Consider the following 54528-nt stretch of genomic DNA (forward strand, 5'->3'; position numbering starts at 1 on the left):
ATTACTTTGGCGGAGAGTTTTTGCATTGTGCAATGGATTTCTCGGCTCATCTAGTGGTCAGCGTATCTTGATTTTAGTATAATTAGAATATGAGAGAGTGCTCGTTGATCAAAGAAGAGCTTAAAGTTGAGGGGCGTTTATATTGCGATAAAGATAAATTTGGAAAGGAAAAAGAAAATGTCGGCAGAAAAGATCGTGATCGTGGGAGCAAACCACGCTGGTTTAGCAGTGGCTAGGAATTTGATAGATAGCGGAAAAGAATTTGAGATCACAATGATCGATAAGAGTGATGATCTAGGATATCTCAGCTGTGGTACACCGTTATTATTAGGCAATGAAGTCAATTCATATCGAAATTTTTTCTACATTAAAAATGATGAGTTACGTAAGCAGATCGCAGCGCTACACACTAAAGCGCAAGTCGAATCGATCGATTTTAGAAATAAAAAAGTGATCTTTAGGGATAAACAAGGGTTACAGGGAGTTAAGTATGATAAGCTAGTTTTAGCAACAGGAGCGTCACAAGTTAGTTTAGAGATCAGTGGTAATGACTTACGTGGGATCCATCGGATCAAGAACTTAAATGAAGCCCTTGAAGTAAATCAACGTTTGGATCTAAACAGTGTAAAAAATGTTGCGATCATTGGTGGTGGCTATATGGGGATCGAAGTAGCTGAAGCGATCCAAAAACGTGGTAAGCATGTAACGATCTATGATGCTAATCCGCAATTGATGTCAGCCCATTATGATGAGCAATTTGGGCATTTGGTAGAAGAGCGTTTGCGTGAAAAAGGGATCGACCTTTGTTTGGCAGAAGAAGTTCAAAGTTATGTCGGTAAAGCTGGTAAGATCGCTCAGATCATTACTGATCGAGGCAAATATTTGACAGATATGGTCATTTTAACGATGGGCTTTTTACCAAATACGTCACTGGGACGATTTCATTTAGAGTTATACACTAACGGAGCCTATATCGTAAATGAATATCAACAAACGTCAGACCCTGATGTTTATGCAGTTGGTGATTGTTCAACATCATATTCAAATATTTTAAAAGAATTAGTCGTTAACTTTTCTGTCTCAGATGCGATGCGTGGAGCCTATGTGGCTGCTAAAAATATCGCAGGTGAGACTATTTCATCTAATGGAACGCAGACGTCAAATGCAGTCCAAGTTTTTGGCTTAAATTTATTTTCGACGGGAATAACCGTTACCCAGGCTGAACGGTACAATATTCCATGCGAGTATGTTGATTATGAGACTTGGCAAAGACCAAAGTTCATGCTTAAAAACGATCGAGTAAAGTTGCGTTTGGTGTATCATAAGCAGACACATCGTCTCTTAGGAGCTCAGATCGCAACTAAGTCAGATCAAGCGGGTACGTTGCATATGCTTTCATTAGCGATCCAAAAAGAAGTTACGATAGATGACTTGAAGGTCTCTGATTTCTTCTTTTATCCGTATTTCAATCAACCAGAAAACTTTGTGCTCGAAGCGATACGTAAAATGAAAAAAGAAAGTGGTGGAAGTGATGACTGAGCAAAAAACGACAGAATTTTTAGCTGCTTTAGATGATTTTGTAGCTGATGTAACAGATCAAACCAAAGCATTAAGATTCTACACTTGTTTAGGAAATGTCGAACTATATGTTCTTTTGGAATATGGTTATCCTAAAGTAAAGATAAATGGTGATAAAAAAGAGCTTTTAGTCTATACTTCAGAACCAACTGAGCAATTGAACGCAGCTGGTTTAAGTACAGTTGCCTTAGGTCTAGATCGTTTAGCGCAAGAGTTAAAAAATTCAGCTGCGAGTGGCTTATTAGTTGATGAAGCGACCCGCAATGTAAGTATTCCAGCGGACAACGTTTTTTATGTTCAAAATTTGCGGAAAAAGGCGGCTGATTTTAAGCTAAAAACGATGCCGGAACAATTGACGCTGACGCTAGAAAATGAGATCAGACGGATCGTAAAAACGATCCCAGATATCACTAGTGCTTGGCTTTTAGGGATCTTATTACCCGACAAAAATGACTACCAATATATGGTCGCTTTGGAATACGCTTTGACTGCAACTAATGAAGTCAAACAAGCAACTATAAAACAAATTGCTGAAAATGTCACGCCTTTATTAGCGGATGGACAAGAGATCTTTATCGGTACGACAGAAGAATTAGCCGGGAAAAAGGCTAAACAAGAATTTACCCCATTTTATATCAAGTTGAATTTTTAGTGAGGTGTTTAGTTACAGATGAAAAAAGTTTTAAAGTATTGTTTGATCGTCGTTTTGTTGGTGGTCGGCTTAGCTTTGATCTTTAACCAACAGATCAAAAATGCACTAGTCAGTCATATGACCACGTCGGCAGTCAGCACGACTGTCGTTAAGCCACAGCAAAATTCAAAAAAGGCCAATTTTGACTTTAAAAAAATCAAGGCGGTCGATAATCAGATGGTCGTCAGTGCTGCTACGAGTGCCAAAAATGATGCGATCGGGAAAATCGCGATGCCAAGTGTTGGGTTAAAACTTCCGATCTTTGAGGGATTAAATAATGAAGATCTCGTACGAGGCGCTGGTACGATGAAGCAAGGCGAACAGATGGGAGCTGAAGGCAACTATGCCTTAGCTGGTCACCATATGAAAGACGCCAAATTACTTTTTGGTCCGCTAGCTGATGCCAAATTAGGCGATAAGATCTACGTTACAGATGAAAAAAAAGTCTATGTTTATACGACGACGCTCAAAACAGTCGTTAATAAAAGTGAAGTTCAATATATTTATGATGAACCAGGCAAAAAGATGATAACTTTGGTGACCTGTGCTTCAGGTGAAGATGGTGAAGTCGACCGAACGATCATCCAAGGTGAGTTGGCTGAAGTCTTAGATGCAACAAAGGAAAATCTTAAGTATTTCAACTAATTGACAGCAACTTACTTTACTGATAGAGTTATAATGATAAAGATCTAAGGAGTAAAAGAATGTCGAAGAAAAAAGTGGCACTTGCTTGCTCAGAATGTGGTTCACGAAACTATTCGATCACCGAAAATGTTAACCGCGCAGAACGCTTAGAAGTTAAAAAGTTTTGCAAGTACTGTGGCAAACATACGATCCATCGTGAGACCAAGTAGTTCATGGAGGCGTAATATAAGATGAAATTCATTAAAAGTGTTATCAAAACAATGAAGGATACGACTTGGTTGACAGCTAAGGAGACGAGACGTGATACGACCACAGTAGTAGTCATGTCGTTAGCATTTGCGGTCTTCTTTGGGTTAGTTGATTATGCGGCTCAAGCTGTGATCAATTTGTTAGTCTAATTTTTAAAAGGCTGGTATTACCGGTCTTTTTTTGTTACAATTAGTTAAGAACAGGGCCTTCGAACATATTCGGGGGTTTTTATTTTGCAGTTTAAATGATAAGCATAATTAAGGAGAAAAACATGGCAGAATCATTTGAAAAGAAATGGTATGTATTACACACATACGCAGGTTATGAAAATAAAGTCAAAACTAACCTGGAATCACGGGCACAATCAATGGGGATGGAAGACTACATTTTCCGCGTAGTCGTTCCAGAAGAAGAAAAAGTTGAAACAACTAAGACGGGTAAAGAAAAAGTTGAAACTTTAAAAACTTTCCCAGGTTATGTGTTGGTTGAAATGGTGATGACTGATCAATCATGGTACGTTGTACGTAATACACCAGGCGTGACCGGCTTTGTTGGTTCACATGGTGCTGGTAGTAAGCCAGCTCCATTGCTTGATGAAGAGATCGATCACATTTTGAACCAACTTCAAGGTAGTCAACATCAAACTGATTTTGATGCTGAAGTGGGCGATGCTGTGACGATCATCGATGGTGCGTTTGCAAGCATGGTCGGTAAGATCACTGAGATCGATGCTGAAAAGTCAAAAGTCAAAGTTATGATCGATATGTTTGGTCGTGAAACAATGGCTGAATTAAACTTTGACCAAGTTGAGCGTCTAGTTTAAGATCTAGGACTACAGTGTGATACTGTAGTCTTTTTTAAATGAGGTGAATGCGATATGCTTAAAGATGCTAATAAATTGGTCCAGACAACGGTTCTAGCGGCTAGCGGGTTAGCTTTGGGAGTGGCACTTGAGTGGTATAAATTAGCAGAACCGAGTAAAAAGCGCGAAGTGACACTCCAAAATCAGGTCCCAACATTATTTATTCATGGATACGCTGGGACTCGCTTGTCTTCGGGCTTGATGATCAAACGTTTTGAACACTACGGATGGGGGCAAAAAAGCACAGTGATCGTGGTGAAAGCTGACGGTCGTTTGAAGATCAAGGGTGACCCTAGTATCCCTGGTGGGTTTATCCAAGTATTATTTGATAAGAATCGGATGTCGATCATTCATCAGACTGACTGGTTATGGCGTTTGATGAGTTATTTGAAAAATAACTATGATATCGAAAAGATAAATATCATTGCGCATTCGATGGGAGGCGTGACCGTTTTGAACTTTTTGAGCAAGTTTGGGATCTCAGATCGTGTTCCCCATGTAGAAAAAGTCGTGACTTTAGGGGTGCCATTCAACGATACCGAAGTTGGCAAGGATGGTAAAGAGATTGAATATCGTCCCCTGACGCAGTATGGACCGCTTACGATGGCACCACTATTTAGTAAGATCAAAAAGCACCGCTATATCATCTCACCTGATACGAAATTTTTGAATATTGCTGGTGATCTGGAAAATGGGACGGCTTCAGATGGCTCAGTCTCGTTAGATTCGGTCTTGAGTTTACGCTATTTGTTGCCACGTCAAGTCTACAATGAAGTGATCGTGAAAGATAAAAAGGCATCACATTCACGGCTTCATGAAAATCGCCAAGTTGATAAGATGATCGGTCAATTTTTATTTGGTAAGCAAGCCTTGCAGGCATTTACGGATAAGTAGATCTCAGCTCAGAAAAAATTTCGGGCAAAATATTGTTTTTTGAAAAAAAGCGTGTTATATTGTATAAGTATGCTTTTAGCATATTGAAGTGGGAGGTCAAATATGCTGACCATCCGTACCACACACGGAATAAGGAGGAATGACCCGTGGCAAAAAACGTAATCAACGTTGTTAAATTACAAATTCCTGCTGGTAAAGCAACTCCAGCTCCACCTGTAGGTCCTGCTTTAGGTCAAGCAGGTATCAACATCATGGGATTCACAAAGGAATTCAATGCTCGTACAGCTGACCAAGCTGGTATGATCATCCCAGTTGTTATCAGTGTTTATGAAGATCGTTCATTTGACTTCATTACAAAGACACCGCCTGCTGCAGTTTTACTTAAGAAAGCTGCTGGTGTAGAAAAAGGCTCCGGCGAACCTAACACAAACAAAGTTGCTACAGTTACAAAAGCACAAGTTAAGGAAATCGCTGAATCAAAAATGCAAGATCTAAACGCTGCAGACGTAGAAGCTGCTATGCGCATGATTGAAGGTACTGCACGAAGCATGGGCTTTGTTGTAGAAGACTAATTTTCTACGGCCATGCTTCTCAGACGGACACTTCTGTGAAAGCAGATCTGTCAAGTGGGAGGTATATCCGATAGACCACATTTTGCAAGGAGGAACTCACTAATGGCTAAAAAGAAAAGCAAGAAATATTTAGAAGCTGCTAAAAAAGTCGAAGCAGACAAAGCTTACACAGCTAACGAAGCAGTTGCTTTGGTTAAAGAAATCGACTTTGCAAACTTCGACGCAACAGTTGAAGTTGCATTTAACTTAAACTTAGATACAAAACAAGCAGACCAACAATTACGTGGTGCTTTAGTTTTACCAAACGGTACAGGTAAAGAACAAACAGTTGTTGTCTTTGCTAAAGGTCCTAAAGCTCAAGAAGCTAAGGATGCAGGTGCAGACGTTGTCGGTGACGATGACTTAGTTGCACGTATCCAAGATGGCTGGTTGGACTTTGACGTTGCGATCGCAACACCAGACATGATGGCACAAGTTGGTCGTTTAGGTCGTGTACTTGGACCTAAAGGCTTAATGCCAAACCCTAAGACTGGTACAGTTACAATGGACGTTGCTAAAGCTGTTTCTGACGCTAAGAGCGGTCAAGTAACATACCGTACAGACCGTGACGGTAACGTACACGTGCCAGTTGGTAAAGTATCATTTGACGAAGCTGCTTTAGTTGGCAACTTCCAAGCGATCTACGATACAATTGCTAAATTACGTCCAGCTGCTGTTAAAGGAACATACATCAAGCATGTTTCCTTGGCATCAACATTTGGACCAAGTGTTACACTTGATACAAACTCATTATAAGAATAAGTTTGTCGCTTAAAAGCCATGGTCATTGACCATGGCTTTTTTGTAGCGATAAATATATAATTTATTTTGCAAAAGTACTTGACGTATATTTGATAGCATGATAATATACTAAAGGTCAATATATGATTCTACCTAAGACTCAGGTGGCGTTTGCCTTAATATCCTGCCGAGGAGTAATTGTTACGGTTATTCTCTCTGTGTCTTGGTGGACATGGAGCTTTTTTATTTTAAAAGAGTTTCGACACAATGACTAGGAGGTGAATCAATTGAGTAAAGAAATTATCGCTAAAAAAGCTGCGATCGTTGAAGAAGTTGTTGAAAAATTTGAAAAGGCAAGTTCTGTTGTCGTAGTTGACTACCGTGGTCTAACAGTTGAAGAAGTAACTAACTTACGTAAAGAATTACGTGAAGCTGGCGTTGAAATGCGTGTTATCAAGAACACATACTTGAAGCGTGCTGCTGATAAGGCTGGTTACGAAGGTCTTGATGAAACATTCTCAGGTCCTACAGCTGTTGCTTTTGCTGATGAAGATGTTACAGCTCCTGCTCGTATCTTATCTAAATTCGCAGAAGATCATGAAGCTTTGGAAATCAAGGGTGGTATGATCGAAGGCAAGGTCGTTTCCTTGGAAGAGATCCACGCTCTTGCAAAATTACCAAACCGCGAAGGTATGCTTTCTATGTTGCTTTCTGTATTGCAAGCACCAGTTCGCAACTTCGCATACGCTGTCAAGGCAGTTGCCGACAGCAAAGAAGAAGATGCAGCTTAATGCGCGCATCCTGATCGCTTAATTAAAATATATAATTATTATCTATAAAATGGAGGATTTTAAAATGGCCTTAGATACAGAAAAGATCATTGCTGACTTAAAAGAAGCTAGCATTCTTGAATTAAACGACTTAGTAAAAGCTATCGAAGAAGAATTCGGTGTTTCCGCTGCTGCTCCAGTTGCAGCTGCAGGTGCTGCTGCAGGCGCTGCAGAAGAAAAGAGCGAATTTGATGTTGAATTAACAGATCCAGGTGCTGGTAAAGTTAAAGTTATCAAAGCAGTTAAGGATATCACAGGTCTTGGCTTGAAAGATGCTAAGGGCTTAGTTGATGGCGCTCCTTCCGTTATCAAAGAAGGCGTTGCTAAAGAAGAAGCTGAAGAAATCCAAGCTAAACTTGAAGAAGTTGGCGCTAAAGTTACTCTTAAATAAGAGTTTCTCAACTGATTTACGTTCAGTTTGCTAAAAGACATATCTCTCATTTGAGGGATATGTCTTTTTTTATATTTAAATATTTATTGTGTGCGATTTTTGTTGACAGTTTGTGATGTGTGGGCTAAAATGTACAAAAAATATTTTAGGATAAGCTGTGAGGTATTTATAAATGGAACAAAAAGTATGGTTAGTGACGGGGCTTCTAAGGGGATCGGGCTTCAGATCGTACCTGCGACTCTTAAAGAGGGAAATATAGTCGTTGGGACTTCACGCGATGCCCAAAAAGTATCTCAAGTCGTGGCGACAAAGCTTGGAAAAACAAGTAAAAACTTCTGGGCAGTTGAGATGGCTTTGATGAAACGAGCATTGATACGACTGTAGCGCAAGTTATCGCAAAGTATGGTCGCATAGATGTGTTAGTCAATAATGCTGGTTATGCATTGTTAGGTGCGGTCGAAGAAGTTGAGTTGTCAGCGGTCAAAAAAACTTTGATGTTAATTTCTTTGGCTTACTCAGTATGATCCAAGCCGTGATGCCTCAAATGCGCAAGCAAAAGGCAGGAAACCTCATCAACCTAGCTTCGATCTCAGGGACAGTTACGGGACCAACACAAGAGATCTATTCGGCAACTAAGGCAGAAGTGATCATGTTAAGTGAAACCTTGGCAGCGCTAAAAGCACTACAAACTAAGTTAAATGAAGTTGTAACTGAAGTAAATGCACACCTAGATCTGAGTCAAAGTACAGATTTTAGAGCCTAAGCAAATAAGTTAAGCATTTGCCAGGAAACAGCTACAATAAGATCATGAGTGAAGAAAAGAGGTCAAAATATGGGTACTTTAGTTAACGGTAAATGGACACAAAAAAGTTTAGCCCAACTGCGAGCTGAGGGAAAAGATATTCAAGTCGATCCTGGTTTTCGTAATTGGATCACGCCAGATGGCTCAGCCGGCCCAACTGGCAAAGGTGGTTTCAAGGCTGAGAAGGGTCGCTACCATCTGTATGTCTCTTACGGTTGTCCGTGGGCAAGTCGGGCTTTATTGATGCGGGGTCTCAAGGGTTTACAAGACTATATCAGCCTATCAGTCGTTGATCCGGTATTGGGAGCTGATGGGTGGCAATTTAGTGATTTTCCAGGCACAATCGCTGATCCGATCTTTGGTGCCAGATCATTGCCAGAAGTTTATACCAAAGCAAAAGCTGATTATACTGGGATCGCTAGTGTGCCGGTCTTATTTGATAAACAGACGGGGCAGATCGTCAATAATGAATCAGCGGACATCATGCGGATGCTAGAGTCAGCTTTTGATGAACTGACGGGAGATCACACCGCTTACTATCCTAAGGCTTTACGTGCCCAGATCGATGAGTTAAATGTTTACTGCGATTCATTTTATACTAAGGTCAATGCGACTAAAGATGCTAAAACCCAAGTTGAATATGAAAAAGCAGTCGCACAAGTGTTTACGATGCTAGATGATTTAGAACAGCGCCTAAAAGGTCAAGCGTATTTACTGGGTGATGCACCCGTTGAGACTGACTGGAAGCTCTTTACTTTCTTAGTACGCTTTGATATCGTCTTTTATGGGCTATACAAATGTAACCTCAAACTTTTGAGTGCTTATCCTAATTTATGGCGCTATGTTCGGCAATTGTATAATACACCAGGCGTAGCAGAGACAGTTAACTTTGAGCATATCAAAGTTCATCATTATCGCGGACAATTAGACTTAAATCCATCGGGGATCGTACCGATAGGACCAAAAGAAGACTGGAATTTATAACTTCTCAAGGTCACCTGTTATGGGTGGTCTTTTTTTAGTAGGGCATATGGTATAATTAAGAAAGTATAAATTACAAGGGGGTCTTACAAAAATGAAGCAAGCGTTTCAGCAGGTGAAAAGCTTCGTTGAAAAAAGAGCAACTATTCTGAAATTAATTTTTGTCCTTTCAGTATTGATTTTTGTAACTTTTGAAATCGGAAAAATTTTTCGCGAGGTCGATTGGTATCAAGTAAAACAAGGCCTCGCAGATCAATCATTGTTTAGTATTATTTTAATGCTTGGTGCTGGTATTATTGCGGTCAGTCCCATGCTGTTGTATGATTTTTCGATCGTTAAATTTTTACCGGATAAATACAGTCCGTGGTATATCTTACGCAGTGGGTGGATCACCAATACTGCGACTAACATTGCTGGCTTTGGTGGCTTTTTAGGAGCAGCTTTACGGGCTGATTTTTATCACAAAAATGCTAGTAAAAAGCAGGTCATCTATGCATTATCTAAGATCGCCTTATTTTTATTAGCAGGACTATCGCTATACTGTTGGGTCTCACTAGGCTTGATCTTTTGGTTTGATCTAGGGCCACATTTAAAGGGATATTGGCCTTGGCTGATCGGTGGGGGCTTGTATTTTCCGCTCTTATTTTTAACGACTAAATTCAAGCAAGGCGATTTCTTTAAGGATCTGACTTTAAAAAGAGAACTGATCTTGATCTTAGCTTCATTATTAGAATGGGGTTTTGCAGCGTTATTTTTCATCTTTATCGGTGAACAACTCGGAATACATACGAATTATGCTGCTGTCTTAGCGTTGTATTTTACAGGATCGGTATTAGGGATCGTCTCTATGGTGCCAGGGGGCTTAGGCTCATTTGATGTTTTCATGATGATCGGATTACTACCATTTGGCGTCACGACGGAACAAGCTGTGATCTGGTTATTGTTTTTCCGTTTGTTTTATTACATCATTCCTTTTGGGATCGGCTTGAGCTTTTTTGTCCACTATGCAGGCAGTCAAGTCAATCATAAGTTAAATGGGATCCCTAAGTTGATCTTGCAAAAGACGGCCCATATGTTATTGACCGCTTTTTTATATGTTTCTGGGATCTTATTATTATTAGAAGCAGCTATTCCTAATTGGGCATATTCAAATTCATTTTTAGCAAAACTATATCCGTACACCTTTTTATTTATTAACCAGTTGACTGATATCGTATTTGCATTTGCCTTGATCGGGATGGCGCGTGGGATCGAAGCTAAGGTCAAAAAAGCATATTGGCCGACCTTGATCGTTTTAGTAATCGGGATCGTTAATACTTTGTGGCGCGTTTATACCCCAACTTTAGCTATCTTTTTAGGTGTGATCTTAGTGATGGTCGCCTTATCACGTAAAGAGCTCTACCGTAAGCAACTACGCTATTCGATCACTAAAAAGATCGTGGACGGCTCGATCTTTGCTGGGATCTTTTTCTTGTATGCGATCGTTGGGTTTATCAACTCACCAAGTTATATCCATCATCATCGTGTGCCAACGATCTTTTTATTTCCGGCGCAAAGTATCTGGCTTTCTGGCTTTTTAGGTCTTTTACTTGCAGCGTGTATTTTATTATTGATCAGTAACTATTTGTGCAGTGGAAAAGATATTTTTGCAAATACTGGTTTTGATAAAAAACGGGTGCGTGCACTGATCGAAAAATTTGGCGGTAATGAAGTTAGTCACCTAGCATTTTTACAGGATAAAGAGTTATATTTTTACACAGAAGACGGCGAAGATAAACTCTTTTTCATGTACCGGATCAAGACCGATAAATTGATCATCATGGGTGAACCGGTGGGCGATCATGCTTATCTCCAAGAAGCTGTTCAAGCGTTCATGCAAGAAGCGGATAATTATGACTATCAATTGGTCTTTTATGAGATCAATGAGAGCTTTACGATGTTATTACATGAATACGGCTTTGACTTTATCAAGACGGGTGAAGAAGGCTTAGTCAAGCTCAGTGAATTTACGCTCCAAGGTAAAAAACGGCGGGCGCAACGTGCTTTGATGAACAAATTTGAACGTGAAGGCTATGAATTTAGCTTTGTTGAACCACCATTTACTGATGAGTTGATGACTGAACTGCAAGCTGTCTCGGATAGTTGGTTAGGTAAACAAGTAGAAAAGGGCTTTTCACTAGGCTTCTTTGATGAAGATTATTTGAATGAAGCTCCAGTCTGTTTGATCCGTGATGCTTCAGGTAAACTGGTCGCATTTGCGTCGATGATGCCAATGGATGAAAAGACATTATCGATCGATCTGATGCGTCACAGTCAAGATGCACCCTCTGGAATCATGGACAAGATCTTTATCAGTTTATTCGAGTATGGAAAAGAACAGGGCTATGAATACTTTGATATGGGGATGGCGCCGTTATCAAATGTTGGTGAATCACGCTTTAGCTTTATCGGTGAACGAGTTGCGCGCTTTATCTTTGAATATGGTGATCGCTTCTATGCTTTCCAAGGTTTACGTTCCTATAAGAACAAATATGTTACGAAATGGAGCGCCAAATATACGGCTTATCGGAAACGGACTTCGCTAGTCGATGCGATGATCTTGGTGACGATGACTGTCAACCAAAAACATCTCAAAAAGGACAACAGACGCAATTTGCTCTTACCGAGATTTTTACAATAGCCATTGAGCATTCAGGTGTATGCCTGGGTGTTTTTTGCTTTCTTTGGCAGTAGTTATTCAGATATACTTAAAGTGGAGATAAACATAGAAGGGATCGGGGAAAATGATGGATCTGCTGTATTTTATTTGGGTAAATGCAATATTTTTTGGATTACCGCTAATTATCTTAGGCGCAAGTGTAATTGGCATAATTGCTTTGATCAGAACTAAAAAGTTACCGCCAATTGCCAAGATCGTGCTCGTAATACTTGCGCTCCTTATTCTATGGTATGTGGAATTTTATTTGTAGAACAGAAAGGGCTGAGAAAGATGGATGGCTTTTTACAGCTTATGTTGATCAAAGTGATATTTTTCTTACCACTCTTAACTATTTTAGTAGCAAGTTTAGTTATTATGCTCATTGTGATCAAAACTAAAAAAATGTCACCTCTGGCTAAGTTTGCGCTTGTTGTGATCTTTGGCCTTATCAGTTTGCTTATGGTGTATGGAATGATATTTGTGGTTGTATTTGGATATAATTCTTAAAATTTGGCCCCAGTTGTTAGCTGGGGTCTATTTTTATTGAATGGATTTGGGGAATTTAAGATCTGTGCTATAATCTGTAACAAATCAAAGGGGGGAGTGCTTTGTTACAACTACATAAAAACATCAAAATATTTTATCTAGCAACTATTCTGACCACATTAGCGGCATCTTTACCACATGCAGTCTTGACCGTGCTCTTGTTTGCTAAGGGATTGTCGTTGACACAGATCATGTTGGTCCAAGCGACTTATAGTTTAGTCATTTTAGTCAGTGAATATCCTAGTGGCTTATTAGCTGATCTGTATTCTAAAAAAGTCCTCTTTTTATGGGCAAAAGTCTTTTTGATCGGGATGTTTTTGCTAGTTTGGTTAGGTAAAAGCTTTCAGACGATGCTACTTGCTTGGGCGTGCTATGGCTTGGCAATAGCACTTGAAAGTGGGACGCTGGATGCACAACTGATAAATGAACTCAAGCACCAAGATCAAAGTCGCCTAGTCGCTAAATTTATCAGTAATACTAATCGGTTGGATTTTATCGGGTTACTGCTGGGAGGGACGCTTGGCTCATGGTTGTATTACTCATTGGGGATAAAGTTTTATTTGGTGAGTGTGAGTTTGACGTTAGTAGCATTTTTTGCGATCAGGTATGGCTATCTTGAGGCAAATACTGATATTTCGCAGCAAAGTTTAAAACAGAACTTGATCGCACAGATGGTGACTGGTTTTAGTGAACTCAAACATTCGCGTCAGCTACGTTTGATGATCGCCTTGACGATTGCAGGACAATTTTTCTTTCAGGCCCACTACCAACTCTGGCAAGCGTTATTTTTGAAGCAGGGATTTGATAAGGAGCAATTTTATATTTACTATGTTATCTTTCAACTGATAAGTCTTGGAGCATATAGCTTGCCGGTAAAAATGGACACATCTACGATCAAACGCTGGTATTTGGTATCCTTGTTAGGGCTATTGGGTGCGAGTGTATTTTTAGCATTTACAGTCAAAATGAGTTTCTTACTCAGTTATTTAGTTTTAGTTTTTATCTTTACATTTTTCGAATATTTCAGCAACGTGCTATTTTCCAAGACAGTTTCACCGACGCACATTTCATCTTTGACTTCATTGCGTTCGAGTTGTGGGCGGCTAGCTTCGTTAGTCTCATTGTTGCTGTCGAGTTTACTTTTGACATATCTTTCAGTCAAAAGTGTAGTCTTGTTGAATTTTGGTTTGGCGATAATTGCCAGTTTAGTCGTGATCTTTTTAGCGCTCAAGAACAATACAGTTCACAGTAAATAACAAGGATCCCATTATGATGCGTATTTTTGCATCACAATGGGACCCTTGTTATTATATGGTCTTAAAATTCATAGTCACTGTCTTGCATAGCCTCCACGTTACCAAGTAAGTAACCATTACCAACTTGGGAGAAGAAGTCATGATTGGAAGTCGAAGTTGAGATCCCATTCATAACGACAGGATTAACATCTTCGGCAGTATCGGGGAAGAGCGGATCCATTCCTAGATTCATCAAAGCTTTATTGGCATTATAGCGCAAGAAAGTCAATACATCATCGACCCAGCCAACTTGATCATAGAGGAGATGGGTGTATTTTTCTTCATTTTCATAGAGATCATACAAAAGTTCATACATCCAGCCTTTGAATTCCTCTTGTTCTGTTTCACTCAACTCGTTAAAGCCCAATTGGAACTTGTAACCAATGTAAGTTCCGTGAACAGATTCGTCACGCAAGATCAACTTGATGATCTCCGCCACGTTAGCGAGTTTATTATGCCCTAACCAGTAGAGTGGCGTGTAAAACCCAGAGTAAAAGAGGAATGTTTCCAAGAATACGGAAGCGACTTTCTTTTGTAAGGGTGTTCCGTTTTGATAGATATCATTGATCTTTTGTGCTTTGTATTGCAAGATCTCATTTGAATCAGTCCAAGCAAAGATCTCTTCGATCTCTTTAGGCGTATTCAAAGTTGAAAAGATCGAGGAGTAACTCTTAGCGTGCACTGATTCCATAAACTCGATATTGTTGAAGACGGCTTCTTCTTGTTGCGTCCGGATATCTTTTTTAAGCGCTGCGACCCCGTCTTGAGATTGCAAAGTATCTAATAATGTTAAGCCCCCAAAGACTTTAGCAACGACATCTTTATCGGCTTCGGAAAATTCCCGCCAATCGGCTAAGTCATTTGAAAGGGGGATCCGAGTATCTAACCAAAATTGTTCGGTCAATTTTTCCCAAGTTGCTTTATCGATCTGGTCTTCTAAATTGTTCCAGTTGATTGCTTTATAGTTTTCCATTTTCCAAATACCTCGCTAAATTACACAGCTTTCGCATTCGTTGACCCCGACTTCATCTTGTGTATCGGTAAACGTGCGGACATAGTAGATCGATTTGATCTGTTTATGGTGAGCATAGTTACGTAGGATCGAGAGGTCACGGGTCGTCATTTTATCAGTTCGACCATTTTTCCATTCATAGAGTCCAGCTGGGATCGAAGAACGCATAAAGAGCGTTAAACTCATTCCTTGATCAACATGTTGTTGTGCGGCTGCATAAGTATCGATCACTTTACGCATGTCTAGATCATAAGCCGAAGTGTAGTATGGTAAAGTCTCGTTTGAAAGATATGGTGCAGGATAATAAATCTTACCGATCTTTCTTTCCTGGCGTTCTTCGATCTTGTTGATGATCGGTTGAAGGGATGCAGTCGTATCATTGATATATGAGATCGAACCATTTGGTGCTACTGCTAAGCGGTTTTGATGGTAGAGTCCATCTTGTTTGACTGCTTGACTCAATTTTTCCCAATCGGCTTTAGTTGGAATGAAGATATCTTTGAAGAGTGCTTTGACTTTTTCAAAATGTGGTGTAAAGTCTTTTGTCAAATACTTAGTGAAGTATTTACCGTTAGCATAATCACTTTCTTCAAAACCAACAAAGCTAGTTTGGCGTTCTTTAGCGAGCTTGTTGGAAGCAACTAAGGTCCAGTAGTTGAGCAACATAAAGTATAAGCTGGTAAATTCTAAAGCTTCTGGTGAGCCGTAGTGCATTTGGTTTTTGGCTAAAAAGGCATGTAAGCCCATAGCGCCTAGACCGATCGTGTGAGCTTGGCGATTGCCGTGTTGCACAGATGGGACAACATCGATATCTGAATGATCGGTCACAAAGGTCAAAGCGCGTGTCATGGCTTCGACAGAGCGCCCAAAATCAGGGGAGTCCATCAAGTTAGCGATATTAGTCGAGCCCAAGTTACAGCTGATATCAGTTCCTAAGACATCATAGCCTTGTTGATTGTTGACTAAAGATGGTGTTTGAACTTGCAAGATCTCAGAGCAAAGATTGCTGGTGATGATCTTACCTTTGATCGGGTTGGCTTTATTAGCTGTATCGACATTGACGATATAAGGATAGCCAGATTCTTGTTGTAATTTTGAGATCTCTTCTTCGAGCAAGCGAGCAGAGATCTTCTTTTTAGCGATATCAGGGTCGTTGACTAAGTTATCGTATTGCGCTGTAATATCGACATAAGAGAAAGGTGTGCCATATTTTCTTTCGACATCATATGGATCAAAGAGATACATATCAGCATTTTGCTTGGCTAATTCGTAGAACTTATCGGGTACAAGCACCCCTAAAGATAATGTCTTGACCCGGATCTTTTCATCGGCATTTTCTTTTTTAGAAGCTAAAAAGTCGATGATATCGGGATGGAAAACATTTAGATAAACGACACCAGCCCCTTGACGTTGGCCCAACTGATTGGAGTAAGAAAAACTATCTTCGAGTAATTTCATGACAGGCACGACCCCAGAAGCAGCCCCCTTGATCCCTTTGATCGGTGCTCCAGCTGAACGAAGATTACTCAAGGTGATCCCGACGCCGCCTCCGATCCGTGAGAGTTGAAGTGCGGAGTTGATCACTCGGCCGATCGAATTCATATCATCGGTAACTTGTAAAACAAAACAAGAAACTAATTCACCACGTCTGGCCCGTCCAGCATTCAAAAAGCTTGGAGTTGCTGGTTGATAACGTTGGTGAACGATCTCATCAGCTAGTTGAAGGGCTAAGCTTTCATCACCGTCAGCAAAGTACAAAGCATTGATCGCAGCTCGGTCGATGAAACTTTCCAAGTAATAACTACCATCATCGGTTTTTAGCGCATATTGGGTATAAAACTTGTAAGCTGCCATAAAAGTCTTGAAACGAAAATCAGCTGCTTCTAACTGCGCATAGAGCTTTTCAATAAAGGCAAAATCGTATTTTTGGATAAATTGTGTTTCAAGATAGTTATTGTCTAGCAAATAGTCAAAGCGTTCCTTAAGTGAAGCAAAGGTCATCGTATTAGGAATGACATTTTCCTTGAAAAAGGCGCTTAAAGCTGCTTTGTCTTGGTCGAGTTGGATCTGACCGTTTAAGGGAATGTTGACCCGGTTGTTTAGGTCGTAGTACGTAACGTTGTTGATATCGATATCTTTAAGACTCAAGTTTATTCACCGCTTCCTTGAAATTTTGGACATCTGTGGGTGTTCCATTGAATTCAAATGAATAGAGCACAGGAACATTAAATTTTTTAGCCAAGTTTTTAGCTGTAAAAATAAATAACTCTGCAAAATTACGGTTGCCGGTCCCGACAATCCCTTTTAATGATGCAGCGTTATTTGCGTATTCTAAAAATTCAGTTACAGGGTAAGTGATCTCATCTTCATAGGTCGGTACGATCAAGACGAAAGGTTCATTTACCATAAAAAGTGGGTCCACCGGATCGATCTCAGTGGCATCGACGGTAGGCCCAAGTTTTTTGATGAAGCGTCGGGTCTGCCCGGTGACGCTAAAATAAATTATTTTCATTGAGCTGCCAGCTTCTTTAAGAGATCAGGCCGGAAACCATTGATGATCGGTGCATGATCTTGTTCTAAAACTGGAACTGTGCGTAAACCTTTTTCTTTTAGGTAGTTGATATATTCTGGATGATCGGAGATATTATGTTCTCCAAATTCAATATTATTCTCCATTAAAAACTTCTTGGTCATCTTGCATTGGATGCAGTTATCTTTTGTATATAGATCTAAAGCCATCAGAATAAAACCCCTTCTAATTTGATTGTGATATCAGTATACCACAATTTACACAACATGTAGTATAAATTTTGCTCTGCTAATCGCTAGATATTGTGTTATTGGCTCAACCACGCAAAAAACGGACTCAAAATTTTTTTGAGTCCGTAAAGTTATATTTAACTGATATTAGTACCAGCCGTTAGCAAGCCAAAATGACTTAGCTGCTTGCCAAGAACCGTAACGATTGGCAACATAGTTATCGGCTACACGTTCTTGGTTTTCTGGGGAGTAATCTCCACCAAGGTAAGAATTAGTCAATTGATACTTACCGTAGTAACGGCCGTTTTGAGCGGTATAAGAACCACCTGATTCAACGTTAGCGATCCAAGCTTTAGCACTTGCTTCAGCATCGTTTACTGGCGTTTGTGGGGTAGTTGTTTGCACTTGTTGTGCAGGTTGTGCTTCTTGGACTTGAGTTTGAGCTTGTGGAGCTGCTTGTGCTGGTTGAGCTTGTTGTTGTGCAGCTTGTGAAGCTTCAGCTAAAACGTTGCTACCAACTTCTAAGCGTTGACCAACGAAGATCAAGTTTACATCTTGTAATTTGTTAGCTTGTTGGATCGCGTCGATCGTTGTGTTGTGTTTAAGGGCTAATTCAGATACTGTATCGCCGGCTTGAACGACAACTTCATCAGCATTTGCTGTTTGGCCCAATGCAACTAAACCAGATAACGCGGCAGCTCCCGTAATAACTTTCTTCATTTCCATAAGTAAACTCTCCTTAAAAAAATATTTAATATTTACTTGTTTTTCATTTATCTACACTAGCAGTATACATTTTTTATATAACATACATATTCCGATAAAATTACAATTTGTCACGTTTATGTAACAAACAGATTAATTATTGTCAAATTCCACAAAAATAGAATACATATAGGAAAATAAAGTATCTTTTTGGATTTTACTTTTTAAGTTATACTTAAAAGTATCGGAGGTGCGCAGAAATGCCAAAAATTTTGTTAATGAATGCCGGAAGTTCATCAGTTAAATGGAAATTATTTGAATTGACCGATGAATCAGTCGTTGCTAAAGGCTTGGTGGAGCGAATGTTAGCTCCAGGTTCAAAGTTTGAGATCAAATATGGAGATCAGACGTATCAAGAAACACAAGATGGCCTAACTTATGAAAAAGCAGCTGAAATGATCATTGAAAAGATCCAAGAATTAAAGATCACCTCTTTAGCTGACATTAAATGTGTTGGGCATCGTGTCGTAGCTGGGGGAACTAAATTCACGCAAGCTACTAAGATGGATCAAGCAGCGATCAAAGAAGTCTTAGCCTTGAGTGACCATGCTCCATTACATAATCCAATGGAAGCAAAATACATCGAATTGATGCAACAAGTCATGCCGAATACCCCACAATATGCGGTCTTTGACAGCCAGTTCTTTACCCAAATGCCAGAAGAAAATGCGATCTTTAGTTTACCATATGAGCTAACGCAAAAATATGGGATCAGACGCTATGGCGAACACGGGATCAGTCATGAATATTTAGCGCAAAAGACAGCTGAGCTTTTGGAAAAACCATTGGCTGACCTCAAATTGATCACTTTGCACTTGGGTAGTGGTTCATCTGTTTCAGCGGTCAAAGATGGAAAAGCATTTGCCAGTTCAATGGGCTTTACGCCTTTGACAGGCCTAACGATGGGGACTCGGGCTGGTGATGTTGATCCTTCGATCGTGCCATTTTTAATGAAGAAACTCGATAAAACAGCTGATGAAGTTCTTGAGCTCTTTAACCAAAAGTCAGGACTATTAGGTTTGTCAGGCTATTCGGATGATATGCGTGATATCAAAGCTAATCAAGCCGATCAACGTTGCAAGTTAGCCTTAGATGTTTATTTAAATAAGATCGTGTCCTATGTTGGAAGTTATTTTGCCCAATTAGGTGGCGCCGATGTGTTGGTCTTTGCCGGTGGAATCGGGGAAAACAACCCGTGGTTACGTGCTGATGTTTGCCAACGCTTAGCTTGTTTAGGTGTTCAATTAGACCAAGAGCTAAATGAAGCTGGCCATGAAGGTGTGATCTCAACTGAAAACTCAAAAGTCAAAGTGATGTTAGTGCCAACTAACGAAGAACTCGCAATGGTCCAACAGATCAAGGCCCAACTAGACTGATAATTATGTTATAATCAACATATACTGTGTCTCTAATAATCAAGCTGAACGGTAATTAGACAAAATCTGGAGGAATTTATGGAAAAGATGCAAGAAAATGCAAATATCAAATTATTTGCATTAAATTCCAATCAAGCGTTGGCACAAAAAATCGCAGCTGAACTGGGGATCAAGTTATGTGATGCTTCAGTCAAACATTTCAGTGATGGTGAGATCCAAATCAACATCAATGAAAGTGTGCGGGGAGATGATGTGTTCATCGTGCAATCAGTCGCTGATCCGGTCAATGAAAACTTTATGGAATTGATGGTCATGATGGACGCGTTACGACGCTCCAGTGCTGGTTCGATCAATGCAGTTATTCCTTATTATGGTTATGCACGTGCTGACCGTAAAGCACGTTCGCGTGAACCGATCACAGCTAAGATGATCGCTAACTTCATCACATTAGCTGGGGCAGATCGAGTTGTGACAATGGACCTACATGCAGGTCAGTTACAAGGTTTCTTTGACATCCCAGTGGATCATTTATTAGCGATCTACGAACAAGCCGCTTACTTTAAGCAAAAGGGCATTTGTGAAGATGTCGTTGTTGTAGCGCCTGACCATAATAGTGTTAAAGGGGCAAGAAATCTAGCTGATCTCTTGAAAGCACCGATCGCGATCGTTGATAAACGCGATGATACTCGGTTAGATATCGAAAATTCTTCGATCATTGGTGATGTCAGTGGGCATAACTGCATCGTCTTTGATGATATGATCGATACTGGGGGCAAGATGGCTGATGCAGCGGCCGCTTTGGACAAGGCAGGCGCACGTGAGATCTATGCTTGTGCAACGCATCCGGTCTTTTCAGGAAGTGCCGTCGAAGAGTTAGAGGAATCACCATATAAAGAAGTTGTGGTGACAGATACGATCGCGATCCCAGAAAACAAGCAATTCTCCAAGCTAAAAGTTTTATCGATCGCACCGATCTTTGCTAAAGCAATTTCTTTGATCTATCACAATCGTTCGGTAGATAGTTTGTTCAATAACAACGATAATATTTAAAGTAAAGAGGTTCTGTTTTAAACAGAGCCTTTTTTGTTTTGCTTTGATATAATTGGTGTAAATTACATTTAGGAAGGGAAAAAAGTTATGAGTTTGAAATTTGTGCTAGGCACAGCGGCTAAAGACCATCAAGCGTCATTGTTAGAGCAGATAAAAACTATCAGTCAAACAGACCCGCAAGCCAAAATATATTATATCGTCCCCAATCATATAAAGTTTGCGACTGAAGTTTCTGTCTTAGATCACTTACGAAAAAGTAGTGGCCAAGACTTATTGGCTGCTACGGACATCCAAGTCCTATCTTTTTCACGGTTAGCTTGGTATTTTATGAAAAATGAGCCTAGCTATCAGTTACCGCGGCTATCGGCAGCTGGGGCTAATATGTTGGTCCATAAGATCTTACGGACTAAAAATGATGAATTGACGATCTTTAAAAGTGAGCAGACCCAGCCAGGCTTTGTGTCACAATTAGCTGGGCAATTGGTCGAATTGAGTTTAGCTTTGATCACAAGCGCTGATCTGTGGCATAGTTATGAAATGTTAGAACAGAGTAAAGATACCGATCTAGTAGCTAAGTTACACGATCTAAGCATCGTTTATCGAGAATTTGAGCAACATATCCAAGGAAAATACCTGGGCACAGCTAATATGTTAGAAGCCTTGGCTAAAAAGTTGGCACAAAGTGATCTTAGTCACAGTTATTTTATCTTGGATGGTTTTTCACAGTTTAACGCTGGCGAATATCAGATCATTACTAGTTTGTTGCAAACGGCAAAACAAGTGACCGTTTCTTTAGTCTTAGATCGTCCGTATGTCCATCATGCTCCAGAAGCAAGTGAGCTTTTTTATCGCTCAGGGCAAGTGTATTATCGCTTGTATCAATTAGCACGACACGAACATGTTAAAGTTTTAATCGATAGCTTTGCTAAACAAGATCGTGTCAGTGCTGACTTAGTTACGTTAGAAAACTATTGGATCGCTTCAAATGATCTAAAACCATTTACGTTGACCGCTAAGTTGCAAGGTGATCTACAAGTCATCGAGGCCGCTGATCGTTTAGAAGAGGTTAAATGTTTAGCAACTAAGATCCGCCAGATGGTTTTGCTTGAAGGATATCGTTACCAAGATTTTCTATTATTGACACGTCATTTAGATCCGTATAAAAATATTTTGCAACCGACATTTGAGCAATTTGAGATCCCGTTTTTTACCGACCTGCAAAAAAAGATGTCCGATCATCCCCTAGTTGAATTGATCCAAGCACTCTTTTTGGTCGATCAGCGTAACTATCGCTATGAAGATATGATGCGCTTGTTAAAGACAGAGTTGTTATTACCAAAACATGAAGGTAAATTCATGCCATTAGCTGAGTATCGCCAAGCCCTTGATCTAGCCGAAAATCAAGTCCTTAAATTTGGTTATCGTAAAAAAGGCTGGCTAGGTGAAGATTGGGTCTATTATCGGTTTGGAACTAGTGATTTTGGAGCTCGAACTAAAAATGAAGATGCGATCACAGTAAAGATCAATTTGATCAAAAATTATGTAAAAGAACTCCTACCACCATTTTATGAAAAGCTTGCTAAAGCTAATAGCGGAAAAGCTGCGGCTAGCTTGTTGTATGAATTTTTAGTCGCTGCAGGTGTGGTCGAACAGTTAGATGCTTGGCGTAAACAAGCTTTAAAAGTAGGGGCTGTCGATGCTTCAACGCGTGAAGAACAGGTCTGGGGGACTTTTTGTGATCTTTTAGATGAGTATGTAGAGATCTTAGGGGAGCAGCCATTTGAGCCCCAAGATTTCTTAGATCTACTTCAAGCCGGTTTTGAGGGGGCGACCTATAGTCAGGTGCCAACGACTTTAGATCAAGTTGTCATCTCTGAAAGTGGGATGGTCCAACCAAATGACAAAAAAATCGTCATGCTTTTAGGCGCTACAGACTTAGTGATGCCCGATGTTGCTGTTAGTGAAGGCTTATTTTCCGATCATGATAAGGAAATGTTACAGCCAACACTAAGCGAAAAAAGTTATCTTCCCGATGATACTGAACATGTTTTAGCCAATGAGCCTTTTTTGAATTACCTTGCTTTCTTGACGCCGACTCAAAAACTCTTTTTGAGCTATCCGTGTAGTGATAATGATCAACTCGAGCTTAAATGTTCACCATATGTTGAGCGGATCAAACAAGCTTTAGCGCTTCCGTTAAGCTATGCCCATAAAAATGATGGGACAAGTGATGCTTTGAATTATATCGGTACTAAACGGACCACAATGAGCGAACTTATCAAGGTTGAACGCCAAGCGATCACCGAACAGCAAGAGTTGCCCGCAGTTTGGGATCATCTATTCCAAAGATTTCAACAAGATCCTGCGACTAAACCGTTATTTGAGCAGTTAAATCAGAGTTTGGACTATAAAAACATACCTGAACAACTGACCCCTGAAAGTGTTAAAGGCTTGTATGGCAAAGACTTAAAGACTTCGATCTCACGGCTAGAAGATTTTTATGCTAATCCATATGAATATTTCCTAAAATACGGTTTAGGCTTAAAAGAACGTGAGATATTTGAAATGAATGCGGCCAATACGGGGGAATACTTCCATACTTTGCTCGATACATTTTTTAAATTGCTCTTAAAAAATGGCCAAGATCTCAAATTATTAAAGGGTCCCGAATTTGATGCTTACTTTAAAGAAAGTGTCGAGTTGACTAAACGTTTGCCACAATTTAAGATCTTGGATAGTTCTAACCGAATGCGTTTTTTGGCGCGACAATTAAATGCAGCCGCTAAACAAGTTGGGGGAGCGATCCACAAACAGCGACAATTTAACAATTTAAAGACGATCCAAACCGAAGCTTTATTTGGACACGTGGGCGAATTGTCTGGTCTAGCTGGGTTGCAATTCACAACGCCAAATGATCGTTTAGTGACAGTACGCGGAAAGATCGATCGGATCGACGAATTAGTTTTAGGAGATAAACATTATCTAAGTTTGGTCGATTACAAGTCAAGTGCAAAGAAGTTTGATCATGTAAAAGCTTATTTTGGCTTAGCCCTACAATTGTTGACGTATTTGGATGCTTTACTTAAAAATAAGACGACTTTAGTTAAAGGTGCGACTAAAGAGCAGATCGCTACAGCTGGGGCGATGTATATGCATCTTTACAATCCAACATACAAACAAAAAGAGATCTATCAGACGATCTATGCAGATGAAGTACTCAAAAAGAACAAATATAATGGGTTATTGTTAGATCAGGCCGATGTTTTAGAGGGGCTAGATGAAAGTTTGCGTGAAAGTTCAGGAAATTCATTGATCTATCCGTTTAGACGAAACAAAAATGGTAGTTATAAAGCATCAGGCGCCCAATTAGTGACAAAAGCTCAGTTGGAAGCGTTGTTGTTACACAATGAAGAATTGATCAAACAAGCAACGGATATGATCTTTAGTGGACGGATCGACTTGATGCCAGCCTTGTTCAAAGATGGCTCGGCGTTACAATACACACCATATGAAGCGATCATGCAGTTTGATCCGATGTTGCCCGAAAATAATTATTACCGGCTTCCAGCAGAAAAGCCAGCCGATATTTTAAAACTTTTACAAGTTAAGGAGGAAAAATAATGGCTGAGATCAAATTTACACCTGGTCAGCTCCAGGCGATCAATGATGAAGGCAAAAATATTTTGGTTGCTGCTTCAGCCGGCTCGGGGAAGACCCGGGTGTTGGTCGAACGTGTTATCAGAAAGATCAAAGAAAAAACCGCAGTAGATGAGATGTTGATCTTGACCTTTACTGAGGCGGCAGCGCGGGAAATGAAAGAACGGATCCAAGGCGCTTTACGACAAGCGATCAATGCTGAATCTGAGCCTGAGACTAAGCGGTTTTACTTACAACAACTGACAAAACTCAATGTTGCCGATATCAGTACGATCGATGCATTTTGTTTGCGCATGGTCCAAAAATATTACTATTTAGCCCAGATCGATCCTGATTTTCGATTGTTGACTGATGAAACTGAGCGGGCTTTACTGCGCGAAAGTGTTTGGGAAGATCTCCGAGAAGAACTTTATGGGAAGTTAGATCCCTTGTTTGAACAACTGACATTGAATTTTTCTAATGACCGCAGTGATGATGGTCTGACTGAACTTGTGATGGAATTATTTGATTTTGCAAATGTCAATCCTGATCCTAAAGCTTGGCTTGAAAATTTGGCTAAAAATTATCATTTGGAAGCTGGAAATTTAGAACAAAGTGAGTTTTATCGCACCGAATTTCTTCCGTATATCACTGAGCAATTGCAAAAATTCGCTGACTATATGGGACAAGCAACGCTGATCTTAGAGGATATCGCTGATCCAGAAGATAAGTTAGCTAAATTAAAAGCTCTCTATCGCACAGAAGCAAAAGAGTTGTGTCAACTAGCTAAGCTTGATCTGACAAAGATCTCCTATAATGAGCTAAAAGTGACTTTAGAGGCAGTAAAATTCAAACGCGCCCCTGCAGCACGCTTAGATGATGAGCAAAAAGTGCTAAAAAATCAAGCTCAAGCTCTGCGTGATGAGACGAAAAAACAGTTGAACGAACTTTTAGTCAATTATTTTAATGCCCAAGAAAGTGAGGTCATTGAGCTATTTAAACAAGCTGAGATCTTAGCTAAGAAGGCAGCTGAAGTGGTCTTACGCTTCATGCGTCGCTATCAAGCGGAGAAAAAGCGCCGACATGTCTTAGAATTTAGTGATTTAGAACACCTGACTTTAAAGATCTTACGTCAACAAGAAGATACAAGTGTCAAAGAACTCTTAAAAGCGCGCTACCAAGAGATCATGGTCGATGAGTATCAAGACACTAATCAGCTTCAAGAAGCGATCTTGACGACTTTGGCGCAGGATAATATGTTTATGGTAGGGGATGTCAAGCAGTCGATCTATGCATTTCGCTTGGCCGATCCGACACTGTTTTTAGGTAAATATCATAAATTTGGGCGCTCAGATGATCCAAATGAACGGATCATCTTAGCAGAGAATTTCCGCTCGGCTGAAAATATCACAGCAACGACGAACTTTATCTTTTCACAGATCATGGATCAAAAGATCGGGGAAATGGATTATGACCAAAATGCGCAGTTAGTTTATGGAGCTAAAGATTATCCTAAAATGTCGCTTGCGACCGAGATCTTGCTATACACCTCGGAAGCAGATCCTTTAAATGATCCTGCTAAAAAACCATTAAAAATGCGGTGGGATCAAGAACCAGAAGCGATGGGACCTGATTTTGAGATCAATTCCAACCAAGAAGGTCAGATCGCTCTAGTGGCAAAGAAGATCAAAGAATTGTATGACCAAAAGTTTGCGATCTATGACCGTGGATCAGGCCAGATGCGTCCGATCACATACGGCGATATTGCTATCTTATCAGAGACACGAACCAATCATTTATTATTATCTGAAGAGTTAAAGCGCCTAGGGATTCCATTTTATGTGCAAAAGTCGCAAAATTATTTTCAAACGACAGAATTGCGGATCATGTTGGCACTTTTAGCTTTGATCGACAATCCTTATCAAGATATCGAGTTGGCTGCAGTTTTGCGTTCGCCGATCGTGGGGTTAAAGGAAAATGAGTTAGCTTATCTGCGGATCAATGATAAGAGTGGTGATTATTTCCAAGCGTTAGAAAAATTCTATCAAGACCCAAGCAATCAGAGAAAAGAACCATTTGTTCAAGCACTCTATGCTAAGATCACACGTTTTATGGAGCAGCTACAAGGTTTTAGAGATCTCGCGCATCAAAATGAATTAGCTACCTTGATCCTCGCGATCTATGAACAGACTGGCTTTTTAGATTATGTCGGGGGTATGCCTGGGGGAGCACAACGGCAAGCCAATCTGCACGCACTTTATGAAAGAGCTGCGATGTATGAACAAAGTAGTTTTAAGGGGCTATTTCAGTTCATTGGTTTTATCAAAAAGATGCAAGAAAAACAAGATGATCTCTCAGAGGCTGTCTTAAAGACAAGTGATGATACGGTCAATATCATGACGATCCACGGCAGTAAGGGGCTCGAGTTTCCGGTCGTGTTTTTGATCGATGCGGCTAAAAAATTCAATATGCGCTCATTAGATAAAAAGTATATTTTAAGTGAAAAAGCTGGTCTAGCGATGAATTACTTAGATCAAGAGCGCCGGATCGAACATGAAACGTTGGTCAAAAATCTTGCTAAACAAACCGCCAGAAATAAGAGCGCTGCTGAAAAGATGCGCTTATTGTATGTTGCCTTGACACGGGCTAAAGAAAAACTCTTTATCGTAGCAGGCTATGATTCACGTGAACAGGTGGAAAAATTGGTGAACAAGGCTCAAACTTCTGAATTGTTATTACCAGATGATGTGCGCGCAAACGCCAAAAACTTCATGGATTGGATCTTGCCAGCAGTTGCACGTCGAAAAAATATTGCTCAAGTATTTGAGCTCTTAGTAAACCCACCTGCAACTTTAGATGAGATACCAGCAGAATTTGAAGTGAATTTTGCTAATTATAACGATATTTTTGATGAACAACGGTTAGCGCAAGTAGATCTAACTAAGTGGTTTGATGAGCAAACAACAGCTCAAGTCAAACTTACCCCTGAGATGGTAACTAAGATCGATCAGATCCTAGCAGGAAAGTATCAACATGAAGCAGCAACTAGAACGGCTGCCTATCAAGCCGTTTCAGATATCAAGCGTTTGTTTGACGATCCTGACCTTGAGAAAATGGCCAAGATCACGCCAGAGACGACCGCTAATCGTGAAGTCGGCGATTTTAGAAAACCGCGCTTTATGACCGAAGAAGTGCGGGTGACACCTGCTGCCATCGGGACAGCCGTTCACTTGCTCTTCCAAGAATTGGATCTGACTCAGACGCCAACGGTCACGCTGGTAGATGATTTATTACAACGTTTGATCGCTGATGATCTGATCACACCTGAAGTAGCTAAACAGATCGATGTTACTAAACTCGTAGCCTTTTATGCGTCACCGTTAGGCAAAGAGCTCTTAAAAAATCATACGCGAGCCAAGCGTGAAGTAGCTTTCTCAATGGTCTTGCCAGCGGGTAAAGTCTTTGACGACTTGGATGACACATTGAACGATTCGATCTTAGTCCACGGGATCATGGATGGTTATTTTATCACTGAAAATGATGAGGTCATTCTCTTTGATTACAAGACTGATCATCTTTATGGTGAAGATGGGGTCGAAAAGATCAAGCAGCGTTATCAAGGACAGTTAAATTTATATCAAACAGCTTTGGAACAGATCTTAAATAAACCTGTGACCCATAAATATCTTTATTTAGTTGAACTTGATCAAGCGATCGAATTACCGTGATGTAACAAAAGAAAAGCGCCTAATGTAGTCAGCGCTAGATAAATAACAAGGGACCTATTATGATACATATTTGCATCATAATAGGTCCCTTGTTTGCCTTATTTCTATGTCTTGATAATATCGTGTCCAAAAGCGGATCTAGTAAATAATAAAACCCCAAGTTAGCTGCAAAAAAGCAACTAACTTGAGGTTTTGTTATTTATTGAGTGCTAGCGTTTTTCTACGCTTAGATCAGTCTTTGTAGATGAATTTTCTTTGGAAGAATTTCACAACTTCGACGATGATGATCATTAAAGAACCAGCGCCTAAAACGATCCCCCATTGTTCTAACGCAAGTGTTGTAACATGGAAGGTGCTGTTAAAGGCTGGTACAAAGATCGTCATTGCTAATAACACAGCTGAAGACAAGACAGCAATGTTGAAGTACTTGTTGTTAAATGTCTCCTTGGAAAAGATCGTTCCGTGGATCGATTTGGAGTTAAAGGCATGGAACAATTGGATCACACCTAGAGTTGCATACGCCATGGTCAACGCATCAGCATGGATCTGAGCTGACGATTCATGGAATGGATAGTTGATCGCGATCCAATAGACCCCAAGCGTTAGAACACCTTCTAAGATACCTTGGTAAATGATGCTTGAACCGACCCCATTAGAGAGAAAATTCGAGCGACTACCGCGTGGTTTCTTTTTCATGATGTCTTTTTCGCCTTTTTCGACCCCTAAAGCGATCGCAGGGAAAGTATCTGTGACTAAGTTGATCCATAAGATCTGTACCGGAGCAAAGATCGACCAGTTGAGCATGGTCATCATAAAGAGTGTCAAGACTTCACCTAAGTTAGCAGACAAGAGGTATTGGATCGCTTTTTGGATGTTAGAAAAGACCTTTCTACCTTCACGAACAGCTAAAATGATCGTGGCAAAGTTATCATCAGCTAAGACGATATCAGAAGCATTCTTAGATACTTCAGTTCCAGTGATCCCCATACCGACCCCGATATCCGCGGTCTTTAAGGCTGGAGCATCGTTAACACCGTCACCAGTCATCGCTACGATCTTGCCATGTGCTTGCCATGCCTTAACGATCCGCACCTTATGTTCAGGTGCAACCCGAGCATAAACCGAGTATTTAGCAACATTTTGCTTCAATTCTTCATCAGACATTGCATCTAGATCGCGCCCAGTGATCACGCCACTTTCATCGTCTGGTTGGATGATACCTAGGCGGATCGCGATCGCTCTAGCTGTATCTTTGTGGTCACCGGTGATCATAAGTGGACGGATACCAGCTGATTTAGCTTCAGCGACTGCATCTTTGACTTCGGGTCTTTGGGGATCGATCATCCCGATCATTCCGGCAAAGATCAAGTCATTTTCAAAATTATCAGATGTTGCTTCGCGCTTTTCTTCTTCTTCAGTCAAAGGCTTATATGCAAAGCCTAAAACACGTAAAGCTTCAAGCGCTAATTCTTGATTAGTGTTTAAGATCTTATCTTTATCAGCTTGAGTGATCGGTCTTATTTCACCGTTATCTTCGATCCTAGTCGTTCGTTGCAAGATCTCATCAACGGCCCCTTTGGTCATCAAATAACGTTGGCCAGCATGAGAAACGATCGCTGACATCATTTTACGTTCAGAATCAAAGGGGATCGAGTTGGTTCGCAAAAAATCATTTTGGACTTGCTTAACGTCCATTTGACGATCCAAATAATATTGGATCAAGGCCGTTTCAGTCGGATCACCTACTAAGCCATCAGGTGTTTCTTGACTATCGTTAGCTAAGATCATGATCTGGGCTAGCCGTTTTTTGGGTGAGACTTGAAAAGCATCGGCTGATATCAAGTTATGATCAGTATAGAGCTGTTCAACTGTCATCTTATTTTGGGTCAAAGTCCCAGTCTTATCGGAGGCGATGATCTCAGTTGTTCCTAAAGTTTCGACTGCGGGTAATTTACGGACCAGCGCATTGCGTTTGGCCATCGTCTGAGTACCTAAGGCAAGCGTGATCGTTACGATCGCAGGTAGGCCTTCAGGGATCGCAGCTACAGCAAGTGAGATCGCTGTTAATAACATATCTAAGACGGATTCACGCCCCGTCATGACCCCAAAGACAAAGATCACGACCGCGATGATCAAGATCAAAATAGTTAAGACCTTGCTCAAATGGGTGATATTTTTTTGCAGGGGAGTTACGGAGTTGTCAACTTCATCTAACATGGTAGCAATATGCCCAACTTGAGTCTGCATGCCTGTGGCAAAGACGACTGCTTCGGCGGTACCATATGTGACGCTAGTGTTCATAAAGCACAAGTTGCTTTGCTCGCCTAAAGGAGGTTCTTTTTCATTCAAGACACTACTGTCTTTTTCAACAGGAACCGACTCGCCTGTTAAAGCAGCTTCTTCGATCTTGAGCGAAGAAGATTCGAGGATCCGCATATCGGCTGGGACGATATCGCCAGCTTCGAGCAAGACGATATCTCCTAAAACGATCTCATCACTTTTAACTTGCATGACCACACCATTGCGTTTGACACGTGAATAAGGGGTCGTCATTTCTTGTAAAGCATCGATCGCATTTTCAGCCTTGGCTTCTTGAAAGACCCCAAAGACCGCATTTAAGATCACCACTAAAAAGATGATCAAAGCATCGGATACTTCACCTGCAAGCATGGCAACTAGGGCAGCGACCATCAAGATCACGATCATCAAGTCTTTGAATTGAGCGATGAACTTTTGAAGTAAAGTTGTATGCTTCTTTGATTCTAAAACGTTAGGACCGTATTTTTCTTGACGTGCTTTGACCTCAGCATCAGTCAAACCATTAGCTGAACTTTTTAATTCAGCAAGTGCCTGTTCTCCAGTAAGTTGATAATATTTCGTTTTCAATCACGAAATTCCTCCTTTAATATGATTATTAGGTTACAGGCTTATCGTATCACACTTACTCATTAAAAAGAAATTATCCGCTAGTAAATTAATTGTAAATTTTATGTAAAAAATTATAAATTAGGGCAAAATAAATCCACATGTGCACACCTGACAGGGGCCCATGTGGAGCTATTTATATTCAATTAATTGAACTTTTCCCGGGTTATCAGCAAAATCTCGCGAGTGATCCTGCAGTTAAGATATCCCGGTCAGAGCTCCACTAGTATGTCATGTGGTGCTCAATTATTTAGCAGCTTTTTCAGCTTCTTCGCGTTCCTTTAAGAAACTCAATACAGCTTGATGTTCTGCACGACGCTTCTTAACATTTTTGTTGTTAACTGGGCGGCGGTCGTTACCAACGCCTACGTGTGTATTTTGTGACATGGTAGTCCCTCCCTTCATTACTCATGCAACTTTATATTTTAGCGAAAAACTTCTTAAATATCAAGGGTAAATTATAGTAGTTCTTTAAAAATAAGGGTTCTATGGTATAATTAGCGAAAGATTTGAGTAGAAAGAATGAATTGAAATGAGTATTTTAGAAGTGACAGATCTCTCGATGAGTTATGCAGATAAACAACTTTATGATCAAGCTTCATTTGTCTTGAATAAAGAAGATCATATGGGAGTTATCGGCCAAAACGGTGCCGGAAAATCGACCTTGATCCGTTTGATAACAGGTCAGACACTACCTGATGCAGGCCAGATCAAATGGCAACGTGGCAAAAAGATCGGTTATCTCGATCAATATGCTGAATCAGCGCATGATCTGACTATTGGAGCCTTTTTGCAAAGTGCTTTTAAGAAATTATACGAGATCGAAGCTAAACAAGCTAAGTGCTATGCTGATTATGCCACTACTTTGGATGATGCTTTATTGACTAAAGCGGGTAAATATCAAGAACAGTTAGAAGCCGCTGATTTTTATGGCTTAGATGTCAAGATCGATCAAGTCATGACCGGACTAGGGATCGATGCCTTGGGAAAAGAGCGTCAAGTCAGCAGTTGTTCTGGCGGGCAACGTTCTAAGATAATTTTAGCTAAATTATTATTGGAAGAACCGGATGTCTTGTTACTAGACGAACCGACAAACTATTTGGACACGGAACATATCGAATGGTTGATCGGTTATCTAAATGAATTTTCTGGCTGCTTTATGGTCATCTCCCACGATTATGATTTTTTAGAAGCGATCACCAATACGATCATTGATGTAGCATTTGGCAAGATCACGAAATATACAGGTAGTTTCCAAGCTGCGATCAAACAAAAAGAAGTCAAAAAAGAAGTTCAGCTCAAAGCGTATGAAAAACAACGGCGACAGATCGAAAAAGATGAAGCGTATATTCGTAAAAATAAAGCGGGAACACGAGCTGCAATGGCCAAGTCGCGGCAAAAAAGACTAGATAAATTAGAGCGCTTGACGCCACCAAGTGATAATCTCCAAGCTCATTTCAACTTCCCATATCTAGAACTGCTTTCAAGTGCGACTTTGCGAGTCAAAAAATTATCAGTGGGGTATAACAAACCATTGCTCGAACCAGTGACATTTTCAATGAGTCACGGGGAAAAAGTCGTGCTTAAGGGATTTAACGGGGTCGGAAAATCAACGTTGATCAAATCGATCTTAGGCAAGATCAAAACTTTTGGCGGGACAGCTCAATTTGTTGATGCTGCTGTGATCAATTATTTTACTCAGGAATTAACATGGCAAGATCCAAACCAAACTCCGCTCCAAGTCTTACAAGATGCCTATCCTAAGCTTGAACCCAAAACGATCCGGCAACGCTTAGCTCGTGCAGGGATCAATGCAGCTAATACACTCAAACCGATGAAATTGTTGAGTGGAGGCGAACAGACCAAGGTCAAACTGTGTTTACTGGAATTAAAGCCAAGTAATTTCTTGATCTTAGATGAACCGACAAATCACCTTGATGATGAGACTAAGCAAGCGTTGAAACAAGCCTTGATGAATTTCCCAGGAAATGTTTTGCTAGTTACCCACGAAGCTTCATTTTATGCTGGCTGGGTCGATAAGATATTTGATGTGGAAAATATTCAACTAAAGCGCTGATAAAGTTGACATTTTACAGGCTTATCCTTATATTGAATTAAGGTCAATTAGTTAAGAAAGGATCACTTTAAATTATGAAAAAAGCAAGTTGGATCCATTGGGCAGTTGCAATTATTTTAGTTGGACTTGCGGGATATAGTGCGGTATATATTCACCGTGCCGAAGAAAAAAACGCGCTAAAAGTTGAGCGTCAAGCAAAACTTGATAAGCAAGAAGAAAAACGAAAAAAAGAGCTTTTACGGGAACAAAAAAAGCATATGCAAACACCGATCGATTGGCAAAAGCCTTCAGAGACGCTGCCATATCCTGATGTGAGTCAAGCTATCAAATCTAAAAAGCTCGATCAAAAGATCTGGTTATTGGTCTCACCAAATAAACAACGCGTTTACGTACGTCAGGGGCCATATACTTTATACACGATGTATGCTTCGATCGGGAAAAATTTTGAAAATGTTAAGAATTATCAGGAAACACCGACTGGAGATTTTAAGCTCCAAAAGGAACGCGGTGAAGAATTCTACGATGCGACGAAGGGCTATGGGGCTAAATACTGGACATCATTTAGAGGACATGGTGCCTATCGCTTTGAGTCAGTACCGTTTGATCAGGCGGGGAAAGTTATCGAAAGTCAAGCTAAATTGTTAGGCCAAAAGGTGACCAAAAAACACAATATCAAAGCGTATGGGAGTATTCGTTTGAGTGTAGCTGATGCTAAATGGATCATGGATAATCTTCCGGCTAAAACAAAAGTCGTGGTCGAAGATAATGATCCCAAGCATGATGCCTGGGAGTATATGAAAGATCAATAAATTTGAGATATTTAGTTAGAGCGATCTGAGATCTGGTAGCTAAAAAGAGGCTAACATCGATGTTTTTCGATGTTAGCCTCTTTTGTTAGCCGTTGATCACGACTTTAGTACCAGTTTTTAAGTTTTCTGACATCCATTTTGAATCAGGCACGCTCAGACGAATACAACCGTGTGAAGCTGCCTTTTTACCTAGCTTTTTAGCTTCCTTGACATTGTAATTGCCTGAAGCATCGGTTGGGACCGAATGGAAGAGATAGATCCCATGGTCTTTAAAAGAGACCCAATTATTAGCTCCTTCATTTAGAGATGCATTGTAAAATGAATCGCCCCGCTCTGGTTCGATGTAAAAAGTTCCAGTCGGAGTATAGCTTTCGTATTTGCCAGTTTCTTCATCATGATGATAGCGTCCACCAGACGAATACATTGTATAGATCACTTTATCGCCTGACATTAGGTAAGTCCGATTCTTTTTGAGATCGACTTTGACCCAAAAATCATTGACTTGATCTAAATCAGGATAAGGTTTGGTTTCAGAAGACTTTTGCCAATCGATCGGAGTTTGCATGGTCGTACTCTCAGAATTAGTTGTTTTTTTGGCAGTTGTAGCTTTAGTTGCTTGATTTTTTTCAGTTATTTGTGCTTGAGTCGTTGTTGAAGCCGGGGATTGCTTAGTTACACGGTAGATCAAAAAGGCACCGCAGATGATCACTGCAATAGCAAGGCTCAAATAAAAGCGAGAACTTTTTGGTTTCATAGTTTAGTCTATCCTATCCTTTAGTAAGTATTGTCATTGTCTATTATACAGGTTTCTTTAATTAATTGTAGTAGCATTAGGAAAAATTAAGGTGTAAACTTTTAAAGTGTCAGGAAGGATATGATAATTATGAATGAACAAGCATGTACGACGATCTTAGTAGGAAAGAAGGCCACGATCGATGGATCGACGATGATCGCGCGTAATGACGATACGTTTTTACCACTGACACCACAGCGCTTTATCATGCAGAAAGCAGTGCATGGACGTCATGAAATGTGGCGCTCAACGCAAAATGGGTTTGAAGCCCCACTGCCAGCTGATGGTTATCGGACGACGATGACACCAAATGTTGATGTTAAAGGTTTAGGCTACTTTGGTGAAAGTTCGATCAATGAAAAAAATGTTGCAATGTCAGCGACCGAGTCTGTTTATGGCAATCCGCTAGCTCTAGCCCACGATCCTTTTGTCGTGGATGGTCTAGCGGAGGATTCTTTACAATCAATGGTCGCACCATTTATCACTTCAGCTAGGGAAGGTGTTTTATATTTAGGCGAATTGATCAAAAAATATGGTTCACCTGAAGGAAATGGCGTCTTGTTCGCTGATAAAGATGAAGTTTGGTACATGGAGATCGTAACGGGACATCATTGGGCAGCCACGAGGATCCCTGATGATGCATATGCGATCGCTGCTAATCAAGTTGCACAAGATTACATAGATTTTAATGATCCACAAAACTATTTGTGGTCAGAAGGCTTACAAGAATTTGTGGAAAAATACCACTTGAATCCTGATAAGTCGACGTTTAATTTCAGAAAGATCTTTGGGACTGACAATGAAAAAGATCGGCATTACAATACGCCCCGTGTATGGTATGGGCAACGTTATTTTAACCCAGAGATCCAGCAAGATCCACAATCAAGTGACTTACCATTTATCTGCCGTTCTAAGCGCTTATTGAAAGTTGAGGATCTGACATACGTTTTGGCTTCACACTATAACGAAACTAAATACGATCCTTTGGGGCACGGAAGTCAAGCCGACAAGCTTAAATTTCGGCCGATCTCATTGAATCGGACCCAAAATTCGCATGTTTTACAGATCAGAAATGATGTTTTCACTAAGAATGCAGCGTTGATGTGGATCTGCTTTGGGGTGCCAACATTTACCCCATATGTGCCATTCTATACGAATGCGACTGATACTGATCCAAGTTGGAGTCAAACGCCATTGGAGTATGATATCACCAGTGCTTATTGGATGTATCGAACATTATCGATGCTGACCGAATCACATTATGCCCAATTCGTGCAAAAAAATCGTGATTATTTGATCAAAACACGTGAAGTTTTACACCGTTTGATCAGTGAGATCGACAATGGAGTAGCCGATTTGAATGGAGAAGAAGCAACGGCATATTTGACCAAAGAAAATTACCGGATCGTAGCTAAGATGCGAGAGTTGACGATGGAAGCGATCGCTGATTGCGTTACTGGTGGTTTAGAATTATCGAAACTTACTTTCGATATGGATAAGAATCTTTAAAGTCGTGATATAAAATTTTGTAATTTGTAGATTTTTTGTGTAGAATGTTCACTAAGATTTAATTGGGATGTGAAATAATGGAAATCAAGGTCAGTGATTTTATCACAGCAGTCACAGAAGAAAAATTTAATCGAGATACGATCTTAGCCACACTTGCACAAGTTGAAGATCTAGGAATTGCAGATAGTTTAGCTCCGATCATGGAAAAAATGATGGATGCGATCAAGCAAGATCAACTGGAACAAGCAGAGCTCTCGATCGAAGGTAGTGACGAACCGATCCAGATCCGACTTGAGACTGGGATCATCAATTTACCATTTGAAAATATCAATCGGGTCGCTAATTTCTTTGATGAACTTGAAGCCAGTGTACCAGTAAATGTCTATTTGGTAGTCGTATCACCTGATTTGAATGCTTCCGGGCTACATATCATGCAGATCTGCCCAGCCAGTGATTTTGTCCGTGGACAAGGTCAAGATGCAGTGCTAGTCGCTGTAGCTGAAAGCTTGAAAAAGATCCAAGAAAATGAAGCACAAAAAGAAAAAGTGACAGCTAAATAAATCAAAGTTCCAAACTTCGAGCGGAGTTTGGAACTTTTTGATATAAAAGTAATTTAATAATAAAGTATCAGTTAGGTTAGTTTTTTATAATTTTGTTTTGGGTAAAAAAGTCAGTATTAGTAGTGGTTCTAGCGGATAGATAAATATTTATCAAGAAAATATTAAAAAACTTATTGACAAATTAAAGAAATAAAGATAATATCAAAGCAACAAAGATAACTGAATATTTAAAGACGTTGATGAGAAGAGTAGTCTGTTGGAGTAGATAGACAGAGACCCTCGGTTGCTGAAAAGGGGGATCGAAAGAGGAGATGAAGATGAGCTCGGAGTCTGATCGTTGGTGCAAGCTTGCGGTCCGTTTTAATGCGATATAATTTGAGACTACTGATTTAGAGTTAGTAGTTGATGAGTCTACTTTTGTGAAGAAGTAGAAAAATAAGGTGGTACCGCGAGTTTTCGTCCTTTTAGGGGTGGAAGCTTTTTTTTTTTTACCCTAATTTTAAAATTAACGATGAGAAAGTAGTGATCAAATGATTGAATTTAAGCAAGTTTCAAAGACTTTTGCGACCGCCAGTGGTCAAGTTGATGCGGTCAAAAATGTTGATCTGACCATCAACGCGGGTGAAGTTTATGGGATCGTCGGTTTTTCCGGCGCTGGTAAAAGTACTTTAGTCCGCATGTTAAATGGCTTAGAGACACCGACTAGCGGTGAAGTGATCATCAATGGTAAGCGGATCGATAATTTAAAAGGTAAAGAGTTACGTGATCAAAGAAAGAAGATCGGTATTATTTTTCAACATTTTAACCTCTTGTGGTCACGGACTGTTTTAGAAAATATTGAATTTCCGCTAGAATTAGTAGGGGTCGCTAAAGAAGAACGGCGCAAGAAAGCTAAGCATTTAGCAGAATTAGTTGGTTTAGGTGAACGGATCAATGCCTATCCGTCCCAGCTTTCTGGGGGTCAAAAGCAGCGAGTCGGGATCGCCCGTGCTTTAGCGACTGATCCAGATATTTTGATCTCAGATGAAGCGACTAGCGCACTTGATCCCCAAACGACAGATGAAGTTTTAGATCTGTTAGATGAGATCAACGAAAAACTTAATTTGACGATCGTGATCATCACCCATGAAATGCACGTTATTCGCCGCTTAGCTGATAAAGTTGCAGTGATGGAAAATGGCCAAGTGATCGAAGAAGGTCCGGTATCAGAAGTCTTCACGCATCCAAAAGAAGAGTTGACTAAACGCTTTGTCAGTGCGGAAGTCGATACCAAACAAACAACTGATGTCAAACAAGTTGTTACCAACTTACTTGAGAAAAATCCACAAGGCAAGTTAGTTGAGCTCAAGTTCCATGGTCAACAAGTTGAACGTCCTGTGATCAATGAATTGAGTAAAAGTTTCCCTGAATTAGAGATCAGCATCTTAGAAGGCTCGATCCACCAATTAGCGGACAAGGGGACTATTGGATCATTGTTCGTTCAACTAGTGGGACCAGTTGAACAACTCAAAGAAGCATTGACTTTATTAGAAAAACTCCAAGTAGAAGCGAAGGTGATCGAACATGGATAGTCAAGGTTTAGCATCATATTTTGAATTTAAAAATGTGAACTGGCCCAATCTTTGGGCAGCCACTTGGGAAACAGTTTGGATGACCGTTGTTTCAGTGGCGATCGTAGCAGTTTTAGGATTATTATTAGGTTTGTTACTTTATGAAACATCCGATAGTAAGAGTTTTGCAGTTAGAGCTTTAAATTGGATCGTAGCATTGTTCGTCAATGTTTTTCGCTCGATCCCCTTTATCATCTTGATCGTCTTGTTACTACCAGTTACCCAAGTAATTGTTGGGGCGATCACAGGTGCTAAAGCTGCGATCCCATCGTTAGTCATTTCAGCAGCTCCATTTTATGCTCGGCTAGTTGAATTAGCCTTCCATGAAGTTGATGGGGGCGTGATCGAAGCGGCTGATGCGATGGGAGCAACCAAATGGCAGATCGTGTATAAAGTTTTGATTCCCGAAAGTTTACCAGCTTTAGTTTCTGGGATCACAGTTACAGCGATCTCATTGATCGGATATACGGCCATGGCTGGGGCGATCGGAGCTGGTGGTTTGGGACAATTGGCCTATACTGATGGGTTCCAATCTTACAACAATGCGATCACTTTAGTTGCCACAGCAGTGATCGTGGTCATCGTCTTTGTATTCCAATATCTAGGCGACTTTTCAGTTCGCAAGATCGACAAGCGTTAGTTAGTAATTATAAAAAATAATCATTTATGGAGGAGATCACTATGAAAAAAAGTATCAAACGTTTATTAGGTGTTACAGTTGCAGCGACAGCCTTGCTTTTAGGAGCAGCTAATACAGCTAAAGCCGACACGACTTTGACTGTCGGGGCTTCAGCTGAACCACATGCTAAGATCTTAGAACATGTGAAGCCAGAATTGAAAAAACAAGGCGTTGATCTAAAAGTTAAAGTTTTTAATGACTATATCTTGCCAAACAAGGCTTTAGCTAATAAAGAATTGGATGCAAATTACTTCCAACACGTACCATTTTTAGATAACTGGAACAAGAAAAATAAGGGCTCTTTGATCAATGTTGGTGGTGTTCACCTCGAACCGATCGGGGTCTATTCCAAGAAATATAAGAGTCTAAAGGACTTACCAAAGAACGCGACAGTTTATGTTTCAAGTAACGTTGCTGACTATGGGCGTGTATTACAGATCTTTAAAGATGCTGGGTTGATCACCTTGAAAAAAGGGACCAACTTGACGAATGCAACCTTTAAAGATATCAAAACTAACAAGAAAAACATCAAATTCAAACACACATTTGAAGCTAAATTGATGCCTAAACTTTATGAATCAAACGAAGCTGATGCAACAGTCATCAATGCTAATTATGCAGTTCAAGCCGGGATCGATCCTACTAAAAAGGCGATCGCATTAGAAAAGAAGAATTCACCTTATGTAAATATCATTGCTGTTCGTAAGAGTGAAAAGAACAACAAAGCGATCAAGAAATTAGTCAAAGTCCTTCAATCCAAATCAACTCAAAAATGGATCGAAAAAGAATTTGATGGCGCTGTGATCCCCGCAATTAAATAATTGCTCTAAAGCACCTAGGCTTATGCGTCTAGGTGCTTTTTGCTCAAAAAAATGATATGATTGTCTATAGTAGAAACGAGACTGGACTTTGACGGTTACTGTGATCGAGCTAGGAGTGCCAGAATCAATAAGATAACTATTTTTGAATGGAGATGGAGTTAATATGTCTAGTGGTCAGGCGATAACGAATCTGATCATCATCTTAATTGTTTTTTATTTTGCTGCTTTCTTTGTCGCGGCAGAGTTTGCGATCGTATCGGTACGTAAAAGTGCGATCGAAAGTGCGTTAGAAAACGAGGAAGGTAACCAACGAAAGCTAAAATTAGCCTTGAAGATGGTCACCAACATGAATGAGTATCTTTCAACGACTCAGGTGGGGATCTCGACGACAGGGATCATTTTAGGTTGGATCGGGGCTGATACCTTGACCAAGATCTTGACGGATGTTTTAGGCTTTATGCCGATCAACCATGCGACAACGGTGGCGATCAGTGCGGTCTTGGGGGTCGTGATCTTAACGTATCTTGAAGTGGTCGTAACGGAGATCGTACCTAAAAATATCAGTATCGATATGCCATTAAAAGTGATGATGTTTATTGTAACGCCATTGCATTATTTCCACGTGGCATTTTACCCATTTGTATGGTTGCTAAATGCCTCGGCATCTGGGATCGTGCGCTTAGTCGGTTTAAAACCAGCGGGTGAAGGCCAAGATGTCTTATCGCAAAGTGAGATCTTGAGTATTTCACGCAATGCAGTGACTGGTGGTGCGATCGATAAAGATGATTTTGTATATATGCAACGTGCTTTTGAGTTCAACGATAAGGTCGCTAAAGATATCATGGTCGACCGAACGAGTTTAGAGGTCGTTGATATCACAGATACAGTGCATGATGTGATCGAAAAGTATCTACACAAAAAGTATACGCGCTATCCGGTAGTGGCAAATAACGATAAAGATAAGATCTTGGGCTATGTTTATATCTATGATATGATCCGCCAAGCCCAAGTTGATGATACAGTTCGGGTAAGCAAATTGATGCGAACGATCATCACAGTCCCAGAGGTTACTCCGATCCAAAAATTACTTCAAAGTATGGTCCAAAAGCAAACGCCGATCGTGGTCGTGTTAGATGAATACGGTGGAACTAGTGGGATCGTAACTGACCGTGACATCTATGAAGAATTATTTGGCACTGTGCGTGATGAAGCTGATGATGTTATCCAAGAAGATATCGTGGATAATCATGATGGGACCTATCGTGTTTCAGGTAAAACGACCCTTTATGATTTCCAACGCTTCTTTGATTTTTATACCAACGATTTCCAAGAAGCTGAGAGTGTAACGATCGCAGGTTATCTTTTGGAAAATTATAAAGTTGAATTGGGGACAGTCATCACTTTGGGCGACTTCGATATCAAAGTTACTGATTTTAGCCGAAACTATATCGAATGGATGGAAGTCAGTCCACATCAAGACACTGAAGTAAAAACTGAGAGTTAAACAATTAGAAGAGATCAAGGATGCAACTTGGTTTCTTCTTTTTTAAAACTTAAAAAGTTGTTCGAAATATAATTTAATGAGGTGATCTAATGATAAAAGTAGCAGCTGCTGTGATCGTTTCGGATGGTAAGATCTTAGCTGCCAAACGAAAAAATGAACGCCTTGGCGGAGGCTTTTGGGAATTTCCTGGTGGTAAACTCGAGCCAGGTGAAACACCGAAACAAGCTTGTCAAAGAGAGGTTGCCGAAGAGTTGGGCGATCAATGTGAAGTGCTGGAGCGAATCGAGGTCTCACGGCATTTTACGACGCCGTATGGTGAATTAGAGATCGATTTTTTTTGGACCAAACTAAAGACATATAATTTAAAATTAGTGGCAGCTAGTGAGTACAGGTGGTTGACCCCCGAACAACTGGAAAGTGTTACGTGGCTCAAGCCCTCTGAACCAGTTTTAGAGGTCATCAAACAAACAGATCTGAGGAAATTTGAATGAGTGAAGAATTTAAAAATGCGATCTTAGCTGGCTTATATGATAGCAAATATGCACCTAAGTTAGAGGGACCAGCGCCTAAATTATTGACTAATCAGCCAACCGAGACTTTATGGAGTCACTTACAACAAGAATTATTGACGTGTGATCATTTTATCTTAGCACCAGCATTTTTGACCGTTGACATGCTAGTGCCATTAAAGGCCATTTTGGCACGCATAGCCAAAAAAGGTGTGACAGGAACGATCTTAACGGCTGATTATTTGAATTTCAATACGCCTGCCGTATTTACAGAGTTGTTAAAATTACCCAATGTTAAGACTAAGATCGTGACTAAAGAAGCCTTCCATATGAAAGGGTATTTTTTTTGGCATGGATCACAACAAACGGCTTACGTAGGAAGTGCTAATTTTACGCGAAATGCTTTGTTGAAAAACTGTGAATTGACGTTGCGGGTGACTAGCGAAGAACAAGCCGATCTTACCCAACAATTAGCGCTACTCTTGAAACATCTAGCTGAAGATGCACTTACTTTGACGACTGACTGGATCAAAGCTTATCAAGCACGCTACCGACCACCAGTGAGCACAGCTGCGCCTAAAAATAACAAACTGCTACCTAATCGAATGCAAAAAGAAGCATTACAGCAATTAGCTAACTTACGAGCTCAGGGGAACACTAAGGGGTTAGTGGTCTCAGCTACAGGAACGGGGAAAACTTATCTAGGGGCTTTTGATGTTAAAGCTTATGATCCTAAGCGCTTTTTATACATCGTTCATCGTGAACAGATCTTAGAAAAGACCAAAGCTAGTTTTCAAAAAGTTATTGGTGGTCCGGCTAGTGATTTTGGAACATACTCGGGTAAAAAACATGAAACCGAGGCTAAATATTTATTTGCGACAGTCCAATCACTGGCTAAAGATGAGGCTTTGGAACAATTTTTGCCGACTGAATTTGATTACATTTTGTTTGATGAAGCCCACCATTTAGGGGCACCGATTTTTCAAAAAGTAATGGCTCATTTTACGCCGGCTTTTTGTTTAGGGATGACTGCAACGCCTGAACGAATGGACGACTTTAATGTGTATCGTAGCTTTGATTACAATCTGGCTTATGAGATCTCCTTAGACGAAGCTTTGACGGCTGAATTATTATGTCCGTTTGATTATGTAGGTGTGATCGATTATGAGTTTGAAGGAGAAATGATCACGGAAAAAACACCGCTCAAACAGTTAACTGCTCCTGAGCGCGTTACCCATATTCTCAAGCAATTAGAATATTATGGTAGCACTAAAAGTCGAGGTGGCTTAGTTTTTTGTAGCCGCCAACAAGAAGCAAAGGCACTGGCGAAAGCTTTTACAGCTGCTGGGTATCCCAGTCAAGCTTTGACCAATGAAGATAGTGTTATCAAAAGAGAAGAAGCAGTTGCACGTTTAGAAAGTGGCGTCTTAAAATATTTGATCTCAGTCGATATCTTTAATGAAGGGATCGATATCCCGTGTGTTGATCAGATAATTTTGTTACGCGATACTCGTTCAAAGATCGTTTTTACTCAACAATTAGGCCGAGGGTTAAGATTATTTCCCGGGAAAACGAGCACCTTGATCTTAGATTTTATCGGTAACTACCAAAATAACTATCTGATCCCCCAAGCTCTGACCAATGACCGTTCTTTGAATAAAGATCGTTTGGTCGCTGACTTAAAAGAGCAGGTCGTCTATGGCTTATCAACGATCAATTTTGATGAGATCGCCTATCAAAAGATCTTAGCTGTGATCGCCAGAACTAAACTTGATTCCCTCAAGCATCTAAAAGAAGCCTATCTTGAATTGTCACAAAAATTAGGGCGCATACCGATGCGACGCGATTTTTATCGCAATAGTCAATTAGATCCGCGGATCTTTACCCAGGGAAATACCTTAGTCAGCTATGCTGATTTTTTAGATAAGCTAGGAGTAAGTCAAGAGCTATCCCGCTATGCTACGCAAGTTATTGCTTTTTTAGAAAAAGAATTGATGAATGGGATGCGCAAACATGAACTATTGCTGTTACAACAACTATTGTTGGCTGAAATAACGCAAGAAGACTATCGCAAGCTCTTAGCTAAAGCAGGGTGTTATGTGGATGATGAAGTCTTGGCTTCGGTAAATTCGATCTTGTCATTGCGCTTTTTTGAAGTCAAAGTAGGCAAGAAATTACGTTCCGAAACGTATGGGGCTAAACCTTTGATCACATTTGAGCAGGGAAAATATCGGCTAAATAACGCATTTAGTATGGCTTTATCCCAGCTAGCATTTAGACAACACGTTGAAGATATTATTGAAACGGGGCTGTTGTTGAGTAAAGATTATCAACCTCAAAAACGCTTTACGCTATATCAAAAATATACGCGTAAAGACGTATGCCGCTTGTTAGATTGGCCTAAAGATATCAGTGCCCCGCTCTATGGGTATCGTGTGGTCGATGATGTGTGTCCGATTTTTATCACTTACCAAAAGGAAAAAAAGAGTTATCAAAATACATTGACAGCTGACCGTGCGATCCGCTGGTATACGCGAAGTCCTAGATCATTAGCGTCAAAAGAAGTGACAGAACTTTTGGCAGGTGTTAAGACCGGGACACCGTATGTCAAATTGCCACTCTTTATCAAACCAAGTGATGCTTTTGGGGCTGAATTTTACTATGTTGGGGAAGCTAAGATCATCGCCAAAAGCGTGCATGAAGTTGAACTAGGTGCTAAAAATAAACCTAAAAAAGCAGTTGCAATGGATCTGCTCTTTGAACAGCCACTTTCATTTGAAATAATGGAAAAACTTCAGGGGTTTTCGGCAGATTCCGAAGATTAGAAAAAAATTTCGGTAAAATTAAAGATTTTTCCAAAAAATAAGGTGAGAAAAACTTGCAATTATAAAGATTTTTTTGTAAATTATAATACAATATAATAGTTTAAAACAAAGGAGAGTTTACGATGTCCAATTGGGATACTAAGTTTACAAAAAAAGGTTTAACGTTTGATGACGTGTTATTGATACCGGCGGAAAGTAATGTTTTGCCAAATGAGGTCGATTTGAGTGTTCAGCTCGCAAAAAATTTGAAATTAAATATCCCAATCATCAGTGCTGGTATGGATACAGTTACTGAATCTTCAATGGCGATCGCAATGGCACGCCAAGGTGGTTTAGGTGTTATCCATAAAAATATGACGATCGAGCAACAAGCCGATGAAGTCAACAAGGTAAAGCGTTCTGAAAGTGGCGTTATCATTGATCCATTCTTCTTGACTCCAAAGCACACTGTTGCTGAAGCTGAAGGGTTGATGGCTAAATATCGTATCAGCGGGGTGCCGATCGTTGAATCCATGGATAGTCGTAAATTCTGTGGGATCATCACAAACCGTGACATTCGTTTTGTGTCTGATCACAATGTCGAGATCGGAGAAGTTATGACCCAGGGCAACTTGATCACTGCACCAGAAGGCACATCTTTAGAAAAAGCTGAAGCGATCTTACAACAACACAAGATCGAAAAATTACCGATCGTCAATGAAGCTGGTGAATTAACAGGTTTGATCACGATCAAGGATATCGAAAAAGTTGTTGAATTCCCAGCAGCTGCTAAAGATGAACATGGTCGCTTGTTAGTTGCCGCTGCTGTGGGGGTAACAAGTGATACATTTGAACGGGCAACTGCCTTATTGAACGCTGGGGCTGACGCTTTAGTCATTGACACAGCTCATGGACATTCAGCTGGTGTTATCCGCAAGATCAAAGAGATCAGAGAACATTTCCCAGATGCAACTTTGATCGCCGGAAACGTAGCCACAGCTGAAGCTACACGTGCTTTGTTTGATGTGGGTGTTGATGTAGTTAAAGTTGGTATCGGACCAGGTTCTATCTGTACGACTCGTATCGTGGCTGGGGTCGGTGTTCCACAATTAACAGCGATCTATGATGCTGCCAGTGTAGCTCGTGAATATGGTAAAGCGATCATCGCTGACGGTGGGATCAAGTATTCAGGTGAGATCGTCAAAGCGATCGCAGCTGGCGGGAATGCTGTTATGTTAGGTTCAATGTTAGCTGGTACTGATGAAGCACCAGGTGAAACGATCATCTACGAAGGACGTCGTTTCAAGACATATCGTGGTATGGGGAGTTTAGGTGCAATGGATTCAACACACGGTTCATCTGATCGTTACTTCCAAAGTGGGGTCAATGAAGCTAACAAGTTAGTTCCAGAAGGTATCGAAGGTCGTGTTGCTTACAAAGGTAGCGTAGCAGACATCATCTACCAAATGGATGGTGGTCTACGCGCGGGTATGGGTTACGTAGGTGCAGCTAACTTGAAAGATCTAAATGACAATGCTCAATTTGTTCAGATCACAGGTGCTGGGTTACGTGAATCACATCCACATGATGTACAGATCACAAAAGAAGCGCCAAACTATTCAACTCGTTAATTCAAGAAATAAGCTAATGCGGAACTCACTAGGATGCGTATTTTGCATCGTAGTGAGTTCCGCATTTTTACGTGGCATTTAATTGGCGTAGTTATTATTTTAAAAGCCTAAAAAAACGCCAGTAATGGCGTTTTTTTAGTTATTTTTTTTGGACTAATTGTCCGTCCGTTAGCTCATAGATCTTGTCAGCTTGTTCGATCAAGCGAAGATCATGCGTCACAGTAATGACAGCTTTATTTTGCTGCTTGGCTAAGACTTGTAAGATCGTCCCAACTTTTTTGACGCGCTGACTATCTAACGCTGCTGTTGGCTCATCGGCTAAAATGATCTCAGGATCAGTATATAAAGCACGTGCGATCGCAGCGCGTTGACTTTGACCACCGGAAAGTTCATTGGGATATTTATCTTTGAGTTCAGCGATCTCAAGGTGAGCTAACAGCCGTTCAAGATCAGCTGAACTTAGATTGCCTGTCTTTTTGACCCGATCGACCAGTTCAAATTGTTCTTTGAGCGTTAAATAAGGGACGAGATTATGAGCTTGTAAAACAAACCCGATCTGTTCCAAGCGAAGTTGTTCTCTTTCTTTGTTGCTATAAGTGGCGATCTCTTTACCATTGATCAAAACAGAGCCACTGCTAGGACTTAAAATATTGCCGGCAATTGTTAAAAAAGTACTTTTGCCAGAACCAGAAGGCCCCAAAATCAAGACAAATTCACCTTTATCAGCTGAAAAATTGATATCTTTAAGGGCATGGACTTTAGCTGAACCACTACCAAAATATTTATTAACATTTTTAAATTCGATCACTGACATAAAATCAACCTCCGATCGCTTGGGCTGGATCGATCCGCAAGATCGCTCTGACTGGGATCAAGGAACCTAAAACTGATGTTAGCACGAGTCCAACAGAAACTAGACTCAAAAATTTCAGATCAAAAGTCATCGGAACATTTGCTGGGATCACCAAAGCAGTAGCTAAAGTCAGCAAAGCGCCAATGATCAGGCCTGTGATGACTAAGATAAAAGATTGCCCGATCGTATTTTGGATCAAGACTTTGTTAGCGATCCCTTGGACACGCAAGACCGCATAGTTAGGTAGTTTTTGGATCGTGATGATATATAAGAAAACAGCGATCACGATCAAAGAGATGATCATCAAAAAAGCGATCATAAAAGTAAAAGTACTATTTTGGGCACTATAGCCTGGTAATTTATCGATCAAAGCTTTTTGTGTGGTCACTTGCAGTTTTGGATCAGTGACTTTGAAATCAGGATCTTTGGATAAAACACCACTAGCAGCAAAGTTAGGACCAACATTTTTTAGTTCAGCCCAAGCAGTTAGTGAACCATAAACAACGGGTAAGACATTTAATTTAGCATTTTTTATAAAGCCGGTGATCGTATAAGGTGTTGTTTGAGAGTTGAAATATACTTTATCGCCGAGTTTATAGCCATCATTTTTGAAGCTATCATCAACGACGACTTCTTGTTTAGTTTGGGGAAGTTGCCCCGAGCTTAGTTTTAATTGTTGGTAGACGAATTGGGATCTTTCAAGCCCAACAAATGTAGCTGAGAGCTTTTGGCGCCCTTTTTCTTTGACAATGATCGGTGCTTGTCCGATCAAGGCTTCATTTTTAGTCAATTTAAGTTCGTTTATCTGATCTGTAGTGAGTAGTGATTGTCGCAAATTGACATCGGCATCACGATTCAAGGCGATCCGCTTAAAATCCCAACTTTCGATCGCATAAGTATTTTCGCGAGCCAGTCCAAGCGCAAGACTGGTCAGGATAAAGACGAGATAGCTGATCAAAACGACCATAGCAATGATCAATGAATAACGGACTTTTTCATGTTTGATCTCTTTTAAAGCTAGATACATGGTAAAACTTCCTTTCCTAATTGTCGCTTAGCTCAAGTTGGGTAATACTTTGTTCTAAGCGCGTAAGATAAAGCTCTTTATTTTTAGGATCATTTAGAGCTTCTTTTAAGGTCTGATGGCTCAAAGTTGCCAATACCCAACGCGTAGCAGAAAGGTTAGGGTCGACAAAAGCTAAAGGTAATTCATTTACGGTCAAATGTAACTTGAGAAGATCGTAATAAGGACTTTTTAGTGAAGCCGTGATAAAAGCGCGCGTTGCTTTGAGTATTTCTTGCGGTGAACTTGGCTTAAGGTCAGCATGGATATCAACTAAGGCTAAGTGATAAATATAGTCATAAGCTTCGTTTAAGTCAGTAAAATATTTATAAAATGCTCCGCGCGCGATCTGAGCATCTTTGACGATCCGCGCGACTTGGGCGTCCTTTAAGGGGTAGGTAGAAAATTCCGTCAAAAGGGCAGCAGTGATGCGCTCTTTTTTTAGGGGGGCAAGATTCTTAAATGTCTGTGAAACCATAGCACTCTCTCCTTAAAAGTATAAAAGTAATTTACGCTCTAAGCATAACAGCAAAGTGACACGGTGTCAACATTGGGTAAAATAAAAAAGTTATGTCGCAACATAACTTAAAAAAACTAGATCCCAAATGTTCCACCGTGAACTTTGACAACGTTTGAAGCGATGATAAAAGCATCGGGATCAATATCATGGATCGCAGCTAGTAATGGACCGTAGCTTTGATTGTCGATGACCGCCATCAATAATTCTTTTTCATTAGCTGAATAACCACCGCGAACATTGAAGATCGTCATTGCATGATCTTCAGACTCAAGCATTTTTTTGATCTCAGGGAGCTTAGTTTGACTCATTACCTGGATCTGATATTTATGGTCAAGGCCAGCCTCGGTATAGCGCATGACGATCGAAGTGATGACTAATGAAAATGAAGCCATGAAAAAGGCATTTAAACCAGAAACAAAGATATTAAAAAAAGTGACCAACATATCGAGTGCTAAAAGCGAAAAAGCAGGATCAATATGGAAATACTTTTTAAAGATCAGCGGTGGAACAGTTGTCCCGCCACTAGAGGCGTTGATCCGATAAAGTGCAGCTACCCCGATCGCAAAGACTGCTCCGCCAACGATCACGGCTAATAGATCATCTTCAATTATCTTTTGACTAGGTGTGATATACATCAGTAGTGGTAAAAGAAAACTACCGTAGACGATATTTTTAACAGTCTTTTTATCGAGCAATAACCAAGCAGCGAGGATCATCAGTAAATTAATGAGTAAAACTGTCAACGAGCGGTTGATCCCAAAAGCAGCATCTAACAAGATCGCTAGTCCTGTTGCTCCGCCAGCTGCAATATTGATCGGGGCATAAAAGAAGTTGACTGAAATGGCGATCAGTTCTAGCGCGATGACTAAAACGAGCCAATAGAACCAAGGTGTTTGGACTAATCTTTTTTTCACGAATATTTCCCCCGTATTTATTTAGATAATATAAGTTTAACGTATTCAAGAAAAAAGAGCTATATTTTTTAAAATATAAATTTTTGTTGCTTTATCTCTAATAACAACTCGCCTGGTGGAAAGGTAAATGTCTCACCATTGACTTGGATCATTTGAGGGGTAGTAGTGGACAGTTTAAGCTTTTTAGTTGTATAAAAGCTAAGAGAGCGGGCTAAGAGATGATAAGCTCCTGGTAAAAGCATCAATAAAAAGATACTTAAGAAGTTCAATAAGTTCTTTTTTTCAATTACTACCAAGGTAAGTTTTCCATCGTCTAGTCGTGCTTTGGGGAAAAGGGAAACACCACCGCCAAAATATGGTTGATCAGTGATCGTACATAAAAATGCGTGTGAAAAATTTTTAGGTGGAAAATTTGGCAAAGTCACTGTCAATGCAAATGGCTTTTGTTGGCTGAGTGCTTTGAAAAAGCAAGTAGCATAGGCGAATTTACCTAAGTGTAATTTATTTAGCTGATTTTTTAAGTGTGAATTATTCGTTATTTCAACGATCTGGGCATCAAAGCCAAGCCCTAAGTTATTTGAGAAGACCCCAGCACGATCTGAAGTTTTAAAGTACCCTAGATCAAGGGTGCGTGGGGCTTTTTGGGCCAAGAGATGAGCTAAGGCTTTGTTGGGATCAGTAGAGATCTGGGCAGCTTTAGCAAAATCATTACCGGAACCACAAGGGATGTATCCTAAAATGACATCTAATTTAGTGGGAAAAGCTATGGCATTTAAGGCATGATAAAGCGTACCATCCCCACCTAAGATCACAAAGATCGTTTTAGGCGTGAGTTTTGCTTGCTGGCGTAGGTGTTGTTTTAAATCTGTACTCGATGTAGTCAAATAGTAGCTATGCTTTAAATTTAATTGGCATAATTTCTTTTGTATTTTAGTCCAACTTTTTTGAGCGCGCCCATTGCCTGCGCTGGGGTTGATGATAAAATGATACATAAAAAGCCTCCAAATTAAGGTTCTTGATAAGTATACCTTAATTTGGAGGCGCAAGGCTTATTTTTTATCTTTCAATAAATCACGAATTTCAGATAAAAGTTCGATCTCTGGTTCAGGACCAGCATCTTCGACTTCTTCTTCAACTTTCTTAGGCATAACTTTATTGACAGCTTTGACGATCAAGAAGACCACAAAAGCAATGATCAAGAAGTTGATCACGGCGTTTAAGAAGACCCCAAATTTAAAGGTCGTTCCGCCGATCGCAAGCTGAAGATCAGAAAGATCGATCTTACCGAGGAATAACCCGATAAACGGATTGATCAAGTTAGTAACAAGTGAGTTAACGATTGCAGTAAATGCGCTACCGATGATGACCCCAACAGCTAAGTCTAAAACATTACCGCGGCCAATAAATTCCTTAAATTCTTTTAACATTAGTTTCACCTCCAGTAAAAATTGGTTGCAATCAAGATAACCTTAAGTTTAGCTAATATATCTAAATAAAACAAGCTAAAAGCTTTGAAAAAATTCAGTTTTTGTTCGGGTTTGGTTATTTATAGATACAAAATTATAACAAAGAGGTTTTAAACTTTAATATGAGTTTAATTTGGAGGATAGGACTTGAATTTTAAATATACATTAGGGTAGAATTAGAAATATAATTTGATCAGCAGAAAGTCAAGCGTAGATGCCACCAAAAACTATGTTCTTTAAGAAAGGAAAAGCTATTAAAGTCTTTCAAAATACAGTAATTGTATTTTTCTACGTTTATTTAATAGTAGGGATAAGAGATGGGATATGTCGATGAAGTTTTAGCGCGTGTAGCAAAGCAAAATCCAGAACAAGCCGAGTTCAAGCAAGCGGTTGAAGAAGTTTTAGGATCACTTCGCCCAGTGATCGAGCGTGATGAAGAAAAGTATCGTAAACAAGCAATTTTGGAACGTTTGACGACTCCTGACCGGCAAATACTCTTTCGGGTCGCTTGGGTCGATGATGCAGGCCAAACACAAGTCAACAATGCCTATCGAGTTCAATTTAACAATGCAATCGGGCCATATAAGGGTGGTTTACGGTTACATCCTTCAGTTGATCTAAGTATCATCAAGTTTTTAGGCTTTGAACAGATCTTTAAAAATGCTTTGACTGGCTTACCAATTGGTGGCGGTAAAGGTGGTTGTGATTTTGACCCTAAGGGAAAATCAGACCGCGAGATCATGGTATTTTGTCAAAGTTTTATGACTGAACTGGCTAAGTATATCGGAGCCGATATGGATGTGCCCGCCGGTGATATCGGAACTGGGGCGCGTGAGATCGGGTATCTTTTCGGACAATATAAACGCTTAAAGGGCGTCTATGAAGGTGTCTTGACCGGCAAGGGACTCGAATACGGTGGCTCATTAGCCCGAACAGAAGCGACAGGTTACGGTTTATTGTATTTGGTCGATGAGTTATTAAAAGATCATGCTCAAAGTTTACAAGGTAAAACGGTAACGGTCTCAGGAGCTGGTAATGTGGCGATCTATGCGATCAAGAAAGCCCAAGCACTTGGCGCTAAAGTTGTAACTTGTTCAGATTCGACCGGTTGGGTCTATGATCCAGCGGGGATCGATGTAGCTTTATTACAAGAAGTAAAAGAGGTTAAACGTGCGCGGTTGACGGAATATGTAGCCAAGCGTGCTTCGTCTAAATATTATGAGGGACACGGTGTTTGGAGCGTTAAAACTGACGTAGCATTGCCATGTGCGACACAAAATGAATTACATTTAGCTGACGCAAAACAGTTGGTCGAAAATGGTGTTCTAGCTGTGGCAGAAGGAGCCAACATGCCAACGACCTTAGAAGCGACAAAATATTTACAAGAGCATGGTGTTTTATTTGTTCCTGGTAAAGCGGCTAATGCTGGTGGAGTCGCTGTTTCAGCGCTAGAAATGAGTCAAAATTCGGAACGCTTGAGTTGGACTTTTGAACAGACAGATGAAAAATTAAAAGAGATCATGCAAAAGATCTATCAAAATATCAAACAAGCAGCTAAAGAATATGGCTTTGAAGATGATTTTGTTTTAGGGGCTAATATTGCAGGCTTCAAAAAAGTTGCTGCAGCGATGGAAGCACAAGGTATCTATTAGTATGAAACAATAGTTCAAATACGTCTTTGAGCTATAAATGCAGTCATCTAGTGAAAACGAAGGGCTCAACACGATGTAAAATATGCATTGTGTTGAGCCCTTCGTCATTCATACGATTTTTTATACTTGTTTATTTACTCTTGTGTAGTTGCTTTTGCTGCTTCTATATCGGCTTGAGTGATCGAGATCGTAGCTAGATTGCTACCATCAGGATTGTCATATTTTACCAAGACTTTAACATCAGGGGCAATGGCCTTAGCCTCATTTACTAAAGGCTCAACTTCTGGGATCAAAACTTGTTTTAAAGCTTCATTATCAAGATAGATATCTTGTGGTTGAGCAAAAGTATAGGTGTAAATGACGGTACTATCTTCACCTTCATCGATCGCAATGTCTTTGAAAGTGTTATTCTCACCATTGAGCTGAGCTTTCAGGGCTGGGATCTGACTTTGAGCAGTTTTGATCATTAAAGCAAAATTTGCTGAGTTACCTTTAGTTGATTTAGCACGTGAAAGTGAGTTTTTACTGGTCGAACTTGTTTTACTACTTGAACTTTTAGCGCTACTAGAGGAACTGCTTGCAGTATCCTTTGTCTTATCGTTAGAACAGGCTGTTAGACCAAAAAGGAAAAATATACTTAAAAATGCAATAAAAAATTTGTTTTTCATTAAAAAACCTACTTTCTTCTAAGATATATTTTCATTATATAGAGGGATAATAGCTAGTACAAATCTAAAAAAATCGATATACACCCTTCAGAGGGAGAGAGTTACAAATATAACTATATTATTTTAAATGTTATTTCAGAGATAATATTTAGTGGGATAGTAAAAGTGTTTTTGTAAGTTTCTACCTATAATATGTAAGTTATACTAGATAGATATTTTGAGTAACTGGAACTTTCTTAAATTAATTGTTAAACTTAAACTAAAGAAAGATAAGGTAGGGGAAGCGAGATGACTGAGTTACACATTAGACATCGCAAATTATTATATTGTTTAAGTGGTTTAGGTATCGTTTTGGCAGCAGGGCTGATCTATGTTATTTTTAAAAATAATGAAGCGCAGTATTTACAATTTTTAGATCCTAAACATGATAAGAGCGTTTTGATGCATACCTTTCGTGACCGTGGTCCTAAAGATGCGCTATTGTTGATCTTATTGACGGCGATCACTTCGGCTGTACCAGCACTTTCCAGTTCAGTTATCTGTATTTTTAATGGTGTTTGTTTTGGGCCAGTTATCGGATTATTGATGAATATTACAGGTAATTCACTAGGAAATGTTCTAGTAGCTGGCTTTTTTACGAAGTTTGATGAGGAACATGATTTTAATAAAGAAACTAAGCGCCCTAATCGGATCTTAGAACACTTGGCACATTTTAAGAACAAAATGGTTGCGTTGATCCTAGGTTATATGATCCCGATCATCCCCTCGTTTTTAGTCAATTATATGGGTGTTCGCCTGAAAATGGACTTTAAAAAACAGTTCTTATGTATCGTGATCGGTGTCCTTCCGACCTCGTTTTTATATGCTTTTGGCGGGGATGCTATTTTTAAGGGAAATGATCTAAGGTTGATCGTCAGTGCTTTGTGCATTGTTTTACTGGTAGTGGGTGGTGTTACTTTCTATCGTAAAAAGCACGATGCTAAAAAAACTAATTAATATATAGTAGTAAAATCAGGTAGT

Annotated in this window: 48 protein-coding genes, 1 pseudogene and 1 other annotated feature; of the genes and pseudogenes, 34 read left to right on the forward strand and 15 right to left on the reverse strand. The window is 40.1% G+C overall.

Features of this window, described 5'->3' with window-relative positions:
• Positions 1 to 177: 177 nt before the first annotated feature.
• The 17 genes and pseudogenes from LMU01S_RS02210 (at position 178) to LMU01S_RS02295 (ending at position 13775) form a co-directional block, all read left to right on the forward strand.
• On the forward strand, positions 178 to 1539 hold the full coding sequence (locus LMU01S_RS02210) for an FAD-dependent oxidoreductase (RefSeq protein WP_056958296.1): 1362 nt from the start codon (positions 178 to 180) through the stop codon (positions 1537 to 1539).
• Complete coding sequence (locus LMU01S_RS02215) at positions 1532 to 2230, forward strand: enhanced serine sensitivity protein SseB C-terminal domain-containing protein (RefSeq protein ID WP_225354586.1); 699 nt, start codon at positions 1532 to 1534, stop codon at positions 2228 to 2230. The genes LMU01S_RS02210 and LMU01S_RS02215 overlap by 8 nt, the downstream gene beginning before the upstream one ends.
• An 18-nt stretch (positions 2231 to 2248) precedes the next feature.
• A complete protein-coding gene (locus LMU01S_RS02220) occupies positions 2249 to 2914 on the forward strand; it encodes a class A sortase (protein ID WP_056958293.1) in 666 nt (221 codons plus the stop codon).
• A gap of 59 nt (positions 2915 to 2973) precedes the next feature.
• Complete coding sequence (gene rpmG / locus LMU01S_RS02225; protein ID WP_005918839.1) at positions 2974 to 3123, forward strand: 50S ribosomal protein L33; 150 nt, start codon at positions 2974 to 2976, stop codon at positions 3121 to 3123.
• 21 nt (positions 3124 to 3144) lie between these two features.
• The gene (gene secE / locus LMU01S_RS02230) at positions 3145 to 3312 is read left to right on the forward strand and encodes a preprotein translocase subunit SecE (RefSeq protein WP_004051387.1); all 168 of its coding nucleotides are present in this window, start codon (positions 3145 to 3147) and stop codon (positions 3310 to 3312) included.
• Positions 3313 to 3434: 122 nt separating this feature from the next.
• Positions 3435 to 3986, forward strand: a complete 552-nt coding sequence (gene nusG, locus LMU01S_RS02235; RefSeq protein ID WP_056958292.1) for a transcription termination/antitermination protein NusG — start codon at positions 3435 to 3437, stop codon at positions 3984 to 3986.
• A gap of 54 nt (positions 3987 to 4040) precedes the next feature.
• Entirely contained in the window at positions 4041 to 4919 is an 879-nt protein-coding gene (locus LMU01S_RS02240) for an alpha/beta fold hydrolase (protein ID WP_056958290.1), read from the forward strand.
• A 146-nt stretch (positions 4920 to 5065) separates the two neighbouring features.
• The gene (rplK, locus tag LMU01S_RS02245) at positions 5066 to 5491 is read left to right on the forward strand and encodes a 50S ribosomal protein L11 (RefSeq protein WP_004051392.1); all 426 of its coding nucleotides are present in this window, start codon (positions 5066 to 5068) and stop codon (positions 5489 to 5491) included.
• 102 nt (positions 5492 to 5593) lie between these two features.
• Positions 5594 to 6286, forward strand: a complete 693-nt coding sequence (gene rplA / locus LMU01S_RS02250) for a 50S ribosomal protein L1 (protein WP_004051393.1) — start codon at positions 5594 to 5596, stop codon at positions 6284 to 6286.
• Between the two features lie 119 nt (positions 6287 to 6405).
• Positions 6406 to 6525, forward strand: a sequence feature (ribosomal protein L10 leader region).
• Between the two features lie 33 nt (positions 6526 to 6558).
• Positions 6559 to 7062 carry a 50S ribosomal protein L10 gene (gene rplJ, locus LMU01S_RS02255; protein ID WP_056958288.1) on the forward strand — a complete coding sequence of 168 codons (504 nt, stop codon included), beginning with the start codon at positions 6559 to 6561 and terminating at the stop codon, positions 7060 to 7062.
• Positions 7063 to 7126: 64 nt separating this feature from the next.
• On the forward strand, positions 7127 to 7492 hold the full coding sequence (rplL, locus tag LMU01S_RS02260) for a 50S ribosomal protein L7/L12 (protein ID WP_004051402.1): 366 nt from the start codon (positions 7127 to 7129) through the stop codon (positions 7490 to 7492).
• A gap of 186 nt (positions 7493 to 7678) precedes the next feature.
• Positions 7679 to 7876: a Rossmann-fold NAD(P)-binding domain-containing protein gene (locus LMU01S_RS10405; protein ID WP_056958286.1), complete on the forward strand. Its 198-nt coding sequence runs from the start codon at positions 7679 to 7681 to the stop codon at positions 7874 to 7876.
• 32 nt (positions 7877 to 7908) lie between these two features.
• Positions 7909 to 8255 (forward strand): annotated as a pseudogene (locus tag LMU01S_RS10660) (SDR family NAD(P)-dependent oxidoreductase).
• Positions 8256 to 8324: 69 nt separating this feature from the next.
• Positions 8325 to 9278, forward strand: a complete 954-nt coding sequence (locus LMU01S_RS02275; protein WP_056958283.1) for a glutathione S-transferase family protein — start codon at positions 8325 to 8327, stop codon at positions 9276 to 9278.
• Positions 9279 to 9369: 91 nt separating this feature from the next.
• Positions 9370 to 11955 (forward strand): bifunctional lysylphosphatidylglycerol flippase/synthetase MprF, encoded by a 2586-nt coding sequence (mprF, locus tag LMU01S_RS02280; protein WP_056958280.1) that lies wholly within the window; start codon positions 9370 to 9372, stop codon positions 11953 to 11955.
• Positions 11956 to 12264: 309 nt separating this feature from the next.
• Entirely contained in the window at positions 12265 to 12480 is a 216-nt protein-coding gene (locus LMU01S_RS02290) for a hypothetical protein (RefSeq protein ID WP_056958275.1), read from the forward strand.
• A gap of 101 nt (positions 12481 to 12581) precedes the next feature.
• Entirely contained in the window at positions 12582 to 13775 is a 1194-nt protein-coding gene (locus tag LMU01S_RS02295) for an MFS transporter (protein ID WP_056958273.1), read from the forward strand.
• A 61-nt stretch (positions 13776 to 13836) separates the two neighbouring features.
• Here the strand turns inward: LMU01S_RS02295 and nrdF are convergent, their stop codons facing one another.
• The 5 genes from nrdF to apf form a co-directional block, all read right to left on the reverse strand.
• Positions 13837 to 14787 (reverse strand): class 1b ribonucleoside-diphosphate reductase subunit beta, encoded by a 951-nt coding sequence (nrdF, locus tag LMU01S_RS02300; protein WP_056958271.1) that lies wholly within the window; start codon positions 14785 to 14787, stop codon positions 13837 to 13839.
• A 15-nt stretch (positions 14788 to 14802) separates the two neighbouring features.
• The gene (gene nrdE, locus LMU01S_RS02305; RefSeq protein WP_056958269.1) at positions 14803 to 16974 is read right to left on the reverse strand and encodes a class 1b ribonucleoside-diphosphate reductase subunit alpha; all 2172 of its coding nucleotides are present in this window, start codon (positions 16972 to 16974) and stop codon (positions 14803 to 14805) included.
• Entirely contained in the window at positions 16964 to 17338 is a 375-nt protein-coding gene (gene nrdI / locus LMU01S_RS02310) for a class Ib ribonucleoside-diphosphate reductase assembly flavoprotein NrdI (RefSeq protein ID WP_004051412.1), read from the reverse strand. Before nrdI ends, nrdE begins: the two co-directional genes overlap by 11 nt.
• Complete coding sequence (nrdH, locus tag LMU01S_RS02315) at positions 17335 to 17565, reverse strand: glutaredoxin-like protein NrdH (RefSeq protein ID WP_004051414.1); 231 nt, start codon at positions 17563 to 17565, stop codon at positions 17335 to 17337. The genes nrdI and nrdH overlap by 4 nt, the downstream gene beginning before the upstream one ends.
• A 168-nt stretch (positions 17566 to 17733) precedes the next feature.
• A complete protein-coding gene (gene apf, locus LMU01S_RS02320) occupies positions 17734 to 18312 on the reverse strand; it encodes an aggregation-promoting factor (RefSeq protein ID WP_056958267.1) in 579 nt (192 codons plus the stop codon).
• 239 nt (positions 18313 to 18551) lie between these two features.
• Here apf and LMU01S_RS02325 point away from each other — a divergent pair, with 239 nt between their 5' ends.
• The 4 genes from LMU01S_RS02325 to addA all read left to right on the forward strand — a co-directional run bounded on the left by LMU01S_RS02325 (position 18552) and on the right by addA (position 28141).
• A complete protein-coding gene (locus LMU01S_RS02325; protein WP_004051418.1) occupies positions 18552 to 19727 on the forward strand; it encodes an acetate/propionate family kinase in 1176 nt (391 codons plus the stop codon).
• Between the two features lie 78 nt (positions 19728 to 19805).
• Positions 19806 to 20777 (forward strand): ribose-phosphate diphosphokinase, encoded by a 972-nt coding sequence (locus tag LMU01S_RS02330; RefSeq protein ID WP_056958266.1) that lies wholly within the window; start codon positions 19806 to 19808, stop codon positions 20775 to 20777.
• 87 nt (positions 20778 to 20864) lie between these two features.
• On the forward strand, positions 20865 to 24398 hold the full coding sequence (locus LMU01S_RS02335) for a PD-(D/E)XK nuclease family protein (protein WP_056958265.1): 3534 nt from the start codon (positions 20865 to 20867) through the stop codon (positions 24396 to 24398).
• Entirely contained in the window at positions 24398 to 28141 is a 3744-nt protein-coding gene (gene addA, locus LMU01S_RS02340) for a helicase-exonuclease AddAB subunit AddA (protein ID WP_056958264.1), read from the forward strand. Before LMU01S_RS02335 ends, addA begins: the two co-directional genes overlap by 1 nt.
• 231 nt (positions 28142 to 28372) lie before the next feature.
• Here addA and LMU01S_RS02345 read toward each other — a convergent pair whose 3' ends face one another.
• Positions 28373 to 31027 (reverse strand): cation-translocating P-type ATPase, encoded by a 2655-nt coding sequence (locus LMU01S_RS02345; protein ID WP_056958263.1) that lies wholly within the window; start codon positions 31025 to 31027, stop codon positions 28373 to 28375.
• A 285-nt stretch (positions 31028 to 31312) separates the two neighbouring features.
• Positions 31313 to 31453 (reverse strand): hypothetical protein, encoded by a 141-nt coding sequence (locus LMU01S_RS10540; RefSeq protein WP_004051430.1) that lies wholly within the window; start codon positions 31451 to 31453, stop codon positions 31313 to 31315.
• A 145-nt stretch (positions 31454 to 31598) separates the two neighbouring features.
• Here LMU01S_RS10540 and LMU01S_RS02350 point away from each other — a divergent pair, with 145 nt between their 5' ends.
• Positions 31599 to 33143 (forward strand): ABC-F family ATP-binding cassette domain-containing protein, encoded by a 1545-nt coding sequence (locus LMU01S_RS02350; protein WP_056958261.1) that lies wholly within the window; start codon positions 31599 to 31601, stop codon positions 33141 to 33143.
• A 74-nt stretch (positions 33144 to 33217) separates the two neighbouring features.
• On the forward strand, positions 33218 to 33952 hold the full coding sequence (locus tag LMU01S_RS02355) for a L,D-transpeptidase (protein ID WP_056958259.1): 735 nt from the start codon (positions 33218 to 33220) through the stop codon (positions 33950 to 33952).
• 85 nt (positions 33953 to 34037) lie between these two features.
• Here LMU01S_RS02355 and LMU01S_RS02360 read toward each other — a convergent pair whose 3' ends face one another.
• Entirely contained in the window at positions 34038 to 34706 is a 669-nt protein-coding gene (locus LMU01S_RS02360) for a L,D-transpeptidase (RefSeq protein ID WP_056958257.1), read from the reverse strand.
• 129 nt (positions 34707 to 34835) lie between these two features.
• Here LMU01S_RS02360 and LMU01S_RS02365 point away from each other — a divergent pair, with 129 nt between their 5' ends.
• The 9 genes from LMU01S_RS02365 (at position 34836) to guaB (ending at position 46372) form a co-directional block, all read left to right on the forward strand.
• Positions 34836 to 36254 carry a C69 family dipeptidase gene (locus LMU01S_RS02365; RefSeq protein ID WP_056958255.1) on the forward strand — a complete coding sequence of 473 codons (1419 nt, stop codon included), beginning with the start codon at positions 34836 to 34838 and terminating at the stop codon, positions 36252 to 36254.
• A gap of 77 nt (positions 36255 to 36331) precedes the next feature.
• Positions 36332 to 36814: a hypothetical protein gene (locus tag LMU01S_RS02370; RefSeq protein WP_056958253.1), complete on the forward strand. Its 483-nt coding sequence runs from the start codon at positions 36332 to 36334 to the stop codon at positions 36812 to 36814.
• Between the two features lie 530 nt (positions 36815 to 37344).
• Positions 37345 to 38385 carry a methionine ABC transporter ATP-binding protein gene (locus tag LMU01S_RS02375; RefSeq protein ID WP_056958250.1) on the forward strand — a complete coding sequence of 347 codons (1041 nt, stop codon included), beginning with the start codon at positions 37345 to 37347 and terminating at the stop codon, positions 38383 to 38385.
• Entirely contained in the window at positions 38378 to 39064 is a 687-nt protein-coding gene (locus LMU01S_RS02380) for a methionine ABC transporter permease (protein WP_056958249.1), read from the forward strand. Before LMU01S_RS02375 ends, LMU01S_RS02380 begins: the two co-directional genes overlap by 8 nt.
• Positions 39065 to 39105: 41 nt before the next feature.
• Positions 39106 to 39924 carry a MetQ/NlpA family ABC transporter substrate-binding protein gene (locus LMU01S_RS02385; RefSeq protein ID WP_056958247.1) on the forward strand — a complete coding sequence of 273 codons (819 nt, stop codon included), beginning with the start codon at positions 39106 to 39108 and terminating at the stop codon, positions 39922 to 39924.
• A 163-nt stretch (positions 39925 to 40087) separates the two neighbouring features.
• A complete protein-coding gene (locus tag LMU01S_RS02390; RefSeq protein WP_004051448.1) occupies positions 40088 to 41428 on the forward strand; it encodes a hemolysin family protein in 1341 nt (446 codons plus the stop codon).
• Positions 41429 to 41517: 89 nt separating this feature from the next.
• Positions 41518 to 41919, forward strand: coding sequence for a (deoxy)nucleoside triphosphate pyrophosphohydrolase (locus LMU01S_RS02395; protein ID WP_056958245.1), 402 nt, complete (start codon positions 41518 to 41520; stop codon positions 41917 to 41919).
• Entirely contained in the window at positions 41916 to 44762 is a 2847-nt protein-coding gene (locus LMU01S_RS02400) for a DUF3427 domain-containing protein (RefSeq protein WP_056958243.1), read from the forward strand. Before LMU01S_RS02395 ends, LMU01S_RS02400 begins: the two co-directional genes overlap by 4 nt.
• Before the next feature lie 122 nt (positions 44763 to 44884).
• The gene (gene guaB, locus LMU01S_RS02405) at positions 44885 to 46372 is read left to right on the forward strand and encodes an IMP dehydrogenase (RefSeq protein ID WP_056958241.1); all 1488 of its coding nucleotides are present in this window, start codon (positions 44885 to 44887) and stop codon (positions 46370 to 46372) included.
• A 139-nt stretch (positions 46373 to 46511) separates the two neighbouring features.
• Here the strand turns inward: guaB and LMU01S_RS02410 are convergent, their stop codons facing one another.
• The 6 genes from LMU01S_RS02410 to mscL form a co-directional block, all read right to left on the reverse strand.
• A complete protein-coding gene (locus LMU01S_RS02410) occupies positions 46512 to 47186 on the reverse strand; it encodes an ABC transporter ATP-binding protein (protein ID WP_004051453.1) in 675 nt (224 codons plus the stop codon).
• Positions 47187 to 47190: 4 nt separating this feature from the next.
• Positions 47191 to 48252 (reverse strand): ABC transporter permease, encoded by a 1062-nt coding sequence (locus tag LMU01S_RS02415; RefSeq protein ID WP_056958239.1) that lies wholly within the window; start codon positions 48250 to 48252, stop codon positions 47191 to 47193.
• A 16-nt stretch (positions 48253 to 48268) separates the two neighbouring features.
• Complete coding sequence (locus tag LMU01S_RS02420) at positions 48269 to 48766, reverse strand: TetR/AcrR family transcriptional regulator (protein ID WP_056958238.1); 498 nt, start codon at positions 48764 to 48766, stop codon at positions 48269 to 48271.
• Positions 48767 to 48882: 116 nt separating this feature from the next.
• Complete coding sequence (locus tag LMU01S_RS02425) at positions 48883 to 49722, reverse strand: YitT family protein (RefSeq protein ID WP_004051460.1); 840 nt, start codon at positions 49720 to 49722, stop codon at positions 48883 to 48885.
• 68 nt (positions 49723 to 49790) lie between these two features.
• A complete protein-coding gene (locus LMU01S_RS02430; protein WP_056958235.1) occupies positions 49791 to 50714 on the reverse strand; it encodes a diacylglycerol/lipid kinase family protein in 924 nt (307 codons plus the stop codon).
• A 57-nt stretch (positions 50715 to 50771) separates the two neighbouring features.
• Entirely contained in the window at positions 50772 to 51149 is a 378-nt protein-coding gene (gene mscL, locus LMU01S_RS02435) for a large-conductance mechanosensitive channel protein MscL (protein WP_056958233.1), read from the reverse strand.
• A gap of 356 nt (positions 51150 to 51505) precedes the next feature.
• On the opposite strand from mscL, the gene gdhA reads away from it, so the two are divergent.
• The gene (gdhA, locus tag LMU01S_RS02440) at positions 51506 to 52840 is read left to right on the forward strand and encodes an NADP-specific glutamate dehydrogenase (RefSeq protein WP_056958231.1); all 1335 of its coding nucleotides are present in this window, start codon (positions 51506 to 51508) and stop codon (positions 52838 to 52840) included.
• A 134-nt stretch (positions 52841 to 52974) separates the two neighbouring features.
• Here gdhA and LMU01S_RS02445 read toward each other — a convergent pair whose 3' ends face one another.
• Positions 52975 to 53508: a hypothetical protein gene (locus tag LMU01S_RS02445; protein ID WP_056958229.1), complete on the reverse strand. Its 534-nt coding sequence runs from the start codon at positions 53506 to 53508 to the stop codon at positions 52975 to 52977.
• A gap of 288 nt (positions 53509 to 53796) precedes the next feature.
• Between LMU01S_RS02445 and LMU01S_RS02450 the strand changes: the two genes are divergently transcribed.
• Positions 53797 to 54504, forward strand: a complete 708-nt coding sequence (locus LMU01S_RS02450; protein ID WP_056958226.1) for a TVP38/TMEM64 family protein — start codon at positions 53797 to 53799, stop codon at positions 54502 to 54504.
• Positions 54505 to 54528: the final 24 nt, after the last annotated feature.

The sequence above is a fragment of the Ligilactobacillus murinus DSM 20452 = NBRC 14221 genome (genome assembly GCF_001591685.1).
Taxonomy (GTDB): Bacteria; Bacillota; Bacilli; order Lactobacillales; family Lactobacillaceae; genus Ligilactobacillus; species Ligilactobacillus murinus.

Bases quoted from the DNA above. Each gene is read 5' to 3' on its own strand.
- LMU01S_RS02355 (WP_056958259.1), top strand. From the start codon at position 33,218: ATGAAAAAAGCAAGTTGGATCCATTGGGCAGTTGCAATTATTTTAGTT.
- LMU01S_RS02290 (WP_056958275.1), top strand. From the start codon at position 12,265: ATGGATGGCTTTTTACAGCTTATGTTGATCAAAGTGATATTTTTCTTA.
- nrdF (WP_056958271.1), bottom strand. From the start codon at position 14,787: ATGGAAAACTATAAAGCAATCAACTGGAACAATTTAGAAGACCAGATC.
- rplL (WP_004051402.1), top strand. From the start codon at position 7,127: ATGGCCTTAGATACAGAAAAGATCATTGCTGACTTAAAAGAAGCTAGC.
- rplA (WP_004051393.1), top strand. From the start codon at position 5,594: ATGGCTAAAAAGAAAAGCAAGAAATATTTAGAAGCTGCTAAAAAAGTC.
- mprF (WP_056958280.1), top strand. From the start codon at position 9,370: ATGAAGCAAGCGTTTCAGCAGGTGAAAAGCTTCGTTGAAAAAAGAGCA.
- secE (WP_004051387.1), top strand. From the start codon at position 3,145: ATGAAATTCATTAAAAGTGTTATCAAAACAATGAAGGATACGACTTGG.
- LMU01S_RS02420 (WP_056958238.1), bottom strand. From the start codon at position 48,766: ATGGTTTCACAGACATTTAAGAATCTTGCCCCCCTAAAAAAAGAGCGC.
- LMU01S_RS02390 (WP_004051448.1), top strand. From the start codon at position 40,088: ATGTCTAGTGGTCAGGCGATAACGAATCTGATCATCATCTTAATTGTT.
- LMU01S_RS02325 (WP_004051418.1), top strand. From the start codon at position 18,552: ATGCCAAAAATTTTGTTAATGAATGCCGGAAGTTCATCAGTTAAATGG.
- LMU01S_RS02350 (WP_056958261.1), top strand. From the start codon at position 31,599: ATGAGTATTTTAGAAGTGACAGATCTCTCGATGAGTTATGCAGATAAA.
- addA (WP_056958264.1), top strand. From the start codon at position 24,398: ATGGCTGAGATCAAATTTACACCTGGTCAGCTCCAGGCGATCAATGAT.
- LMU01S_RS02395 (WP_056958245.1), top strand. From the start codon at position 41,518: ATGATAAAAGTAGCAGCTGCTGTGATCGTTTCGGATGGTAAGATCTTA.
- mscL (WP_056958233.1), bottom strand. From the start codon at position 51,149: ATGTTAAAAGAATTTAAGGAATTTATTGGCCGCGGTAATGTTTTAGAC.
- nrdI (WP_004051412.1), bottom strand. From the start codon at position 17,338: ATGAAAATAATTTATTTTAGCGTCACCGGGCAGACCCGACGCTTCATC.
- LMU01S_RS02220 (WP_056958293.1), top strand. From the start codon at position 2,249: ATGAAAAAAGTTTTAAAGTATTGTTTGATCGTCGTTTTGTTGGTGGTC.
- LMU01S_RS02380 (WP_056958249.1), top strand. From the start codon at position 38,378: ATGGATAGTCAAGGTTTAGCATCATATTTTGAATTTAAAAATGTGAAC.
- LMU01S_RS02275 (WP_056958283.1), top strand. From the start codon at position 8,325: ATGGGTACTTTAGTTAACGGTAAATGGACACAAAAAAGTTTAGCCCAA.
- LMU01S_RS02240 (WP_056958290.1), top strand. From the start codon at position 4,041: ATGCTTAAAGATGCTAATAAATTGGTCCAGACAACGGTTCTAGCGGCT.
- LMU01S_RS02210 (WP_056958296.1), top strand. From the start codon at position 178: ATGTCGGCAGAAAAGATCGTGATCGTGGGAGCAAACCACGCTGGTTTA.
- guaB (WP_056958241.1), top strand. From the start codon at position 44,885: ATGTCCAATTGGGATACTAAGTTTACAAAAAAAGGTTTAACGTTTGAT.
- LMU01S_RS02400 (WP_056958243.1), top strand. From the start codon at position 41,916: ATGAGTGAAGAATTTAAAAATGCGATCTTAGCTGGCTTATATGATAGC.
- LMU01S_RS02445 (WP_056958229.1), bottom strand. From the start codon at position 53,508: ATGAAAAACAAATTTTTTATTGCATTTTTAAGTATATTTTTCCTTTTT.
- LMU01S_RS02370 (WP_056958253.1), top strand. From the start codon at position 36,332: ATGGAAATCAAGGTCAGTGATTTTATCACAGCAGTCACAGAAGAAAAA.
- rpmG (WP_005918839.1), top strand. From the start codon at position 2,974: ATGTCGAAGAAAAAAGTGGCACTTGCTTGCTCAGAATGTGGTTCACGA.
- LMU01S_RS10540 (WP_004051430.1), bottom strand. From the start codon at position 31,453: ATGTCACAAAATACACACGTAGGCGTTGGTAACGACCGCCGCCCAGTT.
- LMU01S_RS10405 (WP_056958286.1), top strand. From the start codon at position 7,679: ATGGTTAGTGACGGGGCTTCTAAGGGGATCGGGCTTCAGATCGTACCT.
- LMU01S_RS02415 (WP_056958239.1), bottom strand. From the start codon at position 48,252: ATGTATCTAGCTTTAAAAGAGATCAAACATGAAAAAGTCCGTTATTCA.
- LMU01S_RS02430 (WP_056958235.1), bottom strand. From the start codon at position 50,714: ATGTATCATTTTATCATCAACCCCAGCGCAGGCAATGGGCGCGCTCAA.
- LMU01S_RS02450 (WP_056958226.1), top strand. From the start codon at position 53,797: ATGACTGAGTTACACATTAGACATCGCAAATTATTATATTGTTTAAGT.
- LMU01S_RS02385 (WP_056958247.1), top strand. From the start codon at position 39,106: ATGAAAAAAAGTATCAAACGTTTATTAGGTGTTACAGTTGCAGCGACA.
- LMU01S_RS02335 (WP_056958265.1), top strand. From the start codon at position 20,865: ATGAGTTTGAAATTTGTGCTAGGCACAGCGGCTAAAGACCATCAAGCG.
- apf (WP_056958267.1), bottom strand. From the start codon at position 18,312: ATGGAAATGAAGAAAGTTATTACGGGAGCTGCCGCGTTATCTGGTTTA.
- nrdH (WP_004051414.1), bottom strand. From the start codon at position 17,565: ATGGCTTTAGATCTATATACAAAAGATAACTGCATCCAATGCAAGATG.
- LMU01S_RS02330 (WP_056958266.1), top strand. From the start codon at position 19,806: ATGGAAAAGATGCAAGAAAATGCAAATATCAAATTATTTGCATTAAAT.
- gdhA (WP_056958231.1), top strand. From the start codon at position 51,506: ATGGGATATGTCGATGAAGTTTTAGCGCGTGTAGCAAAGCAAAATCCA.
- LMU01S_RS02410 (WP_004051453.1), bottom strand. From the start codon at position 47,186: ATGTCAGTGATCGAATTTAAAAATGTTAATAAATATTTTGGTAGTGGT.
- LMU01S_RS02365 (WP_056958255.1), top strand. From the start codon at position 34,836: ATGAATGAACAAGCATGTACGACGATCTTAGTAGGAAAGAAGGCCACG.
- LMU01S_RS02215 (WP_225354586.1), top strand. From the start codon at position 1,532: ATGACTGAGCAAAAAACGACAGAATTTTTAGCTGCTTTAGATGATTTT.
- nusG (WP_056958292.1), top strand. From the start codon at position 3,435: ATGGCAGAATCATTTGAAAAGAAATGGTATGTATTACACACATACGCA.
- LMU01S_RS02375 (WP_056958250.1), top strand. From the start codon at position 37,345: ATGATTGAATTTAAGCAAGTTTCAAAGACTTTTGCGACCGCCAGTGGT.
- LMU01S_RS02360 (WP_056958257.1), bottom strand. From the start codon at position 34,706: ATGAAACCAAAAAGTTCTCGCTTTTATTTGAGCCTTGCTATTGCAGTG.